Here is a 46,366-nt window from a genome sequence, read left to right as displayed (position 1 = left end):
TACACCTCAGAGACCCAGCGGCGCCAGGCGTTCCCGGAATGGCTGCACCACTACAATCACCACCGGTTCCACACCGCGATCAGCGGCCCTCCCGCCACCCGCGTACCTAACCTCTCGGGGCAGTACATCTAGGGCTCCGGCGCATTTCCCGCCCCGGTTCCGGCCCGGTCCGGCACCTGCTCCGGCCCGGTCCGGGACTGATTCGCGCCCGGTCCGGGACCCGTTCCGGTGGGCGATCGTGTGGTCGCCCACCGGGACCGGGACGGCTTCGCGGCACCTCTCGCGCTCTTCTCGCTTCTCGACGCCTTCTCGGCGCTCGGGCGCTTCGGCCGGCGTCTCCCTTTCGACGGCGTTCCCTGGGCGGTGGCCCGCCCCCGCGTCATCCTGTCCGGAGGGCCTTCTCGAAGGCGTGGTGGACGTGGATGTCGCCGTCGTAGGGCGGGATCTCCACGTATCCGCGGGTGCGGTACATGGCCAGGGCCTCGCGCAGGGCGCTGTTCGTGCCGAGCCGCAGGGCGTGCATGCCCATGGCCGCGGCGTGGAGCTCGACCTCGCGCAGCAGGCGGTGTCCCAGCCCGATGCCGCGGGCGTCGGAGCGCACCCACATGTGCCGCACCTCGCCGACTCCGTCGTCATCGAGCCTGCGCAGCGCCGCACAGCCGACCGCGCGTCCGTGCTCGGTCGCGATCAGCAGGGCCCCCCGGGGGGCGGTGAGCTCGTCGGCGTCGACCAGTTCGCCGTCGTCGTAGCCTTCGGGGACGCGAGCGCGCATCTCGTCCGCGAACGCCGACAGGCAGGCCCGGGCGGGGGCCGAGGTCGCCTCGGCCACCGCGACGTCGATCCCCGCCAGCCGGAGCAGCCGGCGGACCTGCGCCATGGCGTCGATGAGCCGGTCCTGCTGCGGCTGGTCGAGGGCGGACAGCAGATCGTCGGCCACATCCGTCGCCCGGCTGTTCATGTCCGCGAGCGCGGCGTCGCCGGCCGGAGTGAGGGCCGCGGTCCGGATGCGGCGGTCGCCGTCCGCGGCCCGCACCGTGATGAGGCCCTGCCCTTCCAGGGAGCGCAGGAGCCGGCTCAGGTACCCGGAGTCGAGTTCCAACCGCGCCCGGAGATCGCGCACGTCGGCGCCGGAACCGATCTCGAAGAGGACGCGGGACTCGCTGAGCGGCCGGTCGGCGCCCATATAGCGATCGGTCAGCAGGCCGATCCGCTGCGTGTAGTAGCGGTTGAAGTCGCGGAACTCCGCGGCGTGACTCACCGTGCCCATCGTCCGCCCCTCAGCCGGTCAGTTCCTGGAGCTCGGCCGTCCGCGCGCCGCCCGCGTCGCCGGTGTTGACCGTGCCCTTCGGTTCGAAGAGCATCACGGAGACCTCGCCCTCGGCCTTGGGGCAGTGCTCGACACCGCGCGGGACCACGAAGACGTCATCGGGCCCCAGGACGACGTCGCGATCGCGGAGCCGGATGGTCAGCTCGCCGGAGATGACGAGGAACATCTCGTCGGTGTCGGGGTGGGAATGCCACACGAACTCGCCCTGGAGCTTGACGACCTTGACGTCGTAGTCGTTGACGCTCGTCAGGCGGCGCGGCTGCCACTGGTCGGTGATGCCGGCCAGGGCGTCGCTGATGTTGCGCACGTCGGTGTCCATGGAGCAAGTATCTGACGTTGGTCAGACAACGGCAAATCCGGCCCAGGCGACGACCCGCCGCTCCCGGATTCCGTCCTCCGTCTCCGGACTCCGACGTTCAGCCTCCGGTCACCCCGCGGCGGACGGCTCCCGGTCGAGCGCCGGGCGCTTGGGGTCGAAGCTCCATCCGGGAACGAGGTACCGCATCGCGGCCGCGTCGTCGCGCGCGCCGAGGCCGTGCTCGCGGTAGAGCCGGTTGGCGGCGTCCACCCGTTCCATGTCCAGCTCCACGCCGAGGCCGGGGCGGTCGGGAAGCGCGAGTTCCCCGTCGCTGATGACGAGGGGGTCGGTGGTGAGCCGCTGGCCGTCCTGCCAGATCCAGTGCGTGTCGATCGCCGTGATGTCGCCGGGCGCGGCCGCGGCGACGTGGGTGAACATCGCCAGGGAGACGTCGAAGTGGTTGTTGGAGTGCGACCCCCACGTCAGCCCCCACGCGTCGCAGAGCTGGGCGACGCGGACCGACCCCTGCATCGTCCAGAAGTGCGGGTCGGCCAGCGGGATGTCGACGGACGCGCCGCGCACCGCGTGCCCGAGCTGGCGCCAGTCGGTCGCGATCATGTTGGTCGCGGTGGGCAGGCCGGTGGCCCGGCGGAACTCCGCGAGCACCTCGCGGCCCGAGAAGCCGGCCTCGGCGCCGCACGGATCCTCGGCGTAGGCGAGCACGTCGCGCAGGGAGCGCCCGAGTTCGATCGCACGGGCCAGTGGCCAACCCCCGTTGGGGTCGAGCGTGACGCGCGCGTCGGGGAACCGGTCGGCCAGCGCGCGGATGGTCTCGGCCTCCTCCTCGCCCGGGAGCACGCCGCCCTTGAGCTTGAAGTCGCGGAAGCCGTAGCGCCGCTGGGCCGCCTCGGCGAGGCGGACCACCGCCTCGGGGGTCAGCGCCTCCTCGTCGCGGAGCCGGATCCAGTCGTCCTCCGCGTCGCCGTCCGACCGGTACGGGAGGTCGGTGCGCCCGCGGTCGCCCACGTAGAACAGGTAGCCGAGCACGGGCACCCGGTCGCGCTGCACGCCGTCGCCGAGCAGGGCGGCGACGGGGACGTCGAGGTACTGCCCGAGCAGGTCCAGCAGCGCCGATTCCACCGCGGTGACCGCGTGCACCGTCACCCGCAGGTCGAAGGTCTGCGCGCCCCGCCCCGCCGCGTCGCGGTCGCTGAAGCGGGCCCGGATGTCGTTCAGGACGCCGTTGCGGTCGCCGATCGGCCGCCCGACGACGAGCGTGATGGCGTCCTCCAGGGTGGCGCGGATCGACTCGCCGCCGGGGACCTCGCCGACGCCGCTGCGGCCGTCGGAGTCGGTGAGGACGACGAGGTTGCGGGTGAAGAACGGGGCGTGCGCGCCGCTGAGGTTGAGCAGCATGCTGTCGTGGCCCGCCACGGGGATCACACGCATGGCGGTGACGACGGGGGTCTTCGGCGGAGCGCTCATCGACGCCTTTCCTCGGGCGGGCGGCAGTGGCCGGCGGTGATCGCCGCGTTCACCTCGAACGTAACCCCCGTCACTCATGCACGTCCAAGGTCGTTTTTGCATCAGCCCATACCGGAAAGGAATCGGCGGCGCGTCGGCCCCGCCGCCCCGTTCGTCCCCGCTCGTTCCGTCGCCGCCATTGTCGACCCGCGTGCCGCGCGGCATCGCCCGGGCGCGGCCGATCCGGCGTTCCGATTCCCGGCCGGGGCCCTGCCCGCCGCGACGGCGCTCGGCCCGACGGCCGTCTCGACTTCCGTCTCGACGGCCGGCGCTCTTTTCCGGCGCGTTAACAATGTTTTTGTTTTCTTCCCGGATATCCGATTTCCGAGAAATAGGGAATTTCTCCTGCGGGCGATCCGGAATATGATCTTGCGTCCGCCGAATTGCGCGGCGGCGTTGGGAGGGTGCGCGTGGAGGACACGGTGCGGCGCGACGCGGTCACGCTGGCGGTGGTGGGAGTGGTCTGGCTGGCGATCGGCTGCGTCCTGCTCCCCGGAACGGGATGGATCACCTGGACGGCGTTCGCGGCCGCCGCCGTCTTCCTGGTGCTGGCCGCCGTGCGGGCCGTCGCGCTCCGGCGGGCGCGGGGCCGGCACGCCTCCGAGGACCCCGCCCCCTGACGCTCCGGTGGCACCGCGATCCGCGGAACACCGATGCCCGGCGCGCGGCCACGCGGCGCTCGGTGCTCGGTGCTCGGTCCGCAGGGCCGGAGCCCAGTGGCCGCCGGGCCGGAGAACGCCGGCAGGCCGGCTGAGGCCCGCGCCGCGGGCCTCAGCCGGCCGGGGGCACGGGGTCCGCTGGGCGGGCCGCCGCCTCCCGGTAGTCCTTCGGGGTCGTTCCGTACGCGGTGCGAAAGGCGCGGCTGAAAGCCGAAGGGTGCGGGAAGCCCCAGCGGGTGCCGATCTCCTGCACGCGCAGGCGGGCGAGCCGCGGATCGGAGAGGGCGCGGCGGGCACCGTCGAGGCGGCGGCGCCGGATCCACGCCGCCAGCGTCGTGTCGTGCCCCTGGAGGAGCCGGTGCAGGTAGCCCACGGAGATCCCGTGTGCCTCCGCGATCATGCCGGGGCTCAACAGCGGGTCGCCGAGGTGCCGGTTGACGAACGCCTGGATGCGCAGGATCAGGTTCCGCCGGTGGCTCTCCTCGGGCGCGTCCAGGTCGAGTTCGCGGGCGAGCAGCGCGGCCGCCAGGTCGAGGACGGCGCCGCCCAGGCGCTCGTCGGCGGCGGCCCCGAAGCCCGCCGCGTCGGACGCGACCCGCTGGACGAGCCCGGCCAGGAGCACGCCGACCGGGTCGGCTACCGGGATCCTCCGGCCGAGGAGGCCGTCGACCCACGGCGCGGGCAGCAGCAGGGCCGCCCGCGGCACGCCGACGGCGGCCGCCCCGGACGCGGCGCCGTCTCGGGCGATCCCGGACCCGGCGTCGCCCCCGGCTCCCCCGAGCACGCCACCGTCCCCGGGGGTGCCGAAAGCGCCGCCGTCTCCGAAGGCCGCAACAGCGCCGCCTTCGCTGTGGAGCCCGGCGGCGCTGCCGCGTCCCGGTGTGCCGGAGGCATGGGGGAACGGGTACGGCGCGTCGTACAGGTCGATACCGCCCGCTGTTTCCGGACCGTCCGCTGTTTCCGGTGCGGTCGCGGTCTCGGGCCCGGGCCGCGCGCCGGGGGTGGCGGCGTCCGGCGGCAGCGAGATGAACAGCTCCCCGGGACCGGAATCGCGCACGGGCGACGAGGTCCCGGTGTCCTCAGGGGGCGCGGGGGAGACGGCCCACACGCGGACGTCGCCCAAGGCGCGGACGCACCGCCACCCCGGGGCTCGGGCCGCCGACACGACGTAGGCGTCGTCGGCGGGGTGCGAACCGGTGCCGGCGCGCCGTTTCCGGCGCGCGGACCGGTCGGCCGCCTGCGGATCCGCGGTGGGGGACGCGGTCTCGATCATCCTGCCCTTCCTCGGGGCGCCCGTTCACCGCCGGTCGTGGGCGGCGAGCGGAGCGGCGACGTGGCGGTCCGGCCGCCGGAGGCGGCGGGCGGAGGGGTCGCCCGCCAGGGCCGGTCGCGTTCACCGCCCAGCCTCGCCGGACACGCTTCCGGCTCTCTTGCCGGACGCTTTCACGCCTCCTCCGGCGCGGTGAAGGGCCCTTGGGCCGATTCCCAGGAATCCCCCGGATTTCCCAGGAACCCCGCGGGCCCCGCGGACGCTGGAGCGCCGCACGGCCGGCCGGGGACAGGGCGGCCGGGGTCGGCGAAGGAGGGTGGCGAGCGGGTCGGCGTGCACGGCGTGCGGCGTGCCTACCGCGCGCGTGAGTGCGACATCCGCCAGGTGGTGTCGGCCGCGTAGGAGACCGCGTGCTCAGCGTGGGCGTGAGTGCGACGTTGAGGCCGTGCGCGCCGCGCGGACCGGACGCGGCGATGGCCGGCTCCGCGACCACGACGGCGTCGAACTCCAGGCCCTTGGCGAGCGATGCCGGGACGCGGACCAGGTGCTCCGCCGCCATCGCGCCGTCGTCGGCGCCGAGGAGCGGCGCGCCCACCCCGGCGCCGTCGCGCGGACCCGCACCGCCCTCGCCGTCCTGGACGCCCGGCCAGCCCCGCGGCGCCCGCCCCCGCCCGCGGCACGGCGCGCGCCCGCCGGCGCCCGGCGGCGGCGGGAACCCCGCCCCTCCGCCGGCCCCAGCCCACTCCCCCGGCGCCCGCCGCTCCGGGCACGTGTCGCGGCGCGTGGCGGCCGACGCGAGCGGCGCCGTTCCGGACGCGGAATTTACGCCCGACACGTCCCACCCTGAGGATCCATCGTCACGCTCCGTGTTTGCATGAACGGGTGACGGACGGTGGTCCGCGGACGTGACGAGGAGCGGAGGACGCCGATGCACGAGCCACAGCCGGAACCCGGCGGGCCCCCGGCGGCGCGGGTGCCCTGGCGGAGCCTTGCGGTCATCATCGGCATCGTGGTCCTGCTGGCGGTGGGGTGGCCGATCGTGAACGCCGCGATCGCCGACGAGGCACCGGTGGCCGACGGCAGCACCATGAGCGTCGCGGAGGGCGGCGGCCACGAGGCGCGGCTCACCTTCGGCCCCGGGTGGACCCTCCAGCCCGGCCGGAGCACCAAGGGGCAGACCTACAGCTTCACCCACGGCGGCGTGCGGATGACCGTCCTGTCCGCGGTCCTGGACCAGCCCCGCGACATCGACGAGCTCTGGACGGGGCTGCGCCGGGTCACGCAGGTGGACCACCCCGGCGCCGAGCTCGGCGAGCCCCGCGTCACCATGAGCCGCAACGGCGCCGGCGGCTGGACCGGGCCGCTGGTCGACGGCGACCAGACGGGACGGGCCGTCATCTACCCCTCGCCCGGCACCGCGTTCGCGGTCGAGATGACCGTGCTGGCCGCCGCGGACGCCTCGGATGGCGACCGGCGGGCCGCGGGCGAGCTCGCGTCCTCGATCGCCTTCGTCGGAAAGGGCGGGTCATGAGCCGCCACGAGCGCCCCTACGAGCCGGGCCCCGCCCGCACCGGGGCACACGAACGGCCCGGCGCGGGCCCGCGGCACGGCGGCCTGCACCCCGGCCATCCGCTGCTGCACGGCGTCCCCCGATCGCAGCGCGGCCGCGCGGTGTGGACCGTCTTCGGGGTCCTGTGCGCGGCGGGCGTGATCTCCATCCTGGTGTCCTTCGGGGCGCAGATGCGGGTGTTCCCCGGCGAGACGATGCTGTCGCTCCTCCTGCTCGCCGTCTCCGTGGCCATCGGATTCGCGCTGCTGCGCCGCATCCGGCCGGTATGGTCGCCGCCGCGCGGCCTGTCCGCGGCCTGCGTGCTGTGGGGGGCGACCGCCGCCACCGGGGCCGCGCTGCTCGCCAACAACGGCGTACACGGGATGCTGTCCAAGACAGCGGGGCTGCCCTTCACGTCGCTGTGGGGGGCGGCGCTGTCGGCCCCGGTCAATGAGGAGCTGCTGAAGCTCTGCGGGCTCGCGCTGATCGCGCTGGCGGCGCCGCGGGCCTTCCGCGGGCCCATGGACGGGTTCGTCTTCGGCGCGCTCGTCGGCCTGGGCTTCCAGGTCATGGAGAACCTGACCTACGCGCTGAACCTGGTGGTCCAGCAAGGGGCGACCGCCGGAGCCGGTTCCGTCATCCTGTCGTTCGCGGCCCGTGTCCTCCTGACGGGGTGGGGGTCGCACTGGGCGATGACGGCGGTCGCGGGCGCCGGCTTCGGCCTGATCGCGGCGGCGGCCGGCCGGGCTCCGGCGCGGCGCCTGGTGCCGGCCGTGCTGCTGATCCTGCTGGCCGTGGCCATGCACTGGTTCTTCAACGCCCCGCTGCTGGCGGCCACCACGGGCGGCACGCTCTTCGCGTCCCTGCTGAACTTCGTGATCGCCGTCGTGGTGTACTTCACCGTCCGGCACGCCTACCGGCACCGCATGATGCGCGCCTTCGCCGGCGATGTGGCCGCGGGCCGGATGTCCGAGGCCGACGCCATGACCCTCATGCGCCGCGGGTCGCGCCGCAAGGCGCTGCGCGGCTCCGTCGGCCCGGACCGCTCCATGGCCGCCGCGCTCCAATCCGAGCGCCTGGCCCGCGCCGAGCCCGTGGCGGCCGGGCAGCAGCCGCCCCCGCCGTCGGGCTGAGCCCCGCCCGCCCGGGTCCGCGCCGGCCGGAGGCCGGAGCCGACCCGCCGGGACCACCCGCCCCCGGAGACGCGCGAACGCCCCGGAGAGGGGATCCGGGGCGTTCGCGGAGAGCCGGGTGGGCGGTCAGCGGACGATGACGATCGAGTTGTTGTCGAGCCGGCCGCTGTCCCACAGCCAGTCCATGGCCGCGATGCTGACGCGGGCGCAGCCGTGCGACGCGGGGTAGGGGGGAACGGAGTTGTAGCCGTGGACGGCGATGCCGCCGTTGAAGTACTTGGGCCGGTACAGCGCGCCCAGGGGGCCGGGGTCCCAGGCGTCGACACCGCGGAAGACGGTGTACTCGCCGGTGGGGGTCACGGCCACGCTCTCGCGGCCGCGGGACTCGTAGGTCTCGCCGGAGCCGGTGGAGGTGTTGAACACCTGCTCGACGTCGCCGTCGGAGACGACGAGCAGCAGCTGGCGTTCGAGGTCGATCTCGACGACGTTGCCCGACGTGCTGGAGGCGTCGGGGCGCACGCCGTCGTCGAGCGCCCTGCGGGTGTCGGGGCCGACGATGCCGTCGCGGTCGATCCCCGCCGCCTTCTGAATGGCGTAAACGGCGTGAACGGTCAGGCCGCCGAACTCGCCGTCGGCGGAATCGATCCAGTAGCCGAGTTCCATGAGGCGTTCCTGCAATGCAACGACCTCGCGCCCGGAGTCGCCGACGCGCAGTTCCGAGGAGCCCCAGTTGAACGAGAGTCCGGCCGGCGCCGCGGCGGCCGAGGCCGTCGCGCCCGGGACCGCGAACCCGGCCCCCGTCGCGACGACCGCCGACAGGGCGAGGGCGGCGGCCCTGGCCGTATAGCGCTTGAAGCGTCCATGAGAACGAGTAGCCATGCGGCGCACTTTACCCTTCTTTTACCCTGCAATCGATGGCTTCGGTTCGATTCTGTGGAAAAGATCTCCGTTTCCGCAATTCATCCGGGCGAAACTCCGGGAACATGATCGCACCGAAACCAGGGGCGCCGGGAGCGATTCCCTCACCTGCGGAGCAGCGCCCGCCACGCGCATTCCGCCGTTGTCAGCGCCATGGGCGCGACCGGGGTCGTGAACCCCATGGCGAGTTCGCCGGGCAGCCGCGAGCCGCCGTCGAGAAAGGCCAGGACGCCCGGGATGCCGTTGCGCCGGAAGAGCCCCGCGAAGAACGCCGCTCCGTCGATCCGCCCAGTGTCGAGCGCCCGCAGCAGGACCGCGTCCATGGCCAGGTGGCGCCGCAGGTGGGGCACCGGCGGCACCGGGGTGCGGCCGCGGGCGAGCGCGCCGGCCACCGCCGCCGCCTGCCGCTGGATGCCGCTGAACGTGTAGCCGGTGGACGGCCGGGTCGCGCCCCCGGCCGCGCCGATCCGGAAGACCCGGCGCCCCGGCCGGGTGCGGAAGGCGCCGTCGGTCATCGGGATCGCGCCCTGCTCCACCCCCGTCACCTCGAACGCGCCCAGCTCCAGCACCCGTCCGGTGTAGTCGCGCAGCGCCGCGTCGTACCCGGCGCCGTCGAGGACCCCGCGGGTGAACTCGGTGTACTCCACCAGCGCCTCGCGCGGCGACAGCGGCAGCACGTAGCCGAACGCGACCCCGTTGCGCGGCTGCGGCGGGCGCAGGTCCATCAGCACCGCCCGGCCCGGGTCGAACGCGTCGGCGGCGGTCCGCACGAACCACCCGCGGAAGTGCTGGAGGAGGGTGGTCCGCGCCGATGGCGGGACGGGCACCGGGCGGGAGTCGAACACCCACCGCGCGGCGACCTCGACGGGCCCGCCCGACGCGTCGCGCCCGCGCACCACGGCGCGGTCGGGGCCGTCCTCGATCTCCTCGACCGCCGCGCCGATCTCCTCGACCCGCCCGCTCATCCCGGCGCGGACGTGCGCCTCGAAGTCGGTCGACCGCAGCATCTTGTAGGACAGCGGGGAGATCGGTGCCGCGGTCGCGTCGCCGCCGGGGCCGACCACCTCCAGGAGGCTCCAGCGGGCCGCCAGGACGTCGTCCCACGGACCGCCGCCGGCCTCCCAGAAGCACCACGTCCGAACGGGCGCCCGCAGCGGCCCCGGCGGCGCCTCGATCAGCGCGACCGCGCCCACCCCGCCGTCCGCCTGCGGTTTCATCCGGTCCAGGCGCCGGGTAAGGGACAGTCCAGCGGCTCCCGCGCCCACGACGGCCACGTCGAACTCCCGCATGCGACCCAGCATCGCACGGGGCGGCCGGGCCGCTCCGCGACACCACGAACAAGGGCGCGGGGCCCGGCCCCGGGACGCGCCCGCCACGGACAGAGGGGTCCCGATGGACACCGGAACGCTGACGGAAGAGTTCGACACCGCCGCCGCGTCCTATGACCGGCTGGTGGCGGCCAACCCCGGCTACCACCGGCACCTGCGCGTGTCGGCGCGGCGGCTCGGGCTGCCCCGCGGGGGCGCCGGGCTGCGCGTGCTCGACCTGGGGTGCGGAACGGGCGCCTCCACCGCGGCGCTGGTGAGCGTCCTGCCGCGCGCCGAGATCATCGCGGTCGACGCCTCGGCCGGGATGCTCGACGCCGCCCGCGCGAAGCGCTGGCCGCCGGGCGTGCGGTTCGTGCACGCGCGCGCCGAGGACCTCACCCTCAGGGACATCGGCGGCCCCGCTGACGCGGCGCTCGCCGCCTACCTGCTGCGCAACTGCCCCGATCCCGACCGGGCGCTCACGGTCATGGGCTCGCTGCTGCGGCCGGGCGGCCGGGTGGCGCTCCACGAGTACTCCGTCGCCGACTCGGCGCGGGCCCGCGCGGTGTGGCACGCGGTGTGCTGGGGCGTCGTCATCCCCGCCGGCCGGGCGCTCACCGGTCGCGCCGACCTCTACCGCTACCTGTGGCGCAGCGTCCTGGCGTTCGACGGGGCCGCCGCCCTGCGCGACCGGATGCGCGCCGCCGGCCTCGAAGGCGTGCGGACCGCGCCGCTGCCCGGCTGGCAGTACGGCATCACGCACACGTTCGTGGGGCGCACCCCGCCGGCGGCGCCGGGGGACGGCGCGTGACCGCTGAGGGCCGCGACCCGCGCGCCGAGACGATCCAGCCCGCCGCCCCGCAGGGGCCGCCGCCGGCCCGGGCGCCGCACGCCGTGGTGGTCGGCGGCGGCATCGCCGGGCTCTCGGCGGCCACCGCCCTGGCCGAGCGCGGCGTGCGCACCGTCGTCCTGGAGCGCACAGCGGGACTCGGCGGCCGACTGCGCGGCCACCCCACGATGCTGGCCGACGGCTCGGCGGCGACGATGAGCCGCGGGTTCCACGCGTTCTTCCGGCAGTACTACAACCTGCGTGCGCTGCTGCGCCGGGCCGATCCCGGCCTGGGCATGCTCACGCCGCTGCCCGACTACCCGCTGGCGCACGCCCGCGGCCAGGCCGACCGGTTCGCCGGGCTGCCCGGGACTCCCCCGTGGAACGCGCTGGCGTTCGCCTGGCGGAGCCGCGGGTTCCCCCTGTCCGCCACCGCCGCGGTGAACGTGCCCGCCGCCCTGCAACTGCTGGACGTCGACGTGCCGGGCGTCTACCGCCGCCTGGACCACCTGGACGCGGTGCGGTTCCTCGACCTCGTCCGCTTCCCTCCGGGCGCCCGGCACCTCGCCTTCGAGGTGTTCTCCCGGAGCTTCTTCGCCGACCCGCGGTCGCTCTCGGCCGCGGAGCTGGCGGTGATGTTCCACATCTACTTCCTCGGCTCCGCGGAGGGGCTGCTGTTCGACGTCCCCAACGCGCCCTTCCCCCGGGCCCTGTGGGATCCGCTGGCCACCCACCTGGAGAAGAACGGAGCCGAGGTGCGCACCGGTCGGCCCGTCACCGCGATCGGGTCCGGGGCACGCCGCAGGTTCGCGGTCCACGGCGCCGACGGCGCCGTGGAGGAGGCCGACGCGGTCGTGCTGGCCACCGACCCCGGTTCCCTCGGCCCGCTGGCGGACGCCTCTCCCGGGCTGGCCACGCCCGCGTGGCGGGCCGGTGCCGGGCGCGTGCCCACGGCCCCGCCGTTCCTGGTGTCGCGGCTGTGGCTGGACCGGCCCGTGCGCTCCGACCGCCCCGCCTTCCTGGGCACCGGCGGCCACCCCACGCTCGACAACGTCAGCGTGCTGGAGCGCTACGAGGACGAGGCCGCCGCATGGGCGCGGCGCACGGGCGGCTCGGTGGTGGAGCTGCACGCCTACGCCCTGCGCGACGGCTGCGACCCGGCGGCCGAGCAGGAGCGGCTGATCCGGCAGCTGCACGGCGTGTACCCCGAGACGCGCGGGGCGCGGATCGTCGACCAGCGGCACGAGCTGCACGCCGACTGCCCGCTGTTCCCGCCCGGCGGGTTCGGCGCCCGCCTGCCCGTGCGCACCCCCGATCCCTGGCTGGTCGTGGCGGGCGACCACGTGCGGGTCGACCTGCCGGTGGCGCTGATGGAGCGGGCCGCCACCAGCGGGCTGCTGGCGGCCAACCGTCTCCTCGGCCAATGGGGGCTGCCCGGCCACGCCGTGCGGACCGTGCCCCGGCGGGGCCGGGTCCCGTTCCTGCGCGCCCTGGCCCGCGCCGCCCGCCGCGCCGGCTGACCGGCCCGCGCCGCCGTGCCGGTGCGCCCGCCCCGGCGGCCGGGCCGCACCAGGTCTCAGCCCCCGGTGGGCTCGGCCGTGCGCAGGAGGTGGCGGCGTTCGGCGTAGGCGAGGTCGTCGCGCCACAGCCGCCGGGCCACCGAGCGGATCATCGGGCGGATCGCGGGCGCCGCGCGCCGCGCGAGGGCGAACCCGGGGCGCGGTGAGGTGGCGATCACCGCCTCGATGACCGCGGTGCGCGGTACCCCGTTGCGGTCGACGCCCAGCGGGGTCGCGTGCGTCTCCACGACGCTGCCGGCCCCCTCCCCCTCGATGATGTGCATGACGACCGTGCGCGGCTCGGGGCAGGAGAACGCCGCACGCACGGGGACGCCCCAGCGGCCCGCGACCTTGAACGCCACCTCCACCACCATGCGGTCCGGGTCGGGGGCCGGCCCTTCGGGCACCTCGGTGACCCGCAGCCCCACGAACGAGTACGGGTGGAACCACGACCCGTGCCAGGGGTCGAGCCGGTTGGCCACGATGTCCTCGGGCTCGCACCGCCCCGCCATGCTCTCCACCGCGGAGATGGCGGGCGCGCCGTGCGGGCGCTCGGGCAGGACCGGGCGCGGCAGCGGCTCCTCGCCGCCCGCGCCGTCCAGGCGGACCCACGCGAGGACGCCGTCGTCATGGGCGGGGAACGGCGTCCAGCCCGGGAAGCCCCTGCCGTCGAGCGCCAGCCCGTGCCAGCGGCAGACGAGCCGGCCGGCGTCCACCGCGCCGCGGCACAGCGGCGCCCCCAGGTGCGGGCAGGCGCCGGGGGCGGCGTGCAGGGTGCCGCCGGCGCCGCGCCAGGCGACGACCTCGGTCCCGGCCACCACCCGCCCGAAGGGCCGGCCGGGGCGGACCTCGCTCGCGGCGGCCAGCACGTACCAGTTCCCGGACGGCCGGGCCAGCGCCCGGTCCAGGGCCGCGCCGATGACCGCCGGGGTCGCCTGGCGCCAGGTCGGCCGCTGCCGGGCCCACGCGGTCGCGGGCATCCGGCGCAGCGGGATCCCCCGCGGCCGGGGGTCGGGGAGGGACATGGCCTTGTGGTCCTCTCAACGGGCCATCGCCCGTATCGGGTGCGGTCACGGGGAGAGCAGTCGTGCGGTGAGGGCGCGGCCCAGCGCGGGCAGCGCCATCCCCGCGCGCCGGGCGCGCGGCACGCTGTGCCGCCGGGTCCACACGTCGTAGTCGGCGGCCTCGATGCGGTCCAGGATCCCCCGGTAGAGCCGCAGGGCCGTGGCGACACACGGGCGGGAGACCGGGTGCAGCATGGCGATCCCCGGTTCGGCCCGGCGGTAGACGTCGCGGTTGATCCGCGCGAGTTCGGCGAACGCCGCGCGCACGCGCGGGTCCTGGTCCCCCGTCCGGCGGCAGTGGGCGAGCAGGCCGCGGTCGGCGCCGTGCGCGGCGAGCACGTCGGCGGGCAGGTACACCCGGCCGCGGTCCAGGTCCTCGGCGACGTCGCGGAGGAAGTTGGTGAGCTGGAACGCCTCGCCCAGCGCCGCCGCGTGCGGCGCCGCCTCGGCACGGGGCACCGACGTGCCCAGGACGGGCAGCACCTGGAGGCCGATCACGGCCGCCGACCCGTACATGTAGCCGCGCAGCGCGGCGTAGTCGGCGTAGCCGGCCACGTCGAGGTCCATGCGCATCGAGGCCAGGAACGCCGAGAACAGCGGCGGGTCGATGTCGTAGCGCAGCGCGCAATCGGCGACGGCCCGCACGACCGGCCGTTCGGCGGGGGCGCCCGCGAGGGCCGCCGCGAGGTCGGCCTCGACCGCGTCGATCAGCCGGCGCCCTCCGGCGGGGGTGTCCGCCGGGCCGGGGGCGTCGACGATGTCGTCCACCCACCGCGCGAAGCCGTAGAGCGCGTGGATCGCGGGTCTTCGTGCGGGCGGCAGGACGCGGGTGGCGAGGTAGTAGCTCCGGCCGTGGCGGGCGTGCAGTTCCCGGCAGTGGGCGTAGGCCGCGCGCAGTGGCGCGCCGCCGATCCCCGCCGCGTCGAGTTCGGCATCGGTCCCCATCATCGGCTCCCTGCGGGCCGGGCGGCGCCGGTGATCCGCGCCGCCGCGAGCTTTCCGGAGATCAGGACGGTCGGCAGCCCCACCCCCGGTGTGGTCCCGCAGCCCGCGAGCACCGCGTTGGCGGTCCCCGAGACCAGGTTGCGCGGCCGGAACGGCCCGGTCTGGGCGAAGGTGTGCGCGGTCGCGAACGGGGTCCCGAACGCCAGCCCTTGACGCTCCCAATCGTGCGGGGTGACCAGGCGCTCCGTCGTGATCGCCGCGCCGAGTCCGCTCAGTCCGCGCTCCTCCAGGGTGCGTACGAGCGCGTCGCGGTAGCGCGGTCCCGCGTCGCGCCAGTCGGGGCCCCCGGTGCGCAGGTTCGGTGTCGGCGCCAGAACGTAGAACAGGTCGTGCCCGGGAGGGGCGAGGGCGGGATCGGTGGCGGTGGGCCGCGTGATGAGCAGCGACGGGTCGCTCATGGTCCGGCCCAGCCGGGTGATCTCGTCGAAGGTGCGGTCCCAGGCGGCTCCGAAGGAGATCGTGTGGTGGTGGAGCCGCGGCCAGGCGCGTGCGGTCCCGGCGTGCAGGACGACCGCCGAAGGCGAGAACCGCAGCGGCACCGCGCGCCAGGGGACCCGCCCCAGCAGCCGGTAGGACACGGGCAGGTCGGGGGTGAGGACGACCGCGTCGCAGGGGATCCGGTCGCCGTGGGCGGTGAGCACGGCCGTGATCCGGTCGCCCCGGCGCTCCAGCCCGCGCACCGGCTCGTTGTAGCGGAAGGAGACCCCGGCCTTGGCGGCGGCGCCGGCGAGCCCGTCGCCCAGCGCGCGCATCCCCCCGCGCGGGAAGTACACCCCGGCGACCGTGTCCATGTAGGCGATGACCCCGTAGGCGGCCATCGCCCGCCGGGGCGGCACCCCCGCGTAGAGCGCCTGGAAGGAGAAGATCCGCTGGAGCCGGGGGTCCGCCAGGAACCGGCCGATGGCCGGGCCCAGCCGGCCGAACCCGCCGGCGGCGGCCAGCCGGGCGAGATCGGGGGTCAGCAGGCCGAGCGGGGAGTCGAAGTTCGCGTCGATGAACCGCCGCATCTGCACCTCGTAGAGGCGGCTCAGCCAGGCGCGCAGCCGCAGGTAGCCCGCCTCCTCCCGGGGCCCGGCGACCCGCCGCACCTCGGCGGCCATCTCCTCGGCGCCGGTGTGCACGTCGACCTCGGTGCCGTCGGCGAAGGCCGCGCGGTAGGCCGGTGCCAGCGGGACCAGGTCCAGGACGTCGCCGACCGAGGATCCGACCGCGCCCAGGGCCTCGTCGATCAGATCGGGCATGGTCAGCACCGTGGGCCCAGTGTCGATCCGGAAGCCGTCGATGTCGATGCGGCCCGCGCGCCCGCCCGGGTGCGCGTCGCGCTCCACGACGGTGACCTCGCGCCCCGCGCCGCGCAGGTGCAGCGCCGCCGCCAGGCCGGACAGCCCGGCGCCGACCACCACGACGCGGTCCGTGCGCCCGGGCACGGTCCGCACGCGCGGCACCCGCGCGCTCCCGCCCGTCATCGTCCCCACCTCGGCGAACGTGCCCCGGCTCGCGTGGCGGGAAACGGGTCCGGCGGACCCGATCGGCGCCGCGTGCGACAGCGGGGGCGCTGCCGGGACCGCCGCCTGCGGTCCGGCCGGGCGGGGTCAGCCGTCCGGGTGAGCCGCGGATCCGGTCCACGGGAAGCCGGGCGCGCGGCGCTCTTCGAAGGCCGCCACGCCCTCGTCGAGGTCGCCGGCGGCCCACATCGCCGAGCGCCAATGGGCGACCCGCTCCGGGGTGAGGGCGCCGCCGTCGATGCGGTCGAGGATGTCCTTGGTCGCGTGCACGGTGAACTGCGATCGGGAGCCGATGACCGCGGTGAGCCCGGCCACCCGCTCGGCCAGCGCGGCCCCGGGGACGACCTCGGTGTAGAAGCCCTCCCGCAGCGCCCGCTCGGCGTCGATCGCGTCGGCCGTGTAGACGAGGTACTTGACCCGGGCCGCCCCCGCCAGCCGGACCAGGCGGCGCAGCGCGCTCACGGGGTAGACGACGCCGAGCTTGGCCGGGGTGATGGCGAACCGCGCGTCGTCGGCGGCGATGCGCAGGTCGCAGGCTGCCGCGAGCTGGCAGCCGCCGCCGTAGCAGTGGCCGCGGATGGCGGCGATGACGGGTTTGGGACAGGCCGCGATGGCCTCTTCGGCCAGGGTCGGCAGATCGTTCTCGCCGTGGCCGATGCGGTCGAGCTGGCCGATGTCGGCTCCGGAGCAGAAGGTGCCGCCGGCGCCGGTGAGCACGGCGACCCGCACCGCGGGGTCGGCGGCCACCTCGGCGAAGAGCGGGGGGATGGCCCGGTACATCTCAGCCGTCATGGCGTTGCGGGTGGCGGGGTTGTCGATCGTGATGGTCGCCACGCCGCCGGCAACGGACCGGCGCACCTCGCCCGCGCCGGCCGCCGGGCTCATCCGGCACCGCCGGAGGGGCGCGGTTCGGCGCGCTCCCGGTCGCCCGCCTCGTCGCCCTCGCCGGGGGCGTTGCCGTCCGGGTCGTACCAGGGCCACCAGGTGGCGGTGCGTCCGCCGGGGATCATGCGGTCCAGCCGGATGGTCAGGCTGAGCGCGAACCCGCCCGCGACCATCCCGGTCAGCAGGTCGGTGAACCAGTGGAAGTGCAGGAACGCCGAGACGGCCGCCTGGAGTACGGCGATGACGACGATGCAGTAGGCGAGCCGCCGGATGATGTGGGGCCGGGCCGCCCGGTAGCGGATGATGAGGAACAGCACGAGCCCGTAGATGAGGATCGCGTTCGCGCCGTGGCCGGAGGGGAAGGAGACCCCGCCTTCGGAGAAGAACGAGGGGTCGCCGGTGCGGGGGTGGCCGCGCGCCAGGATGAGCTTCATCGTGGCGACCATGCTCATCATGCCCACGACGCCGCCCGCTCCGAGGATGATCGGCCGCCACGAGCGGTGCCAGTAGGCGAGCTGGATGGCGGTCGCGGCCAGCACCGGCAGCGCGACGAACCGGGAGGCCACGGTGTCGGGCCACAGGATCAGCGGTTCGCGCAGCTGGTCCCAGTAGGGGCGGGGCGCTTCGTTGATGAAGATGTCGACGGGGTGCAGTGGTCCGGCGGAGAGCACGGTCATGGTGATGAGCACGACGGCCAGCACGATCGCGCGCTTGTCCGATGCCAGGCCCCATGCGATCTCACTGACGCTGGGCCAGGTGACCCCGGGCCCCCCGGAGCGCCGGCGCGCGGTGCGCGCCAGAGCGGCCCCGGGGGCGGCACGCAGTGCCGCCCGGGACCTTTGGAATGTGGGGATCGAATGGCCCGCCCGAAACGGCGGGTTCGACCGTATCCGCAATGTATGCATCATGTGTGCTCAGTGCTGTCTCACGAATTGTGGGCTGGCCTGCGGCACGCTTGTGCGTAGGGGGACGGGCTCGCCGCTCGGACGTTGGCTCGGGTGGCTTCGGACGGGTTCGGTAGGGGGCAGGAAGGCGGGGGACGCATGGTCAGAGCATCCACGCAGCCGGAGACATCTGCGTCATCACTACGGTCCACGACCGGGGACACCGCTGGTGGCGCAATCGGTGAATCGGTTCCACCGCCCCCGTGTGGGGGACGCCACTGCACGACACCCGGCTGTGTTCGCCATGTTCGAACATTTCCGACAGGAGAGCATAGCGCCCCGTAAGGGGACGCGCCGCGAGCCCCTGACGTTTACGAACGTGCTAACTCGCGCTTAACCGTCCTGTTCAGAGCCGTGCTCCCACTGTTCGCCGAAGTCGGCGGTTCAGCGCCCGCCGCCCCCTGCCGACGGGCGTGATCCCGGGTCCGCGCCGTCGTGTGGCACTCTTCGTAATGAGCCTGAGCGCTCGTGCAACCCCACCCAGCTGAAAGGCCGTCGATGGTCGACCTGCCCGTGGGATCCGATGATCGGTCCCGGTTGGCCCGCAACCCGCTGCGGGAGCAGATCCGCCGCGTCCTCGTCGACGGTCTGCTCTCAGGCCGCTGGCAGCCCGGGGAGCGCATCGTCGAACGGCGGATCGCGGCGGAGCTGAATGTGAGCCAGGCCCCGGTGCGGGAGGCGCTGCGCGAACTGGAGACGCTGCGCCTCATCGAGTCGGTGCCGAACAAGGGGGCCCGGGTCCGTGCGTTCGGTGTCGCGGACATGGCGGAGATCTATCCCGTCCGCGCCGGTCTCGAACTCGTCGCCGCCGAACTCGCCGCCCCCGGCCTGGCCGAGGACCCGCGCCCGCTGGAACGCGAGGTCGACGCCCTCAAGCGCGCGACCGCCGAGGGGGACGTCGAGGAGCAGATCAAGCACAGCGTGGAGTTCCACCGCGAGATCGTCCGGGCCGCCCGCAACAGCGTGCTCCTGCACACCTGGGAGTCCCTGGGCGTCGAGGTGTGGACGCGGCTGTCGGTCCGCTGGCTGAACATGGAGCTGCACGCCAAGGCCGCCGACCACGCCCAGATCACAGAAGCGTTTCGAAAGTGCGACCCCGAGGTCGGCCGGATGCTGCGCGACCACGTGCTCAACTACGTCGAAGCCGCAATGAAGTCGCACAACGCGGTCCGCTGACCCGCACCTCCGGGCCCGCCCGCCGGGAACCCACCCCTTTGCCGAATACGCCCCGGATCTCCCCTAAAGTCGTATTGATCGATCATCGATCAGTACGTAGAGTGTGCGCGACGCACGTCACACACATGACGGGCGTGTTGCGAGCCACGCGCGAACCGGCCGGACGAACAGGTGACCTCCGCCCAGGAATGGGCAGGGTGACGACCACCGGGGGGCGAGCGCACGGAGTGTTCGGCCACGACAACTCAACAGCCACTCCCGCGACCCCGCCGTTGAGCCCGGCGTCGGCGCGGACGCCGTGGCCGCGGGCGACCGCGCGCCCCGGCACCGGCCTTCCCGGGCCCACCGGTCCGGACCCAGGCCGTTCCCGTACGTAGAAAGGCACCACCATGGCTGACACGGCCAAGCCGAAGGGCGGCGGCACCGCCAGGAACACGGGTGGCCGCCGGCGGAGCCGGAAGGGCGCCACCCCCGACCTCTCCGACGAGCAGCCCGCGGTGCTGCTCGACTACTACCGGCAGATGCTGCTCATCCGCCGGTTCGAGGAGCGCACCGGCCAGGCGTACACGCAGGCGCGCATCGGCGGATACTGCCACCTCAACCTGGGCGAAGAGGCCACCGTCGTCGGCCTGATGACCGCCCTCCAAGAGCGCGACTACCTCTTCACCAACTACCGCGACCACGGCTACGCGATCGGCAAGGGCATGAGCCCGCGCGCCGTCATGGCCGAGCTCTACGGACGCTCCGACGGCGTGTCCAAGGGCTGGGGCGGGTCCATGCACATGTACGACACCGAGACCCGGATGCTGGGCGGCTACGGGATCGTCGGCGGGCAGCTCCCGCTGGCCACCGGCGCCGCGCTGGCCGTCTCCTACCGGGGCGGCGACGAGGTCGTCATGTGCCAGATGGGCGACGGCACCACCAACATCGGCGCCTGGCACGAGTCGCTGAACATCGCGGCGCTGTGGAACCTGCCCATCGTCTTCGTGGTCATCAACAACTTCACCGGCATGGGCACCACCGTCGAGAAGTCCTCCGCGGAACCCGACCTGTACAAGCGCGGCTCCGCCTTCCGCATCGAGGGCGTCCGGGTGGACGGCCGCGACGTGCTCGCCGTCCGCGACGCGGCCACCGACCTCGTCGAGCGCGCCCGCGCCGAGCAGCGCCCCTTCCTGCTGGAGGCCACCAGCTACCGGATGAAGGGCCACTCGGTGGTCGACCCCGCCAAGTACCGCACCGCCGAACAGGTCGACGAGGCCAAGGCCAACGACCCGGTCGCCGCGTTCGAGGCCCAGCTCGAAGAGGCCGGGATCCTCACCGAGGACGCCAAGCGCGAGATCGCCGACTCCGTCCGCGACGAGGTCGCCGACGCCGCCGATTTCGCGGAGAACAGCCCCCACCCCGAGGTCTCCACGCTGTTCGACTACACCTACGCCACCCCCGTGGCGAACGAGTCGCGCCGCATGCCCGCCGACCCGGTCTTCGCCGAGTAGAAAAGGAGCGGGTCCATGTCCGTGATCACCTACCGCCAGGCGCTGCGCGACACGCTGCGCGCCGAGATGCACCGCGACGAGAACGTCCTCCTCCTCGGTGAGGAGATCGGCGTCTTCGAGGGGTCCTACAAGATCACCGAGGGGCTGCTCAAGGAGTTCGGCGAGCGCCGCGTCCGCGACACCCCCATCGCCGAGGAGGGCTTCGTCGGCGCCGCGATCGGCGCCGCGATGCTGGGGCTGCGCCCCGTCGTCGAGCTGATGACGATCAACTTCTCGCTCATCGCCATCGACCAGATCATCAACCACGCCGCGAAGATCTACGGCATGTTCGGCGGCCAGACCAGCGTGCCGATGGTCATCCGCACCCCCGGGGGCGGCGGCCAGCAGCTCGGCGCCACGCACTCGCAGAACATCGAGCTGTTCTACTCGTTCATCCCGGGTCTGAAGGTCCTCGCCCCGAGCACCCCCGCCGAGGCCGCGTCGATGCTGCGCGCCGCCATCCGCGACGACGACCCGGTGCTGTTCCTGGAGAACCTCGGCCTCTACAACACCAAGGGCGAGGTCCCCGAGGGGGACGACACCGTGGCCGAGATCGGCCGCGCCGCGGTGACCCGCGAGGGCAGCGACATCACGCTGATCGGCTACTCCCGGATGGCCATGGTCGCCAACCAGGTCGCCGAGAAGCTCGCGGACGAGGACATCAGCGTCGAGGTCGTCGACCTGCGCAGCCTCCGGCCGCTCGACCGCGCCACGATCGTGAACTCGGTGCGCAAGACCGGCTCCGCGGTGGTCGCCGAGGACGACTGGCTGACCTACGGGATCGGCGCCGAGATCGCCGCCACCATCCAGGAGGGCGCGTTCGACTACCTGGACGCCCCGGTGCGCCGGGTCGCCATGGCCGAGGTGCCGATGCCCTACGCCAAGCCGCTGGAGACCGCGGCACTGCCGTCGGTCGAGTCGATCACCACCGCTGTCAAGGAGACCCTGAGCGCTGTGGGCAAGCGGGTCGGGTAAAGGGGAAACGCACACGATGACTGAGATCTACATGCCGCGCCTCTCCGACACCATGGAGGAAGGCGTCATCAGCTCCTGGGTCAAGAAGGTCGGCGACAAGGTCGCGTCCGGCGATGTGCTGGTCGAGATCGAGACCGACAAGGCCGTCATGGAGTACGAGGCCTACGAGGACGGCTTCCTCGTCGAACAGTCGGTGTCCGAGGGCGACACCGTGCCGATCGGCGCGGTGATCGGCGTCCTCGGCGACAGCCCCGACGCCGTCCCCGAGGAGTCCGGCGCACCCGCGGCGGAGCCCGCGGAGTCCGCGGCCCCTGCCGCGGAGGCCGAGCCGGCCCCCGCTCCGGCCGAGCCCGAGCCGGCCGCGGCGCCCGCCGCCGAGGGCACCGCCCCGCGCCCGCTCAGCTCCCCGCTCGCCCGCCGGCTGGCCCGCGAGTACGGGCTCGACATCGAGTCCATCGACGGCTCGGGCCCCAAGGGCCGCGTCGTGCGCGCGGACATCGAAGCCGCCGCCCGGCGCCAGCGCGAGAGCGGCGCCCCCGCCGCTGCGGCGCCCGCCGCCGCACCGGCCCCCGCGGCGGCCGGCCGCCCCCAGGACGCCTACGACGACGGCCGCGCCTCCGAAGAGGTGAAGATCAGCAACGTCCGCAAGGTCGTGGCGCGCCGGCTCACCCAGAGCAAGCAGGAGGTGCCGCACTTCTACCTGCGGCGCACGATCGACGCCGAGGCGCTCAAGGAGTTCCGCGGCCAGATCAACGAGCAGCTCGCGAGCACCGGCGTCAAGGTCAGCTTCAACGACCTCATCGTCAAGGCGGTGGCCACCACGCTGGCGGCCCACCCCGAGTGCAACACCTCGTGGGTGGACGACAGGCTGCTCCGGCACGGCCGGATCAACGTCGGCGTGGCCGTCGCGGTCGAAGGCGGGCTGGTCGTCCCGGTGCTGCACGACACCGACGCGATGCCCCTGTCGCAGATCGCCACCTCCACCCGCGAGCTGGCCGGCCGCGCCCGCGACGGCAAGCTCAAGCCCCAGGAGATGAGCGGCGGCACGTTCAGCGTCAGCAACCTGGGCATGTTCGGCGTCGACAGCTTCTCCGCGGTCATCAACCCGCCCGAGGCGGCCATCCTCGCGGTGGGCGCGATGAAGCAGCAGCCGGTGGTGCGCGACGGCGAGATCGTCGCCCGCAACACCATCGCGCTGGAGCTGTCGGTGGACCACCGGGCGATCGACGGCGCCGTCGGCGCCGCGTTCCTGAAGGACCTCACCGACGTGCTGGAGAACCCCATGCGGATCATCCTGTAGTCCGCCCGTTCCACCGCCGCAGCGCCCGCCCCGCTCTCCCGGGGCGGGCGCTGCGGCGCGTTCCGGGCAGGCTCCGCGGAACCCTGGCCCGTACCCCAGTGGAGGCGATTCCAGCGGCGGAGCGTCCCCGATGGCGCCGCGGAGCGCCCGCATCCGGTACACCTGGTTTCACATGAAACACCCAAGGTCACGGTTGGCTTGCCGTGCGCCCCGCCGGGTGGCGCCGCCTGCGGCCGTGCGCAAGGGTGGTCCGCACCGCCCACCGCCGACCAGGAGGGACGCCCCCCGAATGACCGCCCCGCAGCCGCCGGCAGCGGCCGAACCCGCCATGTCCGCCGCCGCCATCGTCCCCGGGCCCGAGTGGACGCTGACCTTCGTCCTGCGCAGCAGCGGCATCCACGCCGGGCACTGGCTGCTGCCGCGCGGCACGATCTCGCCGGAGGAGAGCGCGGAGCAGGCCGCCCGCCGCGCCGCCGAGAGCGACGCCGGGGTGCGCACCGGCGTCCTGGCGCCGACCGGGATCTACGAGGTGCACGGATCCGGCGGCGCCGACGACGAGCCCTACCACGTTCACCTGCACGTCTACCGCGCGCTGCGCCCCTGCGCGGTTCCGGACGGATTCACCGGAGACCCCGCCGAAGTGGCCGGCATCGATCAGGCCCACCCGCAGCGCGTGCTGCCCCACCCCGTGGACATGCTCGTGCTCAACGATGCCGGGCTCGCGGATTACGACCCCGATCTGGTCCGCCGCCTGCTGAACGCCGACGGTGTGACCGTGACCCGGGTCGACCTCTAGCGGGACGGCGGCGGCCCGCGGGGCACCCCCGGGCCGCCGCGCCGCCCGGGGGCGTGGTCGAATGAACGGCATGCCACACCCGCCGACCACCTATGGTGCCGCCGCGGCCGGGCACACGCCGCTGCCCGCCGCGGCGACCTGGGGGCTGCTCGCCGCCTGGGCCCTGCACGATGCCGAGGAGCTGATCACCATGCCGGGGTGGGCGCGCCGCGCACGGCCGCGCCTGGAGGCGGCGCTCCCGGCGGTTCCGGGGGCGGTCTGGGACCGGCTCGACGTCTCCCGCTCCCACACCGCCACCGCGATCGGCCTGATGGGGATCGTGATGGCCGCCGCCGCGGCCGATGGCGCGCGCACCGGCGGGCGCAGCCCCTTCTACCAGGCGGCCCTGGCCGGGTTCGGCCTGCACACGGTGACCCACCTGGCGCAATCGGCGCTCACCCGCGGCTACACCCCCGGGGTGGTGACCGCACCGCTGGTCGCCGCGCCGTTCTCGCTGTGGGCGTGGGGGCGGCTGCGCCGGGCCGGCGTACCCGCGGCGGCGCCGGGCACCGGATCGCTGCTGCTGGTGCCCGTGGTGCTCGGCTCGGTGCACGGGCTGGCGTCGGCCGTCGAACGGGCCCGCGCCCGGCGGCGCGCCCTGCCCCGGCGCCGCCGCTGACGGCCGGGGCCGCGGCGGCCGGAGTCACCCCGCCGCGGCGGCCAGTTCCGCCCGCGCCCGCATGAGGGCGAAGCCGAGGAGGTTCTCGCCGGGCCACAGGGCGGGGTCGGCCGCGCGCTCGTCGCCGGCGGCCAGGCCGATCCCCCACACGGGGTCGAGCGGGCTCGCCTCGACCAGCACCCGCGCCGCGGTCCGGCGGAGGTAGGCCCCGATCTCCGGGTTCTGGCCGAACTTGTGCACCGACCCGCGCACGACGATGCCGAAGCGCCGCTCCCGCCACACCTCGTCGTCGAACCCCCGGACCCCGCGCCCGAGCCGTTTGGCCGCGCCGGGCTCCGCGGTCGCCAGGATGCGCTCGGCCGCCTCGATGTCGCCGAACAGACGGGCCTTCCCGGCCATCATCCAGTGCTCGGCGGTGGCGTAGCGCTCCCCGGCGACCGTGAAGGCCGAGGGCCACCACTGGCTCAGGCACCCGGGGCCGGGCACGCCGTCGCGCCGCGCCCTGTGGCCCCAGAAGTACAGGTAGCGCAGCCGCTCGCCACGCGCGGCTCGGGCGCGCAGGTCCTCGAGCGACAGGGGCGGCTCGTTGTGCATATCCGCATTCTTCCGTACATCCGCCACGAGGGTGCTCAGGTGTCTCCCCGGCACCGGCCGGCGGTGCCCCCGCGCCCCGCGCACCGGTACTGACATGTGGATTCGACGGCGTATGACCATGTCGACTCATCGATTCGCCCCCAATAAGCAGAACTCCACTGCTTTACTGGGGATCATGGGCGAGCGTTGGCAGGATCGTTTCCGCGCAGGCAGGACCGGTCTCCCCTCCTGGGCGCGCGAGGCGCCGGACCGGTCACTGTTCCGCGGCAACGCCTCCGGAACCTGGGAGATCCACACCTGGGACCGGGGCACGGGCGAGCAGCGGCAGGCGACCGAACGGCGGCACGGCACGCGGCTCGCCGCCCTCGATCCCACCGGTGAGCGGGTGTGGTGGTTCGACGACACCGACGGCGACGAGTTCGGCGTCTGGCGAGTACAGCCGTTCGGCGGCGGGCCCGGCCGCGCCGCCGTCCCCGGGCTGGCCCCCTCCTACCCCGGCGGGCTCGCGCTCGGAGCGTCCGGGTCGGCGGTGGTGGGCCGCTCGACCGACGACGGCTTCAGCGCGCACGCGAGCGTGCCGGGCGACCCGCCGCGCACCGTCTACGCCCACCGCCAGGAGGGCCGCGTCGCCGCACTCACCGACGACGAGTCGCTGCTGGCCATCGCGCACAGCGAGCACGGCGACAGCCGCCACATGGCGGTCCGCGTGCTGCGGCTGCACGCCGGCGGCGATACCGGCACCGTCGGCGACCTCTGGGACGGCCCGGGGCACGACCTCACCCCCGTCGCCTTCGAGCCCGGCGGCCACCGGCTGCTCGTCCTGCACGAGCGCAGGGGCACGGCCGAACCGCTCATCTGGGACCCGGTCACCGGCACCGAGCTCGACATCGGTCCGGTCCTCGGCCTCGACGGCGAACTGTCGGCCGACTGGACCCCCGATGGCGCGCGCCTGCTGATCACCCAGGAACACCGGGCGAGGTCGCGGCTCCACCTGCACGACCTCGCCACCGGCGCGACCGAGCCGGTCGGCACCCCGCGCGGGCTGGTGTCCGCGGCCGCGGCGCGCCCCGATGGCACGGTCGAGTACGCGTGGTCCAGCTCGGAGCTGCCGCCGGCGATCCGCGACACGGCCGGCCGGATCGTCCTGGCTCCCCCGGGCGTGGCCGCCCCTCCGTCGGTCCCCGTGCGCGACGCGGTCGTCGACGGCCCTGGCGGCCCCGTCCACGCGCTGGTGTCCGTCCCCGGCGACGGCTCCGCGGCCCCCCACCCGACCGTGTTCGTGGTGCACGGCGGCCCCCAGGCCCAGGACCTCGACTCCTTCCGGCCCGACGTCGCCGCGTGGGTGGACCACGGCTTCGCCGTGGTGCGCGTCAACTACCGCGGCTCCACCGGCTACGGCAGCGCCTGGCGCGACGCCCTGGAAGGGCGCGTGGGGCTGACCGAGCTGGAGGACATCACCGCCGTGCGCGACTGGGCCGTGGACACCGGGCTCGCCGACCCCGGCCGGCTGATCCTCGAAGGCTGGTCGTGGGGCGGCTACCTCACCCTGCTCGGCCTGGGGGTCCGCCCCGGCGGCTGGAGCCTGGGCATCGCGGGCGTCCCCATCGCCGATTACGTCACCGCCTACGCCGACGAGATGGAGGCCCTCCGCGCCTTCGACCGCTCCATGTTCGGCGGCTCACCTCAGGAGGTACCCGAGCTGTACAGGCGCTCTTCACCCCTGACCTACGCGGACCGCGTCACCGCCCCGGTCCTCGTCCTGGCCGGGGAGAACGACCCCCGCTGCCCCATCCGGCAGATCGACACCTACCTCGCCCGCCTCACCGAGCTGGGCGTTCCCCACGAGGTGCACCGCTTCGACGCGGGGCACGGGTCGTTCGTGGTCGAGGAGCGCGTCCGGCATATGGCCGTCGAGCTGGACTTCGCCCTGAGAAACACCGGAACGCAGGCGGGAGGACCGTCCCCAAGGGCCGTGTAGCCATGGGAGGGCAACCGCGCTATCTCTGGGTGGCCGACATGCTCCGCCGCCCCATCCTGAACGGGGAGCTGGCGCCCGGCAGCAGGCTGCCGTCGCGTTCCCGGCTGGCCCGCACCCACCACGTCAGCGAGCAGGTCTCACGGCACGCGCTGCGGCTGCTGGTCAGCGAAGGGCTCGTGGAAGCGCGCCCGGGGTCGGGCTACTACGTCCGCCCCGTGCCGCAGATCCACCGGTTCTCCCGCACGGACCGCGCCTCGGGGTCGGGGGTCGAGCCGCTGCACCGCGAGGAGCTGGGCACCCTCACCGTGAAGGTGAACGACCTCGTGGCACGGCGGCTGACCCTGCGCGACGGCGAGATGGTCTACCGCTCGCGCTCCCTGGGGCTGGCCGACGGCGCCCCCGTCGCGCTGCACACCGCCTGGGAGCCCATGGTCCTCACCCAGGGCACCTTGCGGACCCCCGCCGACGCCGAACCCGGCACCGGGGTACTGGACCGGCTCGGCGCCGCGGGGGTCATCATCGACCGCGTGGTGGAGGAGGTCGGAGTACGCCCCCTCCGCGAGCCCGAGGCCACCCTCCTCCAGCTCGCCCCGGGCCTGCCGGTCCTGGTCGTGGAGCGCACCCACTTCAACGGCCAGCGCCCGGTCGAGACCTCCGACCTGGTGGGCTCGGTCGACCACTGCCGCCTCCTCTACCGCCTCAGCCTCGCCCGCCCGCCGAAGAAAGGGCGGTGAGCCGGCAGCGGAAAACCCCTGTACCCCTGGCCGAAACGCCACTTCGCGACCGGATTCGGCCGGACGTTGCGGATCCGCGTGATGACACACGGCGATCATCGATGCTCAACGTATGAAGCACGTCCTAGCCCCTATGCCAGACTGGACGCGTCTCGGGGAGGCCGACCGGAGTGAGCGTGATGACCGTGGATCCGACGGACGTGTGGTCGGCGAGCGTATGGTCGCGCTCCGGCCCGTGGTCCGAGCAGGAGTGGCTGAATCTGCCCAGCGACGGGCCCCTGATCGAGCTGCTCGACGGGAGCCTGCTCGTGAGTCCTAACCCGGCGCGTCCGCATCGGCGCATCTCCCGCCTGCTCGCCAACCTCTTCGACGAACCCGCCGAACGGCTCGGCGGCGAAGTCGAGGAAGGCGCCAACGTCCGGCTGCGCGACGAATGCGTCCTGATCCCCGACGTCGTGGTCTTCCGTGAGCCCGGCACTCAGGCGATCACCGATGCGGACCTCGTGCTGTTGGCGGCCGAGATCGTCTCCCCGGGGCAGCGCACCCGCGATCAGGTCTTCAAACACGACATCTATGCCAAAGAGGGCATCCCCTGGTACCTGATCGTCGACGCCGGAGAAGGGTGGATCGAGGCGAGCCTGCACCGGTTGGACGAGGGCCGGTACACGCAGGTGGCCAAGGCCGGTGCCGGCGATGTGCTGGAGGTCGAGCCGCTGGGGTTCTCATTCGATCCGGCGGCGGTACTGCCGCAGGCGTGGCGGACACGGGAATGACGCGGAACGGCGGCCCACCGTGCCGGTGGGCCGCCGTCCGCACTGCCGTGCCGTCGCCGGTCAGGCGCCGGTGAACTCCTGGGCCACGACCTCGGCGATCTGGGCGGTGTTGAGCGCCGCGCCCTTGCGGAGGTTGTCGCCGCACAGGAACAGGTCGAGCGACTTCTGGTCGTCGATCGAGCGGCGGATCCGGCCCACCCAGGTGGGGTCGGTGCCCACCACGTCGGCGGGGGTCGGGAACTCGCCCGCCCCGGGGTCGTCGAGCACGACCACCCCGGGCGCCGACGCCAGCAGCGTGCGCGCGGCGTCGGCGTCGACCTCGGTGTCGAAGGTCGCGTGCACGGCCAGCGCGTGGGTGGTGACCACCGGGACGCGCACGCACGTGGCCGACACCCGCAGGCCGGGCAGGCCGAGGATCTTCCGGGACTCGTTGCGGACCTTCAGCTCCTCCGAGGAGTAGCCGTCGTCCTTCAGCGAGCCCGCCCACGGCACGACGTTCATCGCCAGCGGAGCGGGGAACGGGCCCAGCTCGCCGACCGCGGCGCGCACGTCGCCCGCCCGGCTGCCCAGGGTGCGGTCGGTGGCGACCTTCTCGACCTGGTCGTGCAGGGTGTCGATGCCCTCTTGGCCGGCGCCGGAGGCCGCCTGGTAGGAGGACACGACGAGGTCGGTCAGGCCGTAGGCGCGGTGCAGCGCCCCCATGGCCACGATCATCGAGAGCGTGGTGCAGTTGGGGTTGCTGATGATGCCGCGCGGGCGGTTGGCGGTCTCCGCGGCGTTGACCTCGGGCACCACCAGCGGGACGTCGGGGTCCATCCGGAAGGCGCCGGAGTTGTCGACCGCCACGGCGCCGCGCTCGGCGGCGATGGGCGCCCACACCTTGGAGACGTCGTCGGGGACGTCGAACATGGCGACGTCCACGCCGTCGAAGACCTCGGGGGCCAGGGCCTGGACCTCGACCTCCTCGCCGCGGACGGTGAGGCGCTTGCCCGCCGAGCGCGGCGAGGCCACGAGGCGGATCTCACCCCACACGTTCTCGCGGGTGGAGAGGATGTCGAGCATCACGGTGCCGACGGCCCCGGTGGCCCCGACGACGGCCAGGGTGGGCAGATCGCTGCGGCTCATCGGCCGGTACCTCCGTAGACGACGGCTTCGACCTGGTCCGCGTCGAGCTGGAATTCCGAGTGGGCGGCGGCGACGGCGGTGTCGACCTGGTCCTGCTCCACCACGACCGAGATCCGGATCTCCGAGGTGGAGATCATCTCGATGTTGGTGCCCGAGCGGGCGATGGCGTCGAAGAAGCGCGCGGTGACACCGGGGTAGGAGCGCATGCCCGCGCCCACCAGGGACACCTTGCCGATCTGGTCGTCGTAGCGCAGCGCCTCGAACGCGACCGTGTCCTGGATCTTCTTCAGCACCGACAGCGCGGTCTGCCCGGCCTCCATCGGCACGGTGAAGGAGATGTCGGTGCGCGAGGTCGACGCGGCCGACACGTTCTGCACGATCATGTCGATGTTGATCTCGGCGTCGGCCAGCGACTTGAAGATCGAGGCGGCCTCACCGACCTTGTCGGGGACGCCCACGACCGTGATCTTGGCCTCGCTCCGGTCGTGTGCGACGCCGGAGATGATCGGTTGTTCCATGCCTTCGGCTTCCTCAACTTCGGAGACGACCCAGGTACCGGGCCTCTGGCTGAACGACGAGCGGACATGCAGCGGGATGTTGTACCGCCGTGCGTACTCCACGCATCGGAGGTGCAGGATCTTGGTGCCGCTGGCCGCCATCTCCAGCATCTCCTCGTAGGAGATCTTGGGGATGCGGCGGGCCGTGGGCACGATCCGCGGGTCGGCGGTGAACACGCCGTCGACGTCGCTGTAGATCTCGCACGCGTCGGCGTTCAGCGCCGCGGCGAGTGCGACCGCCGTGGTGTCGGAGCCGCCGCGGCCCAGGGTCGTGATGTCCTTGCTGTCCTGCGAGACACCCTGGAAACCGGCGACGATGCAGATGGAGCCCTCATCCAGGGCCTCCTGGATGCGGCCGGGCGTCACATCGATGATCTTGGCGTTGCCGTGCAGCGACGTCGTGATGACGCCGGCCTGCGATCCGGTGAACGAACGGGCTTCGTAGCCGAGGTTGCCGATGGCCATCGCGACCAGCGCCATCGACATGCGCTCACCGGCGGTCAGCAGCATGTCCAGCTCGCGGCCGGGCGGCAGCGGGGACACCTGCTCGGCGAGGTCGAGGAGTTCGTCGGTGGTGTCGCCCATGGCCGAGACCACGACGACCACGTCATACCCCGCCTTTTTCTGGGCGACGATCCGTTGGGCCACTCGCTTGATGGCTTCCGCGTCGGCGACGGAAGACCCACCGTACTTCTGCACGATCAGAGCCACGGTCGTTGCTCCTGAGGAGTTGGGATCACGGTAATCAACTAAGAAGTGTAGCTATCGGTAATCTGCGGACACCTTCTCACCTGGGCTTCGCCCCTGTTCGGCGTGGGACGGCCGGGGTTCGAGGGCACCGGGGCGAGGGCATACCCGGTTCGGGCGGGTTCATCCGCACCGGCCGGGAGGCGGCCCGGGAGCCGGGTGGCGGGGGCGACCCGCCGGATGGCCGGAAGCGCCTAGAACTCCAGGCTCCGGCGCCCCTCGAAGGCGCGGCCGAGGGTGACCTCGTCGGCGTACTCCAGGTCGCCGCCGACGGGCAGGCCGCTGGCCAGCCGGGTGACTTTCATCCCCAAGGGTTTGACCAGGCGCGCCAGGTATGTGGCGGTCGCCTCGCCCTCCAGGTTGGGGTCGGTGGCCAGGATCAGTTCGGTGATCTGGCCGTCCGAGAGCCGGGCCATCAGCTCTTTGACGCGGAGGTCGTCGGGGCCGATGCCCTCGATGGGGCTGATGGCGCCGCCCAGCACGTGGTAACGCCCGCGGAACTCGCGGGTGCGTTCGATGGCGACGACGTCCTTGGACTCCTCGACCACGCAGATCACCGCGGCATCGCGGCGCACATCACGGCAGATCCGGCACTCCTGCTCCTCGGAGACGTTGCCGCACACCGAGCAGAACCGGACCCGCTCCTTGACCTCGACCAGCGCGTGGACCAGCCGCTTGACGTCGGCGGTCTCGGCGGAGAGCAGATGGAAGGCGATGCGTTGCGCGCTCTTCGGACCGACGCCGGGCAGCCGCCCGAGTTCGTCGATCAGATTCTGAACCGCGCCTTCGTACATCGCCTACCACTCACTCGAGGCCGTATCGGCTCCCACGTTAACGGACCCGGTGCCGCGCTCGGGACCGCGGCGGGCCGCCGATCCTAGAAACCCGGCAGCCCGGGCATCCCGCCGCCGGGCAGCCCGCCCCCGAGCCCTTCGGCCAAGGGGCCCATCTTCTCCTGCTGCAGCTCCTCGACAGCGGTCTCGGCATCGCGGATGGCCGCGAGGACCAGGTCGGCGATGGTCTGCGCGGAGTCGGCGAGGTCGTCGGGGTCGATCGCCTTGGGGTCGATGGTGATGTCCTCGACCGAGCCGCGGCCGCTGACCGTCACCTTGACCAGCCCGCCGCCCGAGGTGCCCTCGACCTGGGCCTCGTCCAGCTGCTGCTGTGCCTGCACGAGCTGCTGCTGCATCGCCTGCGCCTGCTGCAAAAGGGCCTGCATGTCCATTCCGCCGCCAGGGTTCACTGCGTTTCTCCTTGCTGCATTGTCCGGTGCCTGCGAGCGTAGCCGCTCACGGCAGGGCAACGGCGGCACCCCGGGCGGCAGGGGCCGGATCAGGCCGAATCGGTGCGGGGCCCGCTCCCGGCGGACGCGATGACGCCGTCGAGGATCCGCCGGGACTCCGCCAGCCGCTCCATCATGCCGTCGATGCGCCGGCGCTCCACGGTCAGCAGGTCGACGAGATCGGGCGCCGGCGCGCCGCGCTCCTGGTCGAGGATGCACGGCAGCAGCTCGGAGATCTTGTCGCTGCACAGGCCCGCCGCGTACAGGCACTGGATCCGGTCGACGCGGTCGACCGCGTCGCCGGTGTAGTCGCGGTGGCCGCCGGGGGTGCGCCGCGACGCCAGGAGGCCCTGCTCCTCGTAGTACCGGAGGGAGCGGACGCTGACCCCGGTCCGCCGCGCCAGTTCGCCGATGCGCATCGTGACCTCCACCACAGAACCTTGAAACTCACATCCATGTCATATTTTAGCGTCGTCCCATGAACGACGACATGGTTCCCGCGTCCCCGCTCCTGGCCCCGTACACCTCCGCCGGCCTGCGCCTGCCCAACCGCATCGTGATGGCCCCGATGACCCGGCTGCGCGCCGACACGTCGGGGGTCCCCACACCGGTCATGGCGACGTACTACGCCCAGCGCGCCGGCGCCGGGCTGATCGTGTCCGAGGGCATCGCGCCGAGCGAGCGCGGCGTCCAGTACCTCAACGAGCCCGGCCTGCACACCGGGGAACAGGTCGCCGGGTGGCGGACGGTCACCGACGCGGTGCACGCGGCCGGCGGCCGGATCTTCGCCCAGCTCATGCACTCCGGCCGCAACGGGCACCCCGCCAACCGGCGCGACGGCGGCCGCCCCGAGGCTCCGTCGGCGGTGCCGCTGACCGGGCGGGTGCACACGCTCACCGCCAAGGCCGACGCGGTGGTCCCGCACGCGATGACCACCGCCGAGGTGCGCTCCACCATCGCCGAGTTCGCCGCCGCGGCGCGCGCGGCGGTCCGCGCCGGCTTCGACGGCGTGGAGCTCCACGGCGCCAACAGCTACCTCCCGCACCAGTTCCTCGCCGACAACACCAACCTGCGCGACGACGCCTACGGCGGCTCGCCGCTCCGCCGCGCCCGGTTCGCCATCGAGCTGGCCGAGGCCGTGGCCGACGCCGTCGGCGCGGGGCGCACGGCCCTGCGGCTGTCCCCGGGCAACCCGGAGAACGAGATGGTGGAGGCCGACCCCGCGCCGGTCTACCGGGCCGTCCTCGCCGCCCTGGACCCGCTGGGCCTGGCCTACCTGCACCTCACCGACGATCCCGTGTACCCGGCACTGGCCGACCTGCGGCCGCGGTGGAGCGGCACCCTGGTGGGCAACACCGGGGAACACGAGGTGACCGGTCAGGAGTCGGCCGAGCGGCTGCTGCGGGAGAAGGGCGCCGACCTGGTCTCCTTCGGGCGGGCCTTCATCTCCACCCCCGACCTGCCCGCGCGCATCGCCTCGGGCGCCCGCTGGGCACCCCTGGCCGACCGCGAGTCCCACTACAGCACCGGCCCCCAGGGCTACACCGATTTCCCGCCGGCGGCGGTCGAGGCGGGGCCGGCCGCGGCGCCGGCGGTCGCCATGGGGGCCGCGGCCGGGGCGGAGGCCCGCTGAGGGGCCGCCGGGGGTCCGCCGGCTCCGGGGCACGCGAACGCCTCCGGCGGCCGAGCGCGGGTTCTAGCGGTCCCCGCAACACCCTGGATTTCAGGGAGTTGCGGGGACCCCAAGAATCCGCCGAGGCCGCCGGGGGCGCCGAATCGGAACAGGCGTGCGGAGGGGCGTGGTCGCGCGGCGGGCCGGTGGACCGGCGGCCGCACGGGTCAGTCCTCGCTCTCCCCGTCCGCCTGGGGCTCGCGGTTCTTCTCGCGCTTCTCCTTGAGCTTGCGCAGCAGCTCGCGCTTCTCCTGCAACGGGTCACGGCGCCCGCCCTGCCCCGAGAACCCCGACCCGCGCATGGCGGACCGGGACAGGCTGGTGCGCTGGCCGCCGAGGCCGAGCATGTTGTCGCGGCTCTTGCCCATGGGGGATCTCCTCTGTCAGGTCCGACGGTTCACACCTTCAAAGCGAGACGTACCGTCTCGCCACTTCCGAGAATGCCGCATGCCTCCGAACAAAGTCAAGACGATACGTCTCGGTTCGTTGCTTGATAGGTTCGGTCCATGCCACCCGAGACGACACCGAACAGGTCGCGCCGCAGTGAGAGCTCACGCCGCGCGATCCTCGACGCCACCTACGGCCTGGTCCTGGAGAAGGGCTACGCCAAGCTCACCATAGAGGCCATCGCCGCCCGCGCGGGCGTCGGCAAGCAGACGATCTACCGGTGGTGGCCCTCCAAGGGCGCCGTGATGTTCGACTCGTTCCTCGACGTCGCCGACGACAGGTCCGGGGAGGACGTCGCCCTCCCCGACACCGGCGACATCGCCGCCGACCTCAAGGCGGTGCTGCGGGCGACCGTCGACGAGTACAACGACGCGGCGTACAGCGCCCGGCTGCGCGCGCTCAACGCCGAACTGCTGACCGACCCCAAGCTTTCAGCGGAGCTGTTCGAGCGGATGCTCGCCCCGGGCCTGGCCGCCTACCTCACCCGGCTGGAGGCCGCCCGGAGCGCGGGGGAGATCGCCGCCGACGCCGACCTGGAGACGGCGATCGAGGTTCTGCTCAGCCCGATCCACTACCGCTGGCAACTCGGCACCGGCCCCCTCACCCACGCCTTCACCGACTCCATCGTCGACCTCGTCCTCACCGGCCTGCGGCCGCCGCGCCCGCGGGACTGATCCGGGCCAACGGCAGCGGTCCGCCCGGGAGGCCGGCCGCGCCGCCCCTGCGCGGCGGGGCGCCCCGCGGGCGGGGCGCCCCGCGGGCGGGGCCTCGGCGCGCCGGGGCGCGGGCGGGACGGGATCAGGCGGTGTGGTCGATCTTGTCCAGGAGTTTGCCGCCCAGCTCCGACTCGATCAGGGAGAACGCGTTCGGCGGCGGCGCCTGGGTGGCGTCGAGGTCGTTGACCGGGTCGGCGTCGCCGTCGTCGAACCCCTCGGGCGGCGGGGAGGACATGGCGTCCTCGTAGGGGTCGGGGGGCGGCTCCTCCTGCGTGGTCAGGGGGCGCTGCGGTCCGGTGCCGCCCTGCTCCCGGGGCCCGGCCGAGGCGCCCCGTGCCGGCGGACCGGGGTCGGCCGGCTCCGGCTGCGCGGGCCGCTCCGGCGGCTGCGCGGGGGTGTCCCAGCCCGCCGGCTCGGCGGAGGGGGGCGGCGGCTGCGGCGCCGGGCGCTGCGGAGCAGCGGGCGGGGCACCGTTCGCGGGCACCGCCACGACCCGGACCTCGACGCCGAGGACCTGGCGGATGGCCTGCGCGACCACCTGGTCGCTGCCGCTGTTGGAGAAGCCCTTGGCGTCGTTGACCCGGGTGAACCCGAGCTGCACCTGGTTGCCGTCGACGCCCATGGGGCGCACATCGGTGCCGCTGAGCACCATCCAGGTGAACTTGCGCAGCCCCTTCACGGTCTCCAGGATCCGGCCCCAGGAAGCCTGGACGGACCCGACGTCGATCGTCCCGCCACGGGCGGGGGCCGCGGGAGCGGGCGCCGGCGGGGCAGCGGGCCGGCGGGCGGCGGGCTGCTGCCGCTCCGCGCCGGGCCGGGCGGCTTCGGACCAGTCGTCGGCGGCCCGCTGCGGTACGGGGGGCGGTGCCTGCTGCGCGGGCGCGGGGTCGGCCGGCTGCGGCGGCTGCGGGGCGGGGCCGGCCGGGGGCCCGGGGGCCGCGGGGACCGCCGGAGCCGGGGCGGCGGGCGCCGCAGGAACACCAGCGGCCATGCGCCGCTCCAGCTGGTCCAGCCGCGCGACGAGCGCGCCGTTGTCGCCACCGCCTCCGGGCTCGGCGCCCGGCAGCAGCACCCGGGCGCAGAGCAGCTCCAGCAGCAGCCGCGGCGAGGTGGCACCCCGCATCTCGGTCAGGCCCTGGTTGAGGATCTCGGCCGCGCGGGTGAGCACAGCGGGCCCCAGCTTCGCGGCCTGCCCGGTCATCTGCTGCACGGCGTCGGGCGGAACGTTGATCAGGCCCTTGTCGAGCGCGTCGGGCACCGCCGCCAGGACCACCAGGTCGCGGGTGCGCTCCAAGAGGTCGGCGGTGAACCGGCGGGGATCGTGCCCGCCCTCCATGACGCGGTCGATCAGGCCGAAGGCGGCGGCGCCGTCGCCCGCGCCCAGCGCGTCGACCATCTCACCCAGCAGGCTGGAATCGGTGTAGCCGAGGAGCGCGACCGCGCCCTCGCGGGTGATGCCGTTCTCGTCGGAGCCCGCGAGCAGCTGGTCCAGGATCGACAGCGAGTCGCGCGCCGACCCGGCGCCCGCGCGCACCACCAGGGGCAGGGCGGCGGGGTCGAACGCGACGCCCTCCTCCTTGAGGATCTCCTCCATCAGCTCGCGCAGCGTGCTGGGCGGGATCAGCCGGAAGGGGTAGTGGTGGGTCCGCGACCGGATGGTGCCGATGACCTTCTCGGGCTCGGTCGTTGCGAAGACGAACTTCAGGTGCGGCGGGGGCTCCTCGACGAGTTTCAGCAGCGCGTTGAACCCCTCGCGGGTCACCATGTGCGCTTCGTCGATGATGTAGACCTTGTAGCGCGAGTTCACCGGCGCGAAGAACGCGCGTTCACGCAGGTCGCGGGCGTCGTCGACGCCACCGTGCGACGCGGCGTCGATCTCGATGACGTCGATGCTGCCGCCGCCGTCGGGGGCGAGGGCGATACAGGAGTCGCACGCGCCGCAGGGGTCGGGGGTGGGGCCCTGCTCGCAGTTCAGGGACCGGGCCAGGATGCGGGCGCTGGACGTCTTGCCGCAGCCGCGGGGCCCGCTGAACAGGTAGGCATGGTTGATCCGGCCGTTGCGCAGCGCTTGGCGCAGCGGATCGGTGACGTGCTCCTGTCCGCGCACTTCGCCGAACGTGGCGGGCCGGTACTTGCGATAAAGCGCGATGCTCACGGCGCGCTCACTGCTCCCTCCGCGGTCACATCCACCCCCATTGAACCGTGTCCCCGCGACAGCCCGCACGCGTTCGCCGGGGATCGCCGGGGAGGGGTCGGAGGCCGGATCAAGGGTCCCGGGAAAGAAAGGACCCCCCGCGCACCCGCCAGAGCTTACTTATCCTTGCTGCCTTCCGGCCCTGGGGAGGTTCATAAGATGACGCCGCACGAGGGGTCTGCCCAGAGTCTAGCCGACTCCGGGGGCCGCGGGGCCCACCCCTCGGACGGCCGGGCGCCGGCGCGGTCCGGGGAGGCCGGGGCGGCGGCCGCGGGCGTCCGGACGGCGTTTTCCCGCACCGGGAAACCGTTCGAAGCACACCACCTCGGCATGTAAAGTTGTGCGCGGAGGATTCGCCTAGTGGCCTAGGGCGCACGCTTGGAAAGCGTGTTGGGGGCAACCCCTCACGAGTTCGAATCTCGTATCCTCCGCCAGCCTGCTAGCAGGCTTAACGAAAGGCCCCGACCGGGTGCGCGGTCGGGGCCTTCGTCGTTCGTGGTCTCAGTTTCGGTCTCAGTCGGCCTTCTCGGGGCCGTTCTCCCCCTCGTCAGACGGCTCCCAGATGAGTTCGCCGACACGGTCGGCGACGTCCATCCGGACCTCGTCCACCACGTGCATGTAGCGCTTCGTCATCGACGTCGAGGACCACCCCATGATCCCCATGGCGGCCCGCTCCTGCACTCCGAGGATCAGCAGCACGGTCGCGTCGGTGTGCCGCGCATCGTGAAGCCGGGCCTCTCGGAGACCGGCTTCATGAAGCAGTGCCTTCCCAGCCTGACCAGCGCGGCAACGCTTGGGACGGATGGGACGGCACCCGCAGAGGAAACGACCTCGCAGCCCTGCGAGCTGTGCGGCCGATCGTTCTGGAACGCCGCTTTCGCGGGCTCACCCCGGACACCCCGGGATTCACCCGACGCCGGATGAACCAGCGATCCACCCCCGGTTCGCCACGCTCGGTGACCGGCAGAACGGGCGGCAGAATCCGCGTTCTGCCGCCCGGCCACCCCCACAGCGCCCCACACACCCCCGAATTCCCGCTTCCACCAGCAAAAACAATCTGACTGTGTGGGGGTGTGCGAACCCCCCGGAAAACGCCCCCGGGGCGGCTGAGCGGACCGGCGGAACGCCCCCGCACCCCGGGGGCCGGCGGGATTCTGCCACCACCGGCAGAACGGGAACCGTCGAGCGATCCCGCTACGTTCCGTGTTGCACGTACCCGCGTTCGTGCAGCCCTCTGAGAAGCCGGGCAACCTGGTCCGCCCCAGCTCCGCCGCGCCCGCGCTCGTGTAACCTGCCCCCGCCGGCCGCCCCGGGGCCCGGCCCACGCGGATTTGCGGGAATCAACGGCGGCCGACTGCGCATTCGCTCTGCGTCGTTCCCCACCCCTGTCCCGATCTACAGGTGGAGTATCGGCTCAGCGGCCCCACCGGTGATCGTGGCCGTCTGGACGGTACTCCGGCACCGGGCCCTGGGATCGGTGCCGCGGGTCGCGCGGAGCGCCGTGTCCCCGACGACCGCCCTGCTTGGCGAGGTATCTCGATGCCGCGCCGGTGGCTTTGTCGATGTGCCGGTTGTACCTGCCGCCGGTGCGCTTCTTCGCGGTCTCACCCGCCGTATGCAGATACCGGTTCGCCTTTCCGGGGTTCTTACGGATGAAACCGAGCACCTGCCGGAGCAGGCTGCGCAGGTTGGCCATCGTGCTCACCTCGTCCTTGACGTTTCTCGGGGGATGGGCGTGCCCTGCACGCCCATGATGCGACATGTCGCATCGCCGTCGGTTGGACAACGGCTGAGGACCGCACTCGTGTTCCGCTCAACGGTTGCACGAGCACCTGCTCCGCGACGCCTGGTGACGACGTGCCTACCGGGTCGAAACGGACCGCCGTTCGCCGCGCCACCAGTCCCGGGAGCGCTCTTCGGAAGCACTTCCGAACCGCTGGGCAGCGGGCCGCCCCACCACCGTGGAGCCTTCTGGAGGCGGCTTCCGGGGGTGGACCCGTGGCCGCGTGATTCCGCTGGTCGGTCACTGGCGGATTCGGAATCCGCCAGTGACCGACCAGCGGAATCGAAACCACACCTGATCTGGTGAAACACCCCGGATCAGCGGTCAGGGAATCCGCCAGTGGCGGAATGCGCCAATCCATCGGTCCGCAGGTCACAGGCCATGAAGGGGCCCATCCGCCAACGCTGGCGGGTACGGCATCGGCCCCCCGGCGAGGCTGGCCGGCACCCGCTCCGCCAGTCGCGTCCGCGGCCGTCTGAGGCCCGGCGGTCGTCCGCTGTGAGGGGGAGCCGACGAGGCGACGGCCGTTCCAGAGGGAGCGGAGAAACCTCCTTCGGCTGATCTGGGGCGGGGACGACGCGCGACCGCGCGCTTTCCCGCCGCGGTCCGGCCCTACCTCCCCGGGGGGCGGTCGGAAGGGGCGTCGCGGTCGGCGACGATGTCGTCGGCCAATTCCGCGCGCAGCCTGGGCGACCTGTCCAATCTGCGCAGGACGGCCCGCCACATCTGGGAGTGCGGCAGCGTCGGGATGTCGCTGAGCCGCGCCAGGTCGTCCACGACCTTCTTCATTCGCTGGTAGTCCTGCCGCGTGAGGTCGACGGTGATGCGGATCGAATCGGTGCCCTGCGCGGGTCCGGGATCGGCCGTGCGGCGATTCCTGCCGGTGCCCGTCGCGGGCTCCGGCTTCGCCGGGACGTTCGCGGCGCCCTCAGGGCGGCTCTTCTTGCTGTTCCTCCCCATAGCAGGAGTATTACTGAATTCCGGATTTCCGTCATTCCGTAGGCGCCCCGGCCGCGAGGGCCGGGGCGCCACCGGCCGTCAGCGGTTGCGGCAGGCCCCACAGACGGGGACCGGGAGATGCGGACCCCATGGGTAGGTATAGAAGAGGGCTTCACCGGAGCAGTAGGAGCACCGCTCGCGGACCAGGGTGCGCGCGCAGCGGCTGAGAGGAAGGGTAAGTATCATCAAGATCGCCTCCTGGCGTTACTGGGGGCGGGCCCCACCGCGGCTGTCCAGGCATGGGTGGGGCCCTTATTGCAGTGATTCAGTAATTCCGTGATCCAGCACTTCAGGCATGCAGGTCAGGGGGCATCAGGAGCGAGCGTGCGGGACCGCCGCCATGGCGGCGGCGCACTCGTCTTGGTTGCGGGAACCCGACCGAGCGGCCCACAGAAGGCCCATCGGGGAAGATGGGGGAAGTGGACCGCCGACGGCGCTGTTCCAGGCACGACACCGATACGGGTGAAGGCCGGGGGGAAAGCGGGGGAACGCCGTCGCCGTGCCGACGATCGACGAAAACGCCGACGCCGCGCGGATCGCGGTGTAGTGCAATCTGTTCCCGCCCACCGTGATCCAGTAACCCTTTATTTCTTCATATTTCCGAAATTCCTTATGCGCAGGTCAGAAAGGTGCGGCCCACCGCATCCCGTTCGGACGGCCGCAGGCGCCCGGTGTTTCGCGTTCGTGCCGCGCATGCGGCATTTATCGACCGAATGGACTGCACCGGCCCCGAAGCTCTGATCTGATAGGAGGCCGGAAGGCGCCGAAATCACCGGTTCCGCATGGAACCGGTGGGTGAGCGCCCGCGCGATCAGCGCGGAAGGGAACGCGGAGAGAACGGTCGGACATGACCAGTCGGAAACTGAAGAAGAAGACCAACCCGATGTGGGACGGCGCGGACTTGGCACGTGCCGTCGAATGCGCGGTGTGCGCGGACACCGGGGTCGCCGATCCGCCGCACACCCGGCGACCGACCGATCCGGCTCGGGTGCGCCCTCCGGGTCCCGCGGTGCGGCTCAACGCCGACCAGGCCGGCGCGCTGCGCCTGGCCTGGTCCCACCTCTCCGACGACGGGGTCGGCGCCGACCCCGACTCCCGGCTCCTGGCGCTCGTGTGCCTCCTGCGGGGTGCCCGCACCGGGCGGGCCAACCTGGTCGGCCAGGACCTGCGCGCCCTCCGGCTGCGCGATCCCCTCGCGAGCCTGACCGCCCTGACCTCCTCGGGGTGGCTGGAGACCGCTCCGGCACGGGTCCTGGAGGCCGACCCGGCGAACCCCGCGCCCTGCGCGATCCCGGTGGCCGCCGGAAACCCCTGGGGGCTCGGCAGGAACGGGCGCAGCCGCGTCTCCGGGTGGGCGAGCCGCGTGCTCGCGCACAAGAAGCTGCGCAAGAAGGCCAACCCCGTGCGCCTCGCCGCGCTCCACACGGTCGCCCACGCCGCACCGGAGGGGGAGGTGCGCGCCGGCGGTGCGGACCTGACCACCGCCTGCGCGTTGAACGGCGCCCCGGAGCTCGACGCGGTCGTGACCGCCCTCGCTGACATCGGGTGGCTCGAACCCGCGCCGAGGCTCACCCGCGGCTCCGCCTCGATCGGCCGGCTCGGCCGCGTATCGGCGGACCTGGCACCGCTCCCCGCGGATGCCGGATCCACCGCGGCCCGTACAGCGGACCACGACGGCCTCGGCCCCGATGACGTCGAGAAGCACGCCCACGCCGCGATCACCGGCCGCGAGCCCGCCGTCGCACGCTGGGTCCACGACTACCGGACACTCCACGGCCACGGCCCGAGCTGGGCCACCGTCGCATCGGCCCATTCCTGGCCGGAACACCGCGAGGTCCGCAACGCCGTATTCGCCAAGCTGCACGACGACGGCTGGCTCACCGGCTTCAAGATCGCCTACGGCCTCCGCCCGGGCCCGCGCCATTCCGAGCGGGGAGGCGGGCCGGTGGAGCGATAGAGGAGTTCAGTTCGCGGAAACGTACTTCTCAAAGGGCGAGGCCGTGGACACGCTCCTCTCCCTGAGCGCCGAGCGGCCCCGACTCGTGGTGATCGGCGAATTCCCCCGCCCCTCGCAAAATCCGATCCGAATTGCCCTGCTTATTCCGACGGCGCTGCGGCCCTTGCGCGAGGAGCGCACCGCCTCGCGCACCCTACCGCTGCTGTGCAACCCGGCCCCGTCCTTCATAGGGCGCCCCTTGTCCGGCAACGCCCTATGCGCAAACGGTCGGAGCCCGAAATGGTCGCCTGCCCCCTCGACCGCGGTCTAGCCGTCGACGTTCGGGAGATCTCCGACGCCCGCCTCGCACTCCGGGTCAACGCGATCCTGGTCGGTACTCCTGGCCGCCGGCGCACGTTCGCCCGGAGCGACGGCCCGGACGGCCCAGGGCCACGATGGCCCCTCTCCCCGCGAGGCGTGGTGCCACCACCACATTTCAGTACTCACGGGTATCCGATACCCGTGGGTATGCTAATTTCCCCTTATGAGTGAGCAGGAGAACCCCCCGCCCGAGCCCGTCGCGCGGGCGTCGCGGGATGAAGTGCGGCGGCGGCTGCTGGCCGCGGCGGCCCGGGTGTTCGCGGAACGGGGCTACGCCGACAGCAGGCTGGAGGACATCGCCCGCGCCGCCGGCTTCACCAAGGGGGCCGTGTACTCCAACTTCGGCGGCAAGGAGGACCTGTTCGGCGCGGTCCTCCGTGAGCGTTCCGACACCGAGCTCAGCGCCGTCATGGCAGAGGTGGGCGGCACCGACGACCCCGCAGAGGCGATCGGCCGGGCGGCACGCGTCGTCGCCGGACGCGTCGCGGGCGACACCGAGCGGAACCGGCTCGGGCTGGAGTTCGCGGCGCGCGCGGCCCGCGACGAACCGACGCGGGAGGTCGTCGCCTCCCTGCGCCGCGCACAGCGGGAGGCGGCGGCGCGCACCATCGCCGATGTCGGAGAGCGTGCCGGCGCCCGCCCGGCGGTCGACCCGGAACTGGCCGCGCTGATCGTGCACTGCCTGACCAATGGGCTGTCCATGGAACGCCTCGCCGACCCCGGCGCGGTCACCGCCGATACCGCAGAGCGCGCCTTGGCGGCCGTGCTGACCGCGCTGCTGACCCCGCGGCCAGACGACTGATCCGCGGGCCGAAGGCTGATCCGCAGCCAACGACTGATTCCGCGGCCTGACTGCTGATCCGGTGGCCGGCTGCTGTTCCCACGACCCGACGACCGGCTTCCCGCCACCCTCTTGGCCCGACCATTCACCCCTCGCTGAGCCCTCGGTTCGGCGACCGCTCCCTCGCCGACCCCCGTAGCCCGACGACCGGCCCCTCGCCGCCTCCGTGGCGCGACACCCCCTCGCCGCCCGTCGGCCCGGTCCCGGGCCGACGGCACCCCCGCCGACCCGGGACCTGCGGCTCGCGCTTCCCCGTCGGCTGCTCCACACACCGCTCTTCCTCCGCACCGCGGGCACGACCGCCGTGCGGCCCTTCGGCCTGCCCTGACGGCACCACCATCCACCACTCCCGGAGGCTCCCTTGTCCGTGTCCACGCCGTCGTCTCCGTCTCCGCTCGCATCCCCGTTCCGGCTCGACTCCCCGTCCCCCCGGCTCGTGTCCACCCGTCCTGTCCGCGTGTCCATCGCCGCCGCGGGCGCGGCCCTGACGCTCACCGTCCTGACCGGATGCGGGGCCGACGGCGGCCCGGAGGAACGGGCCTTCGGCCCGGCCGGGGAACGGATCACGATCTCCGCCGAGAGCGGAGACCTCGACGTCCGGCCCGCGGACGTCGACGAGATCGAGGTGACGCGCTGGTTCACCGGGTGGTCCGCCATCGGCGCCCGGACCGGGGCGGACTGGGAGTTCGCGGGGGACACCCTCGCCCTGACCACCGACTGCGCACCCCTGCTCCTGGGCCGGTGCGACGTCCGCTACGAGGTGCTCGTGCCCCGAGAGGTGGCGGTGACCGTGGACGGCGGCAGCGGGGCGGTCTCGGCCTCCGGCTTCGCGTCCGCGCTGGACATCACCACGGACAACGGCGCGATCCGGGTCGAGGACGCCGCCGACCCCCTCTCTCTGCGCAGTGCCTCCGGTGAGCAGCGCGCCACCGGCGTCACCTCGGGCAGCGTCGAGGCCCGGTCCGAGAACGGAGCGATCCGCCTTTCTCTCGCCGAAGCCCCCGACAGTGTCGAGGTGGAGGCGGACAACGGCGCGGTGACGGTCGAGGTGCCCGAGGCCGACTACGACGTCACGACCGCGACGGACAGCGGCGACGTGCGCACCGACGTCCCGGAGGATTCCGGCAGCCCGCACACCATCACCGCGCGGACCGGCAACGGGGCCATCAGCGTGCTCACCGCCGTCCAGACCGCCGACCGCCGACCGCCGACCGCCGACCGCCGACCGGAGTATCCGCCCGCGCGGCGTCACGCCGTCGCGGATCCCCACTCCCCACACGGTATGGACACCAGGAGCTGAAATCGCCGTGCGAAAAGACCACATCGACCGGCTCAGGAACGCCGGAATCCTCTTCCTGTTCCCCTTCCACACCTCACGCGTTTTCAACGACCTCGAATCCTTCTACGTCAAAGGCGAGGTGAACACTCCCGCAACCGTTCTGGTGGACCTCTCGTACTGGTTCATGCCCCTCTTGTTCCTGCTGGCGGGGATGTCCAGCCTCTACGCCCTCCGGCGCAGATCGGCCCGGACCTACGTCAACGAGCGCTTCTCCCGGCTCCTGGTCCCGTTCTTCTTCGGCGTACTGGTGGTCGTCCCACCGCAGGCCCACTACGCGATGAAGTTCCACCTCGGATACAGGGGCGGGTACGGGGAGTTCCTGTGGTCCTACTTCACGGACTTCTCCGACTGGTCGGAATACGCCGGAGGAATATCACCCGCGCACCTGTGGTTCATCGCCTTCCTCTTCCTCATCTCCATCGCCCTCCTGCCCGTGATGCGCGCCATGCTCGCATCCGGGTATTCGCCGACGTGGATGCGCAACCCGTTTCTCATCCTGCCGCCGTCGGCCGGCGTGGCCGCGCTCTCGCTGCTGCCGGATGTGGCCGGCAAGAACATCGTCGTCTTCGCCGCCTATTTCCTGCTCGGATTCCTCATCGCGACCGATGACGCGATCGGCGAGATGATCGAGCGGAACCGGCGGGTGTACCTCGCGGCGGCGGTTCTGACGGCCGCCGCGGTGCTCGCCCAGATCCACGTCCTCGGCGTCCGCGCGGGCGCCCCCGCTCTTCTCCTGGAGCACCTGGCGTGCTGGCCGGCCCTGCTGGCGATGCTCGGCTACGCGAAGCGGTATCTGAACCGGAGGACGAGGTTCGCGGCCTACTTCACCCCGGCCGCGTTCCCGGTCTACATCCTGCACCAGACCTACCTGGTCGTCGTCGCCTACTACGTCGTGCGGGCCGCCGACCTCGGGGCCGTCGCCTTCGCCCTCATCATGTCGCTGTCATTCGCTCTGAGCCTCGCGACCTACGAACTCATCCGCCGCCTCGCCCCGGCCCGGGCCCTCTTCGGCCTCCCCGCCTCCCCGGCGGGTCCCGCGTCCGCCGCGGGACCGGTCGGCGGGGCCGGGGCCCGGTAGCTTGGGTGGCCGGGCCGGCAGGCGGTGGGTGGGATACCGATCGGCGTGATCGCGAAGAGGGTGGAGATGGCTATACCGGCTGACATTCCCGGCGACGACGCCCGGAAGGCCGCGACGGACGAGAAGCCGAGCGGGGTCCGCGACGTCAAGTCGGCGGCGCGCACCGTGGAGCTGCTGGAGCTGCTGGCCGCCCGCCAGAACCGGCCCGCGCGGCTGCGCGAGCTGAGTGAGGCGCTGAACATGCCCCGCAGCAGCTGCTACGCACTGCTGCGGACGCTCGTGAAATACGGCTGGGTCCGCACGGACGCGTCGGGCACGCTGTACGGCATCGGCATCCGCGCCCTTCTCGCCGGTACGACCTACCTCGACACCGACCCCTATGTGCGCCTCGCCAAGCCCGCCCTGGACTCCCTCGGTGAACGGCTGGATGAGACGTTCCACTTCGGCCGGCTCGCCGGCGGCGACGTCGTCTACCTGGTGACCCGCGCGTCCAGCCAGTACCTGCGCCCGCACAGCAGGGTCGGCCGCCGCCTGCCCGCGTACTCGACCGCGCTGGGCAAGGTGCTGCTGGCCGAGCTCGACGGATCCGAACTCGACGAGCACCTGCCCGGTGAGCTGGCCCCGCTCACCGAGCACACCTTCACCGACCGCGCCTCGCTCCAGCGCGACCTGGCCGAGGTCCGCGAGCGCGGTTACGCGATCGACCGCCAGGAGAACAGCCTCGGCCTGCACTGCTTCTCCCTGCCGCTCCGCTACGCGAGCCCCGCCACCGACGCCATCAGCTGCTCGGTGCCGCTGGCGCGGCTGACCCCGGCGCGCGAGGCGGAGATCGTCGCCGCCATGCGCGCCGCACGCGACACGATCGAGCAGGGCGCCGCCTCGATCGGGCTGGTCGGCTCCGGCGGGATGTGACACCGCCGACGCCCACGCTCCGCGCGCGTACGATCGCCGTACGCACGCGCCTGTCTTTCCTTCTG

43 protein-coding genes, 1 tRNA gene, 1 other RNA gene and 1 pseudogene are annotated in these 46,366 nt (G+C 73.3%); 23 read left to right on the top strand and 23 right to left on the bottom strand.

The annotated features are described in order from the left end of the window. Nucleotides 1-132: pseudogene (locus tag ACFO4E_RS21670) on the top strand (IS481 family transposase); the annotation flags it as partial. Between the two features lie 247 nt (nucleotides 133-379). Here the strand turns inward: ACFO4E_RS21670 and ACFO4E_RS21665 are convergent. The 3 genes from ACFO4E_RS21665 to gudD form a co-directional block, all read right to left on the bottom strand. Continuing rightward, on the bottom strand, nucleotides 380-1,258 hold the full coding sequence (locus tag ACFO4E_RS21665; protein ID WP_378577609.1) for a bifunctional helix-turn-helix transcriptional regulator/GNAT family N-acetyltransferase: 879 nt from the start codon (nucleotides 1,256-1,258) through the stop codon (nucleotides 380-382). A 19-nt stretch (nucleotides 1,259-1,277) separates the two neighbouring features. Beyond that, nucleotides 1,278-1,646: a cupin domain-containing protein gene (locus ACFO4E_RS21660; protein ID WP_378577607.1), complete on the bottom strand. Its 369-nt coding sequence runs from the start codon at nucleotides 1,644-1,646 to the stop codon at nucleotides 1,278-1,280. Nucleotides 1,647-1,754: 108 nt separating this feature from the next. Continuing rightward, nucleotides 1,755-3,110, bottom strand: coding sequence for a glucarate dehydratase (gene gudD, locus ACFO4E_RS21655; RefSeq protein ID WP_378577605.1), 1,356 nt, complete (start codon nucleotides 3,108-3,110; stop codon nucleotides 1,755-1,757). Between the two features lie 449 nt (nucleotides 3,111-3,559). Here gudD and ACFO4E_RS21650 point away from each other — a divergent pair, with 449 nt between their 5' ends. Next, nucleotides 3,560-3,769: a hypothetical protein gene (locus ACFO4E_RS21650; RefSeq protein WP_378577603.1), complete on the top strand. Its 210-nt coding sequence runs from the start codon at nucleotides 3,560-3,562 to the stop codon at nucleotides 3,767-3,769. A gap of 151 nt (nucleotides 3,770-3,920) precedes the next feature. Here the strand turns inward: ACFO4E_RS21650 and ACFO4E_RS21645 are convergent, their stop codons facing one another. Then, on the bottom strand, nucleotides 3,921-5,081 hold the full coding sequence (locus ACFO4E_RS21645; protein ID WP_378577601.1) for a helix-turn-helix domain-containing protein: 1,161 nt from the start codon (nucleotides 5,079-5,081) through the stop codon (nucleotides 3,921-3,923). Nucleotides 5,082-6,006: 925 nt separating this feature from the next. On the opposite strand from ACFO4E_RS21645, the gene ACFO4E_RS21640 reads away from it, so the two are divergent. Together ACFO4E_RS21640 and ACFO4E_RS21635 are read left to right on the top strand one after the other, a co-directional pair. Then, nucleotides 6,007-6,609 carry a hypothetical protein gene (locus ACFO4E_RS21640; RefSeq protein ID WP_378577599.1) on the top strand — a complete coding sequence of 201 codons (603 nt, stop codon included), beginning with the start codon at nucleotides 6,007-6,009 and terminating at the stop codon, nucleotides 6,607-6,609. Then, a complete protein-coding gene (locus ACFO4E_RS21635; protein ID WP_378577597.1) occupies nucleotides 6,606-7,760 on the top strand; it encodes a PrsW family intramembrane metalloprotease in 1,155 nt (384 codons plus the stop codon). Before ACFO4E_RS21640 ends, ACFO4E_RS21635 begins: the two co-directional genes overlap by 4 nt. 126 nt (nucleotides 7,761-7,886) lie before the next feature. On the opposite strand, the gene ACFO4E_RS21630 is transcribed toward ACFO4E_RS21635, so the two are convergent. Both ACFO4E_RS21630 and ACFO4E_RS21625 read right to left on the bottom strand, forming a co-directional pair. Next, entirely contained in the window at nucleotides 7,887-8,639 is a 753-nt protein-coding gene (locus ACFO4E_RS21630; protein ID WP_378577595.1) for a L,D-transpeptidase family protein, read from the bottom strand. 143 nt (nucleotides 8,640-8,782) lie between these two features. Beyond that, nucleotides 8,783-9,967 carry a lycopene cyclase family protein gene (locus ACFO4E_RS21625; RefSeq protein ID WP_378577593.1) on the bottom strand — a complete coding sequence of 395 codons (1,185 nt, stop codon included), beginning with the start codon at nucleotides 9,965-9,967 and terminating at the stop codon, nucleotides 8,783-8,785. A gap of 103 nt (nucleotides 9,968-10,070) precedes the next feature. Here ACFO4E_RS21625 and ACFO4E_RS21620 point away from each other — a divergent pair, with 103 nt between their 5' ends. Beyond that, nucleotides 10,071-10,796: a class I SAM-dependent methyltransferase gene (locus tag ACFO4E_RS21620; protein ID WP_378577591.1), complete on the top strand. Its 726-nt coding sequence runs from the start codon at nucleotides 10,071-10,073 to the stop codon at nucleotides 10,794-10,796. Then, nucleotides 10,793-12,334: an FAD-dependent oxidoreductase gene (locus ACFO4E_RS21615; RefSeq protein ID WP_378577589.1), complete on the top strand. Its 1,542-nt coding sequence runs from the start codon at nucleotides 10,793-10,795 to the stop codon at nucleotides 12,332-12,334. The genes ACFO4E_RS21620 and ACFO4E_RS21615 overlap by 4 nt, the downstream gene beginning before the upstream one ends. 56 nt (nucleotides 12,335-12,390) lie before the next feature. On the opposite strand, the gene ACFO4E_RS21610 is transcribed toward ACFO4E_RS21615, so the two are convergent. The 5 genes from ACFO4E_RS21610 to ACFO4E_RS21590 form a co-directional block, all read right to left on the bottom strand. Further along, a complete protein-coding gene (locus ACFO4E_RS21610) occupies nucleotides 12,391-13,398 on the bottom strand; it encodes a DUF5914 domain-containing protein (RefSeq protein WP_378577587.1) in 1,008 nt (335 codons plus the stop codon). Nucleotides 13,399-13,443: 45 nt separating this feature from the next. After that, entirely contained in the window at nucleotides 13,444-14,385 is a 942-nt protein-coding gene (locus ACFO4E_RS21605; RefSeq protein ID WP_378577585.1) for a phytoene/squalene synthase family protein, read from the bottom strand. Continuing rightward, nucleotides 14,382-15,908: a phytoene desaturase family protein gene (gene crtI, locus ACFO4E_RS21600; RefSeq protein ID WP_378577583.1), complete on the bottom strand. Its 1,527-nt coding sequence runs from the start codon at nucleotides 15,906-15,908 to the stop codon at nucleotides 14,382-14,384. The genes ACFO4E_RS21605 and crtI overlap by 4 nt, the downstream gene beginning before the upstream one ends. Nucleotides 15,909-16,034: 126 nt before the next feature. Then, complete coding sequence (locus tag ACFO4E_RS21595; RefSeq protein ID WP_378577581.1) at nucleotides 16,035-16,832, bottom strand: enoyl-CoA hydratase/isomerase family protein; 798 nt, start codon at nucleotides 16,830-16,832, stop codon at nucleotides 16,035-16,037. Further along, entirely contained in the window at nucleotides 16,829-17,632 is an 804-nt protein-coding gene (locus ACFO4E_RS21590) for a phosphatase PAP2 family protein (RefSeq protein WP_378577623.1), read from the bottom strand. The genes ACFO4E_RS21595 and ACFO4E_RS21590 overlap by 4 nt, the downstream gene beginning before the upstream one ends. 642 nt (nucleotides 17,633-18,274) lie before the next feature. Between ACFO4E_RS21590 and ACFO4E_RS21585 the strand changes: the two genes are divergently transcribed. The 6 genes from ACFO4E_RS21585 to ACFO4E_RS21560 all read left to right on the top strand — a co-directional run bounded on the left by ACFO4E_RS21585 (nucleotide 18,275) and on the right by ACFO4E_RS21560 (nucleotide 24,213). Continuing rightward, entirely contained in the window at nucleotides 18,275-18,952 is a 678-nt protein-coding gene (locus ACFO4E_RS21585; protein WP_378577579.1) for a GntR family transcriptional regulator, read from the top strand. Nucleotides 18,953-19,341: 389 nt separating this feature from the next. Beyond that, nucleotides 19,342-20,445, top strand: coding sequence for a pyruvate dehydrogenase (acetyl-transferring) E1 component subunit alpha (gene pdhA, locus ACFO4E_RS21580; RefSeq protein ID WP_378577577.1), 1,104 nt, complete (start codon nucleotides 19,342-19,344; stop codon nucleotides 20,443-20,445). 15 nt (nucleotides 20,446-20,460) lie between these two features. Beyond that, a complete protein-coding gene (locus tag ACFO4E_RS21575) occupies nucleotides 20,461-21,459 on the top strand; it encodes an alpha-ketoacid dehydrogenase subunit beta (protein ID WP_378577575.1) in 999 nt (332 codons plus the stop codon). Nucleotides 21,460-21,475: 16 nt separating this feature from the next. Beyond that, the gene (locus ACFO4E_RS21570) at nucleotides 21,476-22,759 is read left to right on the top strand and encodes a dihydrolipoamide acetyltransferase family protein (protein ID WP_378577573.1); all 1,284 of its coding nucleotides are present in this window, start codon (nucleotides 21,476-21,478) and stop codon (nucleotides 22,757-22,759) included. A 289-nt stretch (nucleotides 22,760-23,048) separates the two neighbouring features. Next, a complete protein-coding gene (locus ACFO4E_RS21565) occupies nucleotides 23,049-23,555 on the top strand; it encodes an NUDIX domain-containing protein (protein ID WP_378577571.1) in 507 nt (168 codons plus the stop codon). A gap of 70 nt (nucleotides 23,556-23,625) precedes the next feature. Beyond that, a complete protein-coding gene (locus ACFO4E_RS21560) occupies nucleotides 23,626-24,213 on the top strand; it encodes an HXXEE domain-containing protein (RefSeq protein ID WP_378577569.1) in 588 nt (195 codons plus the stop codon). A gap of 24 nt (nucleotides 24,214-24,237) precedes the next feature. Here ACFO4E_RS21560 and ACFO4E_RS21555 read toward each other — a convergent pair whose 3' ends face one another. Further along, nucleotides 24,238-24,807, bottom strand: a complete 570-nt coding sequence (locus ACFO4E_RS21555; RefSeq protein WP_378577567.1) for an NADAR family protein — start codon at nucleotides 24,805-24,807, stop codon at nucleotides 24,238-24,240. Between the two features lie 175 nt (nucleotides 24,808-24,982). Here ACFO4E_RS21555 and ACFO4E_RS21550 point away from each other — a divergent pair, with 175 nt between their 5' ends. From ACFO4E_RS21550 to ACFO4E_RS21540, 3 genes are all read left to right on the top strand, one after another. Then, nucleotides 24,983-26,785, top strand: a complete 1,803-nt coding sequence (locus ACFO4E_RS21550; RefSeq protein ID WP_378577621.1) for a prolyl oligopeptidase family serine peptidase — start codon at nucleotides 24,983-24,985, stop codon at nucleotides 26,783-26,785. A 2-nt stretch (nucleotides 26,786-26,787) separates the two neighbouring features. Continuing rightward, nucleotides 26,788-27,519 carry a GntR family transcriptional regulator gene (locus tag ACFO4E_RS21545; RefSeq protein ID WP_378577565.1) on the top strand — a complete coding sequence of 244 codons (732 nt, stop codon included), beginning with the start codon at nucleotides 26,788-26,790 and terminating at the stop codon, nucleotides 27,517-27,519. Nucleotides 27,520-27,704: 185 nt separating this feature from the next. Beyond that, nucleotides 27,705-28,292 carry a Uma2 family endonuclease gene (locus tag ACFO4E_RS21540; RefSeq protein ID WP_378577563.1) on the top strand — a complete coding sequence of 196 codons (588 nt, stop codon included), beginning with the start codon at nucleotides 27,705-27,707 and terminating at the stop codon, nucleotides 28,290-28,292. Nucleotides 28,293-28,352: 60 nt separating this feature from the next. Here ACFO4E_RS21540 and ACFO4E_RS21535 read toward each other — a convergent pair whose 3' ends face one another. The 5 genes from ACFO4E_RS21535 to ACFO4E_RS21515 all read right to left on the bottom strand — a co-directional run bounded on the left by ACFO4E_RS21535 (nucleotide 28,353) and on the right by ACFO4E_RS21515 (nucleotide 32,422). Continuing rightward, nucleotides 28,353-29,417: an aspartate-semialdehyde dehydrogenase gene (locus ACFO4E_RS21535; RefSeq protein WP_378577561.1), complete on the bottom strand. Its 1,065-nt coding sequence runs from the start codon at nucleotides 29,415-29,417 to the stop codon at nucleotides 28,353-28,355. Then, nucleotides 29,414-30,685 carry an aspartate kinase gene (locus ACFO4E_RS21530; RefSeq protein WP_378577559.1) on the bottom strand — a complete coding sequence of 424 codons (1,272 nt, stop codon included), beginning with the start codon at nucleotides 30,683-30,685 and terminating at the stop codon, nucleotides 29,414-29,416. Before ACFO4E_RS21530 ends, ACFO4E_RS21535 begins: the two co-directional genes overlap by 4 nt. A 230-nt stretch (nucleotides 30,686-30,915) precedes the next feature. Beyond that, the gene (gene recR / locus ACFO4E_RS21525) at nucleotides 30,916-31,515 is read right to left on the bottom strand and encodes a recombination mediator RecR (protein WP_378577557.1); all 600 of its coding nucleotides are present in this window, start codon (nucleotides 31,513-31,515) and stop codon (nucleotides 30,916-30,918) included. Nucleotides 31,516-31,598: 83 nt separating this feature from the next. After that, nucleotides 31,599-31,946, bottom strand: a complete 348-nt coding sequence (locus ACFO4E_RS21520; RefSeq protein ID WP_378577619.1) for a YbaB/EbfC family nucleoid-associated protein — start codon at nucleotides 31,944-31,946, stop codon at nucleotides 31,599-31,601. Between the two features lie 107 nt (nucleotides 31,947-32,053). Next, a complete protein-coding gene (locus ACFO4E_RS21515; protein ID WP_378577617.1) occupies nucleotides 32,054-32,422 on the bottom strand; it encodes a MerR family transcriptional regulator in 369 nt (122 codons plus the stop codon). A gap of 59 nt (nucleotides 32,423-32,481) precedes the next feature. On the opposite strand from ACFO4E_RS21515, the gene ACFO4E_RS21510 reads away from it, so the two are divergent. Continuing rightward, the gene (locus ACFO4E_RS21510) at nucleotides 32,482-33,636 is read left to right on the top strand and encodes an alkene reductase (RefSeq protein WP_378577555.1); all 1,155 of its coding nucleotides are present in this window, start codon (nucleotides 32,482-32,484) and stop codon (nucleotides 33,634-33,636) included. A gap of 206 nt (nucleotides 33,637-33,842) precedes the next feature. On the opposite strand, the gene ACFO4E_RS21505 is transcribed toward ACFO4E_RS21510, so the two are convergent. Continuing rightward, the gene (locus ACFO4E_RS21505) at nucleotides 33,843-34,043 is read right to left on the bottom strand and encodes a DUF6243 family protein (protein ID WP_378577553.1); all 201 of its coding nucleotides are present in this window, start codon (nucleotides 34,041-34,043) and stop codon (nucleotides 33,843-33,845) included. A gap of 138 nt (nucleotides 34,044-34,181) precedes the next feature. On the opposite strand from ACFO4E_RS21505, the gene ACFO4E_RS21500 reads away from it, so the two are divergent. Then, complete coding sequence (locus ACFO4E_RS21500) at nucleotides 34,182-34,796, top strand: TetR/AcrR family transcriptional regulator (protein ID WP_378577551.1); 615 nt, start codon at nucleotides 34,182-34,184, stop codon at nucleotides 34,794-34,796. 124 nt (nucleotides 34,797-34,920) lie between these two features. On the opposite strand, the gene ACFO4E_RS21495 is transcribed toward ACFO4E_RS21500, so the two are convergent. Together ACFO4E_RS21495 and ffs are read right to left on the bottom strand one after the other, a co-directional pair. Then, a complete protein-coding gene (locus ACFO4E_RS21495; protein WP_378577549.1) occupies nucleotides 34,921-36,993 on the bottom strand; it encodes a DNA polymerase III subunit gamma and tau in 2,073 nt (690 codons plus the stop codon). 125 nt (nucleotides 36,994-37,118) lie between these two features. Further along, nucleotides 37,119-37,214: signal recognition particle sRNA small type (gene ffs / locus ACFO4E_RS21490), an RNA gene on the bottom strand. 164 nt (nucleotides 37,215-37,378) lie between these two features. Here ffs and ACFO4E_RS21485 point away from each other — a divergent pair. Beyond that, nucleotides 37,379-37,466, top strand: a tRNA-Ser gene (locus tag ACFO4E_RS21485). Between the two features lie 79 nt (nucleotides 37,467-37,545). Here ACFO4E_RS21485 and ACFO4E_RS21480 read toward each other — a convergent pair. The 3 genes from ACFO4E_RS21480 to ACFO4E_RS21470 all read right to left on the bottom strand — a co-directional run bounded on the left by ACFO4E_RS21480 (nucleotide 37,546) and on the right by ACFO4E_RS21470 (nucleotide 39,775). Beyond that, nucleotides 37,546-37,794 (bottom strand): tyrosine-type recombinase/integrase, encoded by a 249-nt coding sequence (locus ACFO4E_RS21480; RefSeq protein ID WP_378577615.1) that lies wholly within the window; start codon nucleotides 37,792-37,794, stop codon nucleotides 37,546-37,548. A gap of 652 nt (nucleotides 37,795-38,446) precedes the next feature. Then, nucleotides 38,447-38,728 carry an antitoxin gene (locus ACFO4E_RS21475; RefSeq protein ID WP_378577547.1) on the bottom strand — a complete coding sequence of 94 codons (282 nt, stop codon included), beginning with the start codon at nucleotides 38,726-38,728 and terminating at the stop codon, nucleotides 38,447-38,449. A 699-nt stretch (nucleotides 38,729-39,427) separates the two neighbouring features. Then, entirely contained in the window at nucleotides 39,428-39,775 is a 348-nt protein-coding gene (locus ACFO4E_RS21470; protein WP_378577545.1) for a hypothetical protein, read from the bottom strand. An 886-nt stretch (nucleotides 39,776-40,661) separates the two neighbouring features. Between ACFO4E_RS21470 and ACFO4E_RS21465 the strand changes: the two genes are divergently transcribed. From ACFO4E_RS21465 to ACFO4E_RS21445, 5 genes are all read left to right on the top strand, one after another. After that, the gene (locus ACFO4E_RS21465; protein ID WP_378577543.1) at nucleotides 40,662-41,771 is read left to right on the top strand and encodes a hypothetical protein; all 1,110 of its coding nucleotides are present in this window, start codon (nucleotides 40,662-40,664) and stop codon (nucleotides 41,769-41,771) included. Nucleotides 41,772-42,294: 523 nt separating this feature from the next. Then, entirely contained in the window at nucleotides 42,295-42,933 is a 639-nt protein-coding gene (locus ACFO4E_RS21460; protein WP_378577541.1) for a TetR/AcrR family transcriptional regulator, read from the top strand. Nucleotides 42,934-43,429: 496 nt separating this feature from the next. Next, a complete protein-coding gene (locus ACFO4E_RS21455; RefSeq protein WP_378577539.1) occupies nucleotides 43,430-44,272 on the top strand; it encodes a DUF4097 family beta strand repeat-containing protein in 843 nt (280 codons plus the stop codon). A gap of 7 nt (nucleotides 44,273-44,279) precedes the next feature. Beyond that, on the top strand, nucleotides 44,280-45,389 hold the full coding sequence (locus tag ACFO4E_RS21450; RefSeq protein ID WP_378577537.1) for an acyltransferase family protein: 1,110 nt from the start codon (nucleotides 44,280-44,282) through the stop codon (nucleotides 45,387-45,389). 66 nt (nucleotides 45,390-45,455) lie between these two features. After that, nucleotides 45,456-46,301, top strand: coding sequence for an IclR family transcriptional regulator (locus ACFO4E_RS21445; RefSeq protein WP_378577535.1), 846 nt, complete (start codon nucleotides 45,456-45,458; stop codon nucleotides 46,299-46,301). Nucleotides 46,302-46,366: the final 65 nt, after the last annotated feature.

Origin of the sequence: Nocardiopsis mangrovi, assembly GCF_042653925.1 — a bacterium.
GTDB lineage: Bacteria > Actinomycetota > Actinomycetes > Streptosporangiales > Streptosporangiaceae > Nocardiopsis_B > Nocardiopsis_B mangrovi.
Note: the sequence above shows the minus strand (reverse complement) of the source record. Positions and strands in the feature narration are given on the sequence as shown.

Coding starts and splice junctions, on each gene's coding strand:
- ACFO4E_RS21500 (WP_378577551.1), top strand. CDS start 34,182: ATGCCACCCGAGACGACACCGAACAGGTCGCGCCGCAGTGAGAGCTCA.
- ACFO4E_RS21640 (WP_378577599.1), top strand. CDS start 6,007: ATGCACGAGCCACAGCCGGAACCCGGCGGGCCCCCGGCGGCGCGGGTG.
- ACFO4E_RS21610 (WP_378577587.1), bottom strand. CDS start 13,398: ATGTCCCTCCCCGACCCCCGGCCGCGGGGGATCCCGCTGCGCCGGATG.
- ACFO4E_RS21510 (WP_378577555.1), top strand. CDS start 32,482: ATGAACGACGACATGGTTCCCGCGTCCCCGCTCCTGGCCCCGTACACC.
- ACFO4E_RS21535 (WP_378577561.1), bottom strand. CDS start 29,417: ATGAGCCGCAGCGATCTGCCCACCCTGGCCGTCGTCGGGGCCACCGGG.
- ACFO4E_RS21570 (WP_378577573.1), top strand. CDS start 21,476: ATGACTGAGATCTACATGCCGCGCCTCTCCGACACCATGGAGGAAGGC.
- ACFO4E_RS21520 (WP_378577619.1), bottom strand. CDS start 31,946: ATGGACATGCAGGCCCTTTTGCAGCAGGCGCAGGCGATGCAGCAGCAG.
- gudD (WP_378577605.1), bottom strand. CDS start 3,110: ATGAGCGCTCCGCCGAAGACCCCCGTCGTCACCGCCATGCGTGTGATC.
- ACFO4E_RS21595 (WP_378577581.1), bottom strand. CDS start 16,832: ATGAGCCCGGCGGCCGGCGCGGGCGAGGTGCGCCGGTCCGTTGCCGGC.
- ACFO4E_RS21565 (WP_378577571.1), top strand. CDS start 23,049: ATGACCGCCCCGCAGCCGCCGGCAGCGGCCGAACCCGCCATGTCCGCC.
- pdhA (WP_378577577.1), top strand. CDS start 19,342: ATGGCTGACACGGCCAAGCCGAAGGGCGGCGGCACCGCCAGGAACACG.
- ACFO4E_RS21605 (WP_378577585.1), bottom strand. CDS start 14,385: ATGATGGGGACCGATGCCGAACTCGACGCGGCGGGGATCGGCGGCGCG.
- ACFO4E_RS21620 (WP_378577591.1), top strand. CDS start 10,071: ATGGACACCGGAACGCTGACGGAAGAGTTCGACACCGCCGCCGCGTCC.
- ACFO4E_RS21560 (WP_378577569.1), top strand. CDS start 23,626: ATGCCACACCCGCCGACCACCTATGGTGCCGCCGCGGCCGGGCACACG.
- ACFO4E_RS21555 (WP_378577567.1), bottom strand. CDS start 24,807: ATGCACAACGAGCCGCCCCTGTCGCTCGAGGACCTGCGCGCCCGAGCC.
- ACFO4E_RS21460 (WP_378577541.1), top strand. CDS start 42,295: ATGAGTGAGCAGGAGAACCCCCCGCCCGAGCCCGTCGCGCGGGCGTCG.
- ACFO4E_RS21630 (WP_378577595.1), bottom strand. CDS start 8,639: ATGGCTACTCGTTCTCATGGACGCTTCAAGCGCTATACGGCCAGGGCC.
- recR (WP_378577557.1), bottom strand. CDS start 31,515: ATGTACGAAGGCGCGGTTCAGAATCTGATCGACGAACTCGGGCGGCTG.
- ACFO4E_RS21550 (WP_378577621.1), top strand. CDS start 24,983: ATGGGCGAGCGTTGGCAGGATCGTTTCCGCGCAGGCAGGACCGGTCTC.
- ACFO4E_RS21470 (WP_378577545.1), bottom strand. CDS start 39,775: ATGGGGAGGAACAGCAAGAAGAGCCGCCCTGAGGGCGCCGCGAACGTC.
- ACFO4E_RS21515 (WP_378577617.1), bottom strand. CDS start 32,422: ATGCGCATCGGCGAACTGGCGCGGCGGACCGGGGTCAGCGTCCGCTCC.
- ACFO4E_RS21465 (WP_378577543.1), top strand. CDS start 40,662: ATGACCAGTCGGAAACTGAAGAAGAAGACCAACCCGATGTGGGACGGC.
- ACFO4E_RS21585 (WP_378577579.1), top strand. CDS start 18,275: ATGGTCGACCTGCCCGTGGGATCCGATGATCGGTCCCGGTTGGCCCGC.
- ACFO4E_RS21475 (WP_378577547.1), bottom strand. CDS start 38,728: ATGGCCAACCTGCGCAGCCTGCTCCGGCAGGTGCTCGGTTTCATCCGT.
- ACFO4E_RS21660 (WP_378577607.1), bottom strand. CDS start 1,646: ATGGACACCGACGTGCGCAACATCAGCGACGCCCTGGCCGGCATCACC.
- crtI (WP_378577583.1), bottom strand. CDS start 15,908: ATGACGGGCGGGAGCGCGCGGGTGCCGCGCGTGCGGACCGTGCCCGGG.
- ACFO4E_RS21645 (WP_378577601.1), bottom strand. CDS start 5,081: ATGATCGAGACCGCGTCCCCCACCGCGGATCCGCAGGCGGCCGACCGG.
- ACFO4E_RS21575 (WP_378577575.1), top strand. CDS start 20,461: ATGTCCGTGATCACCTACCGCCAGGCGCTGCGCGACACGCTGCGCGCC.
- ACFO4E_RS21625 (WP_378577593.1), bottom strand. CDS start 9,967: ATGCGGGAGTTCGACGTGGCCGTCGTGGGCGCGGGAGCCGCTGGACTG.
- ACFO4E_RS21635 (WP_378577597.1), top strand. CDS start 6,606: ATGAGCCGCCACGAGCGCCCCTACGAGCCGGGCCCCGCCCGCACCGGG.
- ACFO4E_RS21545 (WP_378577565.1), top strand. CDS start 26,788: ATGGGAGGGCAACCGCGCTATCTCTGGGTGGCCGACATGCTCCGCCGC.
- ACFO4E_RS21445 (WP_378577535.1), top strand. CDS start 45,456: ATGGCTATACCGGCTGACATTCCCGGCGACGACGCCCGGAAGGCCGCG.
- ACFO4E_RS21505 (WP_378577553.1), bottom strand. CDS start 34,043: ATGGGCAAGAGCCGCGACAACATGCTCGGCCTCGGCGGCCAGCGCACC.